At 62.5% G+C, this 52067-nt stretch carries 52 protein-coding genes (1 of these 52 only partly in view); 21 read left to right on the forward strand and 31 right to left on the reverse strand.

What is annotated here, in order from left to right; translation table 11 throughout:
• A protein-coding gene (locus VFO25_08270) for a hypothetical protein (protein ID HET9342893.1) crosses the window boundary here: on the forward strand, positions 1–436 show its end. The gene continues 1475 nt to the left of window position 1, outside the view; the window shows 436 of its 1911 coding nt (coding positions 1476–1911); its start codon lies beyond the left edge, outside the window; it ends in the stop codon at positions 434–436.
• Here the strand turns inward: VFO25_08270 and VFO25_08275 are convergent, their stop codons facing one another.
• Positions 437–1678 carry a hypothetical protein gene (locus VFO25_08275; GenBank protein ID HET9342894.1) on the reverse strand — a complete coding sequence of 414 codons (1242 nt, stop codon included), beginning with the start codon at positions 1676–1678 and terminating at the stop codon, positions 437–439.
• 357 nt (positions 1679–2035) lie between these two features.
• Between VFO25_08275 and VFO25_08280 the strand changes: the two genes are divergently transcribed.
• From VFO25_08280 to VFO25_08290, 3 genes are all read left to right on the forward strand, one after another.
• Positions 2036–2272, forward strand: a complete 237-nt coding sequence (locus tag VFO25_08280) for a hypothetical protein (protein HET9342895.1) — start codon at positions 2036–2038, stop codon at positions 2270–2272.
• Positions 2273–2824: 552 nt separating this feature from the next.
• Positions 2825–5455 (forward strand): hypothetical protein, encoded by a 2631-nt coding sequence (locus VFO25_08285; GenBank protein HET9342896.1) that lies wholly within the window; start codon positions 2825–2827, stop codon positions 5453–5455.
• A 35-nt stretch (positions 5456–5490) separates the two neighbouring features.
• Positions 5491–5970: a hypothetical protein gene (locus tag VFO25_08290; protein ID HET9342897.1), complete on the forward strand. Its 480-nt coding sequence runs from the start codon at positions 5491–5493 to the stop codon at positions 5968–5970.
• 576 nt (positions 5971–6546) lie between these two features.
• Here VFO25_08290 and VFO25_08295 read toward each other — a convergent pair.
• The 7 genes from VFO25_08295 to VFO25_08325 all read right to left on the reverse strand — a co-directional run bounded on the left by VFO25_08295 (position 6547) and on the right by VFO25_08325 (position 12384).
• Complete coding sequence (locus tag VFO25_08295; protein HET9342898.1) at positions 6547–7026, reverse strand: hypothetical protein; 480 nt, start codon at positions 7024–7026, stop codon at positions 6547–6549.
• Between the two features lie 36 nt (positions 7027–7062).
• On the reverse strand, positions 7063–7569 hold the full coding sequence (locus VFO25_08300; GenBank protein ID HET9342899.1) for a hypothetical protein: 507 nt from the start codon (positions 7567–7569) through the stop codon (positions 7063–7065).
• A gap of 10 nt (positions 7570–7579) precedes the next feature.
• Positions 7580–8785, reverse strand: a complete 1206-nt coding sequence (locus tag VFO25_08305; GenBank protein ID HET9342900.1) for a hypothetical protein — start codon at positions 8783–8785, stop codon at positions 7580–7582.
• Positions 8782–9165: a hypothetical protein gene (locus VFO25_08310; protein ID HET9342901.1), complete on the reverse strand. Its 384-nt coding sequence runs from the start codon at positions 9163–9165 to the stop codon at positions 8782–8784. The genes VFO25_08305 and VFO25_08310 overlap by 4 nt, the downstream gene beginning before the upstream one ends.
• Positions 9166–9182: 17 nt before the next feature.
• A complete protein-coding gene (locus VFO25_08315) occupies positions 9183–9695 on the reverse strand; it encodes a hypothetical protein (protein HET9342902.1) in 513 nt (170 codons plus the stop codon).
• Between the two features lie 524 nt (positions 9696–10219).
• Positions 10220–10912 (reverse strand): hypothetical protein, encoded by a 693-nt coding sequence (locus VFO25_08320; GenBank protein ID HET9342903.1) that lies wholly within the window; start codon positions 10910–10912, stop codon positions 10220–10222.
• A 68-nt stretch (positions 10913–10980) separates the two neighbouring features.
• Positions 10981–12384, reverse strand: a complete 1404-nt coding sequence (locus VFO25_08325) for a tyrosinase family protein (protein ID HET9342904.1) — start codon at positions 12382–12384, stop codon at positions 10981–10983.
• 384 nt (positions 12385–12768) lie between these two features.
• On the opposite strand from VFO25_08325, the gene VFO25_08330 reads away from it, so the two are divergent.
• The 4 genes from VFO25_08330 to VFO25_08345 all read left to right on the forward strand — a co-directional run bounded on the left by VFO25_08330 (position 12769) and on the right by VFO25_08345 (position 17710).
• Positions 12769–13548 (forward strand): C1 family peptidase, encoded by a 780-nt coding sequence (locus tag VFO25_08330; GenBank protein ID HET9342905.1) that lies wholly within the window; start codon positions 12769–12771, stop codon positions 13546–13548.
• Positions 13549–13551: 3 nt separating this feature from the next.
• Entirely contained in the window at positions 13552–14898 is a 1347-nt protein-coding gene (locus VFO25_08335; GenBank protein ID HET9342906.1) for an alkaline phosphatase family protein, read from the forward strand.
• Positions 14899–14942: 44 nt separating this feature from the next.
• Positions 14943–15848, forward strand: a complete 906-nt coding sequence (locus tag VFO25_08340) for a lipase family protein (GenBank protein HET9342907.1) — start codon at positions 14943–14945, stop codon at positions 15846–15848.
• A 158-nt stretch (positions 15849–16006) separates the two neighbouring features.
• Positions 16007–17710, forward strand: a complete 1704-nt coding sequence (locus VFO25_08345) for a C1 family peptidase (protein HET9342908.1) — start codon at positions 16007–16009, stop codon at positions 17708–17710.
• A 77-nt stretch (positions 17711–17787) separates the two neighbouring features.
• Here VFO25_08345 and VFO25_08350 read toward each other — a convergent pair whose 3' ends face one another.
• The 5 genes from VFO25_08350 to VFO25_08370 all read right to left on the reverse strand — a co-directional run bounded on the left by VFO25_08350 (position 17788) and on the right by VFO25_08370 (position 21603).
• On the reverse strand, positions 17788–18192 hold the full coding sequence (locus VFO25_08350) for a hypothetical protein (protein ID HET9342909.1): 405 nt from the start codon (positions 18190–18192) through the stop codon (positions 17788–17790).
• Positions 18193–18211: 19 nt separating this feature from the next.
• On the reverse strand, positions 18212–19732 hold the full coding sequence (locus VFO25_08355; GenBank protein ID HET9342910.1) for a hypothetical protein: 1521 nt from the start codon (positions 19730–19732) through the stop codon (positions 18212–18214).
• A 134-nt stretch (positions 19733–19866) separates the two neighbouring features.
• A complete protein-coding gene (locus VFO25_08360; protein ID HET9342911.1) occupies positions 19867–20676 on the reverse strand; it encodes a C1 family peptidase in 810 nt (269 codons plus the stop codon).
• Positions 20677–21013: 337 nt separating this feature from the next.
• On the reverse strand, positions 21014–21340 hold the full coding sequence (gene mazF / locus VFO25_08365) for an endoribonuclease MazF (protein ID HET9342912.1): 327 nt from the start codon (positions 21338–21340) through the stop codon (positions 21014–21016).
• 17 nt (positions 21341–21357) lie between these two features.
• Complete coding sequence (locus VFO25_08370) at positions 21358–21603, reverse strand: AbrB/MazE/SpoVT family DNA-binding domain-containing protein (GenBank protein HET9342913.1); 246 nt, start codon at positions 21601–21603, stop codon at positions 21358–21360.
• Positions 21604–21719: 116 nt separating this feature from the next.
• On the opposite strand from VFO25_08370, the gene VFO25_08375 reads away from it, so the two are divergent.
• A complete protein-coding gene (locus VFO25_08375; protein ID HET9342914.1) occupies positions 21720–22661 on the forward strand; it encodes an IS5 family transposase in 942 nt (313 codons plus the stop codon).
• 1135 nt (positions 22662–23796) lie between these two features.
• Entirely contained in the window at positions 23797–24627 is an 831-nt protein-coding gene (locus tag VFO25_08380; protein HET9342915.1) for a hypothetical protein, read from the forward strand.
• On the opposite strand, the gene VFO25_08385 is transcribed toward VFO25_08380, so the two are convergent.
• The 4 genes from VFO25_08385 to VFO25_08400 form a co-directional block, all read right to left on the reverse strand.
• On the reverse strand, positions 24624–26687 hold the full coding sequence (locus tag VFO25_08385; protein HET9342916.1) for a hypothetical protein: 2064 nt from the start codon (positions 26685–26687) through the stop codon (positions 24624–24626). The genes VFO25_08380 and VFO25_08385 overlap by 4 nt on opposite strands.
• A gap of 5 nt (positions 26688–26692) precedes the next feature.
• On the reverse strand, positions 26693–28645 hold the full coding sequence (locus VFO25_08390) for a hypothetical protein (protein HET9342917.1): 1953 nt from the start codon (positions 28643–28645) through the stop codon (positions 26693–26695).
• A complete protein-coding gene (locus VFO25_08395) occupies positions 28646–29398 on the reverse strand; it encodes a hypothetical protein (GenBank protein ID HET9342918.1) in 753 nt (250 codons plus the stop codon).
• 530 nt (positions 29399–29928) lie between these two features.
• Entirely contained in the window at positions 29929–32634 is a 2706-nt protein-coding gene (locus VFO25_08400) for a LuxR C-terminal-related transcriptional regulator (protein HET9342919.1), read from the reverse strand.
• A gap of 112 nt (positions 32635–32746) precedes the next feature.
• On the opposite strand from VFO25_08400, the gene VFO25_08405 reads away from it, so the two are divergent.
• Both VFO25_08405 and VFO25_08410 read left to right on the forward strand, forming a co-directional pair.
• A complete protein-coding gene (locus VFO25_08405; GenBank protein HET9342920.1) occupies positions 32747–32905 on the forward strand; it encodes a hypothetical protein in 159 nt (52 codons plus the stop codon).
• A gap of 880 nt (positions 32906–33785) precedes the next feature.
• Positions 33786–34064 (forward strand): DUF3892 domain-containing protein, encoded by a 279-nt coding sequence (locus tag VFO25_08410; protein ID HET9342921.1) that lies wholly within the window; start codon positions 33786–33788, stop codon positions 34062–34064.
• Between the two features lie 437 nt (positions 34065–34501).
• On the opposite strand, the gene VFO25_08415 is transcribed toward VFO25_08410, so the two are convergent.
• Both VFO25_08415 and VFO25_08420 read right to left on the reverse strand, forming a co-directional pair.
• The gene (locus VFO25_08415) at positions 34502–34705 is read right to left on the reverse strand and encodes a DUF2188 domain-containing protein (GenBank protein HET9342922.1); all 204 of its coding nucleotides are present in this window, start codon (positions 34703–34705) and stop codon (positions 34502–34504) included.
• A 31-nt stretch (positions 34706–34736) separates the two neighbouring features.
• Positions 34737–35045: a DUF3892 domain-containing protein gene (locus VFO25_08420; GenBank protein HET9342923.1), complete on the reverse strand. Its 309-nt coding sequence runs from the start codon at positions 35043–35045 to the stop codon at positions 34737–34739.
• A 547-nt stretch (positions 35046–35592) separates the two neighbouring features.
• Here VFO25_08420 and VFO25_08425 point away from each other — a divergent pair.
• The 4 genes from VFO25_08425 (at position 35593) to VFO25_08440 (ending at position 37705) form a co-directional block, all read left to right on the forward strand.
• Positions 35593–35919, forward strand: coding sequence for a hypothetical protein (locus VFO25_08425; GenBank protein ID HET9342924.1), 327 nt, complete (start codon positions 35593–35595; stop codon positions 35917–35919).
• A 100-nt stretch (positions 35920–36019) separates the two neighbouring features.
• Entirely contained in the window at positions 36020–36820 is an 801-nt protein-coding gene (locus VFO25_08430) for a hypothetical protein (protein ID HET9342925.1), read from the forward strand.
• A 70-nt stretch (positions 36821–36890) separates the two neighbouring features.
• Positions 36891–37151, forward strand: coding sequence for a hypothetical protein (locus VFO25_08435; protein HET9342926.1), 261 nt, complete (start codon positions 36891–36893; stop codon positions 37149–37151).
• Positions 37152–37336: 185 nt separating this feature from the next.
• Positions 37337–37705: an antitoxin Xre/MbcA/ParS toxin-binding domain-containing protein gene (locus VFO25_08440; GenBank protein ID HET9342927.1), complete on the forward strand. Its 369-nt coding sequence runs from the start codon at positions 37337–37339 to the stop codon at positions 37703–37705.
• Between the two features lie 149 nt (positions 37706–37854).
• On the opposite strand, the gene VFO25_08445 is transcribed toward VFO25_08440, so the two are convergent.
• Both VFO25_08445 and VFO25_08450 read right to left on the reverse strand, forming a co-directional pair.
• Positions 37855–38796: a Kiwa anti-phage protein KwaB-like domain-containing protein gene (locus VFO25_08445; protein HET9342928.1), complete on the reverse strand. Its 942-nt coding sequence runs from the start codon at positions 38794–38796 to the stop codon at positions 37855–37857.
• 1 nt (position 38797) lies between these two features.
• Positions 38798–39277: a hypothetical protein gene (locus tag VFO25_08450; protein ID HET9342929.1), complete on the reverse strand. Its 480-nt coding sequence runs from the start codon at positions 39275–39277 to the stop codon at positions 38798–38800.
• Positions 39278–40092: 815 nt separating this feature from the next.
• On the opposite strand from VFO25_08450, the gene VFO25_08455 reads away from it, so the two are divergent.
• Together VFO25_08455 and VFO25_08460 are read left to right on the forward strand one after the other, a co-directional pair.
• Entirely contained in the window at positions 40093–41250 is a 1158-nt protein-coding gene (locus VFO25_08455; GenBank protein HET9342930.1) for a hypothetical protein, read from the forward strand.
• Between the two features lie 289 nt (positions 41251–41539).
• Positions 41540–42364 carry a hypothetical protein gene (locus VFO25_08460; protein ID HET9342931.1) on the forward strand — a complete coding sequence of 275 codons (825 nt, stop codon included), beginning with the start codon at positions 41540–41542 and terminating at the stop codon, positions 42362–42364.
• 195 nt (positions 42365–42559) lie between these two features.
• On the opposite strand, the gene VFO25_08465 is transcribed toward VFO25_08460, so the two are convergent.
• From VFO25_08465 to VFO25_08475, 3 genes are all read right to left on the reverse strand, one after another.
• The gene (locus tag VFO25_08465; GenBank protein HET9342932.1) at positions 42560–42913 is read right to left on the reverse strand and encodes a hypothetical protein; all 354 of its coding nucleotides are present in this window, start codon (positions 42911–42913) and stop codon (positions 42560–42562) included.
• Between the two features lie 1114 nt (positions 42914–44027).
• Positions 44028–44303, reverse strand: coding sequence for an ImmA/IrrE family metallo-endopeptidase (locus VFO25_08470; protein HET9342933.1), 276 nt, complete (start codon positions 44301–44303; stop codon positions 44028–44030).
• Complete coding sequence (locus VFO25_08475; protein HET9342934.1) at positions 44303–44725, reverse strand: hypothetical protein; 423 nt, start codon at positions 44723–44725, stop codon at positions 44303–44305. The genes VFO25_08470 and VFO25_08475 overlap by 1 nt, the downstream gene beginning before the upstream one ends.
• A gap of 53 nt (positions 44726–44778) precedes the next feature.
• On the opposite strand from VFO25_08475, the gene VFO25_08480 reads away from it, so the two are divergent.
• Positions 44779–45327: a hypothetical protein gene (locus tag VFO25_08480; GenBank protein ID HET9342935.1), complete on the forward strand. Its 549-nt coding sequence runs from the start codon at positions 44779–44781 to the stop codon at positions 45325–45327.
• On the opposite strand, the gene VFO25_08485 is transcribed toward VFO25_08480, so the two are convergent.
• From VFO25_08485 to VFO25_08510, 6 genes are all read right to left on the reverse strand, one after another.
• Positions 45300–46106, reverse strand: a complete 807-nt coding sequence (locus VFO25_08485; GenBank protein ID HET9342936.1) for a ThiF family adenylyltransferase — start codon at positions 46104–46106, stop codon at positions 45300–45302. The two genes, VFO25_08480 and VFO25_08485, sit on opposite strands and share 28 nt — an antisense overlap.
• A complete protein-coding gene (locus VFO25_08490; GenBank protein HET9342937.1) occupies positions 46103–46459 on the reverse strand; it encodes a hypothetical protein in 357 nt (118 codons plus the stop codon). The genes VFO25_08485 and VFO25_08490 overlap by 4 nt, the downstream gene beginning before the upstream one ends.
• 197 nt (positions 46460–46656) lie before the next feature.
• The gene (locus VFO25_08495; GenBank protein ID HET9342938.1) at positions 46657–47004 is read right to left on the reverse strand and encodes a hypothetical protein; all 348 of its coding nucleotides are present in this window, start codon (positions 47002–47004) and stop codon (positions 46657–46659) included.
• The gene (locus VFO25_08500) at positions 47004–47234 is read right to left on the reverse strand and encodes a multiubiquitin domain-containing protein (GenBank protein HET9342939.1); all 231 of its coding nucleotides are present in this window, start codon (positions 47232–47234) and stop codon (positions 47004–47006) included. Before VFO25_08500 ends, VFO25_08495 begins: the two co-directional genes overlap by 1 nt.
• Positions 47235–47311: 77 nt before the next feature.
• Complete coding sequence (locus VFO25_08505) at positions 47312–48787, reverse strand: hypothetical protein (GenBank protein HET9342940.1); 1476 nt, start codon at positions 48785–48787, stop codon at positions 47312–47314.
• A 65-nt stretch (positions 48788–48852) separates the two neighbouring features.
• Positions 48853–49050: a hypothetical protein gene (locus VFO25_08510; GenBank protein ID HET9342941.1), complete on the reverse strand. Its 198-nt coding sequence runs from the start codon at positions 49048–49050 to the stop codon at positions 48853–48855.
• Positions 49051–49342: 292 nt separating this feature from the next.
• On the opposite strand from VFO25_08510, the gene VFO25_08515 reads away from it, so the two are divergent.
• Positions 49343–49993 (forward strand): hypothetical protein, encoded by a 651-nt coding sequence (locus VFO25_08515; protein ID HET9342942.1) that lies wholly within the window; start codon positions 49343–49345, stop codon positions 49991–49993.
• Positions 49994–50305: 312 nt separating this feature from the next.
• Positions 50306–50875, forward strand: coding sequence for an SIS domain-containing protein (locus VFO25_08520; protein ID HET9342943.1), 570 nt, complete (start codon positions 50306–50308; stop codon positions 50873–50875).
• Between the two features lie 33 nt (positions 50876–50908).
• On the opposite strand, the gene VFO25_08525 is transcribed toward VFO25_08520, so the two are convergent.
• Positions 50909–51874, reverse strand: a complete 966-nt coding sequence (locus VFO25_08525) for a transposase (protein ID HET9342944.1) — start codon at positions 51872–51874, stop codon at positions 50909–50911.
• Positions 51875–52067: the final 193 nt, after the last annotated feature.

The following is a 52067-nucleotide window of genomic DNA, read 5'->3' on the forward strand; positions in this document are numbered from 1 at the left end:
ACCGGCCTCGTCGTGCGGCGGTACCGGCGTCGGCGCTACCCACTACTTTCAGAACGGTCCGGTGCTCGAAGTGCAGTACCGGGCATGCTACATGGCCTCCGCGTACGAGGGGCCTTGCGCGGTCGTTCTTAACACCCGAAACGGCGGCGGCATAACCTCTGACTACACGGACACCCAAGCGAACATCTTTTCACGCGACGGAGGACCACTTGTCGCCGGCGGATATACTCATTTGCTCACTATCGGCGACGGTGGCACCATTTCCACCGACACCACGCTGGGCGACGTGCTGGAGGGCGGACAACTCTTCGTCAACCAGTCGTCGGTGACCATCGTACGATCCGGCGCGGGAACGCAGGCGACGACGTGCACCGAGTCCGTCAGCGGAACGAACATGACCGTCTGCGAAGCGGAAGGCGTAATCGCGTTTCCTTAATCACTGAACCGTAATTGAGACCCGGAAGGTATTCATTTTCGAATCCGCTACGGTGATGATGGCCGAGCCCTGCGCCAGCGCCGTCACCGTGAATACGCCGCCCGACACGGCGGAAGCGGAAGCCACGGCCGGATCGGAGGACCTGGCGGTCCAATTGCACTTGCAGCCTGTCTCGCTGACCGAGAAATTCTGCGAGCCTCCGACCTGTATCGTCGCGGCGGACGGCTCGACCGTCAGGATGCGATTGACGAAAACCTCGACGCTTTTGAAAACATCGGCATTCCAAACGTTATCGTCCTCGCCGACGGCCATTGCTATCGAAACGTTCTTGCTCGGGGATTGGCCGTAAGCGAAGTCTCCGTGCCCGTGGACGTTCCAGCGCGCGCCGTTTCCGCTTGTAGTGGTGTAATAAATATCGCGGAGACCGCTGGTCGGCTGGGTCGAGCCCCTACATTTCGTTTCTAGGCTAAATGTCGCGACGCTGCCGGCGATCGAGATCTGCGCGAGTTGACCGCCAGCATTTTTCTCGGGATTCCAGCAACCATAGAGATTGCCGTCGTAACCCAGTGCCAGGCCGACCACCTCTTTGCTCGTTTGAAACTCGGTAAATCCCGAACCGAGATCGTACCGAACCACGCCAACCGGCACGCCGCCGGCTCCGCGTTCGGTGAACCACAGGTTTCCGTCAGACCCGGTAATGATCTCGTGTGGGTTGGAAGGACAAAACGGGCTGACGGTCTCCGTGATCACGCCATCTGTCGTCGCTCGTTCGAGCGCGCAATCGGCAATCGACGTGAACCAAATCGCGCCGTCGGGGCCCACGGTAATGCCCCCGCACAGGCCCGGGGCAGCATAGGTGGTTGCCTGAAGGGTCGGTGTAATGCGGGCCAACCCTCCCGTTTGGCCGGCGCTGCCACACGTCCACATATTCCCGTCTGATCCGGCCACGATCGGACCAGGTTGGAACCCGACGGCTGCGGGCGCCGAAATGCGACCGGTCTTGACCGTTACGCGGTAGACCGCTTCGGTGTCTTGCGCAGTGACCCAAATCTGCTTGTCGGGGCCGACCGCGATGCCGGCAGGCTGAAAAATCGTCGGGAAAACAACCCACTGCGTCGGTTGTTGTCCGTTTTGCAACACCCAAGGCTGCACAGGGTTCGCGGCTCCAAGCTGTTGCTGTGCTTGTTCGGATGTGCATCCGCCCAGCAAGATAGCCAATAACAGCATCGTTCGGCCGCTCATGGTTATGCCCTCAATGGGTACGCGATCGCCAAGATGCGAAGGTTGCTAGGTTCGGCACCGTCGTTGGCGCGCACCTCCGGGTTCCGAACGGGACCCATCGCAAGAATCACGTTCGCAGCCGGCAAGGGTGCGTCGTGCACCAGTGTTTCCCGCCTTCAAGGGCTGTAACGACGAATCGGGATCGGCCGTCGCTCTCCTGAGACCGCATCGAATATGCGGCGCGGCGCCGTAACGCTAAGGGGGTGATCTTAGCTGGTGGATTAGGTCCGCCTCGGGTTCTCGCTCGGAAATTTCCGGGCTTGGCCACGAGGCGGGCCTCATCGACGTCTATTCAGTTCGTCAACCTCGAGCCCGCTCTTGCAGACGTTCCCGCCCGACATCGTCCATTCCGCGGCTGCTCTCCCGACCGCGTTCCCGTCGCGGAGGCTGATCGACTTGTCGGGAGCCAAGGATGCGCTGTCGACGATATTCAGCGTGTCGGGCGCCCGTACGTATCGCGTCACGTTCGAGCGATCGGGAGCGGTGACGTTCCAACCCGGTTTGGTCGGCGGCTACTGGCTCAATCGCGAACGCGTACCTTCACTCTGTCCCTAGGGCGGCGCGCCGCGGGAGCCGGACGCGTGGCAGCCGTCATCGCACGACGCATGGACTTCGGACGTTGGAGCCGCGGCCATGCGGAGATTGTTCGAAGAAGGTGCCGCATGGGTCGCCATCGGGATCGCCGACGTCCCTTGCGAATCATCCCCAACGCACTATGTCGCGACCAATCAGGTGACCCGTACGAAACCGATCGCGATTTTGCTCCTCGGCAAGGACACGCCCAGTCGACTGGCTTGCGACGTATGGGCGGACGAACTCGTAAGGTCTGCACGAACGTATCGGTCATCGGCCTCGTCTGCGAACCTCGCGAGCGGCACCCTTCGGCGATAAGACTGGTGACACCACCAGTCTCAAAGAAGGCGCGGTTCGCTACAATGAGCTGGCATGGGCGCAGCCAGCGTAAGCGCGTTGCCGTGTCACGAACGGCGCGCCAAACCGCGTGGCCTGGAGGGACGACGAACCGGACCGCTCCGTTCGCTATGAACGGCATCAGTTTGAGTTTCGTCGCCCAGGGTCGCCCCGCCACGCCGAGGATGGAGCCGCACAATGTCGGCAATGATGGTCGCCACGGTCATCGCGTTCGCCCTCTCACACGCCCCCGTCGAAGCAATGGCGACGGCAGAATCGACCCCGATTCGGGTCACGCTGATCGAAGGCTTCGGCCGCGCGATTTACGCAACATCCGCAAACGCCGCCCCCAGCGCGTCATCGCCCCGAAACGGTTGCTTCTTCTCCAACCTAAAGCCCGATTTGTCCGACAAGAACCTTATCACCGCGAATGCGCCCTTCGACAGCGACACGAAAGCCTATTGGCTCGCTCCCCGTCCGCCTCAACCATCGGGTTGCGATTACGTCGGGGTCAAACCCACGACGGACGGACTCGCGGTCATATTTTCGGTCGCGCGACGCGACGTCAGCGTAGTGCCTGCGGGGGCGAATCGCGTCGGCGGGTTCGCCGTCTCCACGCTGTTCGACAACGTGCCGCAAAATCAGGACGAAGATCGGATCGTCATCGACATATCGCCGGCGGCCGGCGGTCCAGCGGTGCTTTCCCTGACCATCAACCCGGACGAGCACGTTTTCGGACGAAGCAGTGCCGGTGACGGGGGTCCGAAAACCCTCACGAGCAACGACTACTCCATGGCGCCCGATCTGACGCAAGTTTGGGCCGGAATTCTCACGATCAACTGGAGCGCATTCAAGTCGACGGGCGGATGGAGCGCGCTGCGACTCAACGCTTCGAGGTCATTTGAGGTACGGTATCGCCTCCTCCGGTTCGGAAATAACGCTCCGTCCGAGAGCGACCCCGCCGGCGCCTTGGACGTCGCATTCACGACGGTGCCCGCGTTCGACACCGAGTTGCAGCCCCTCAACGGACTCGGACCTTCGGACTCCCATCGCTACGGCGCAATCGACAAGACCGGACAGCGACAGACAGGTTCGCAGGGCAATCCCAGCGCAACGCCGTTGCCGACGACGACGCCGTGGCCCGCGCTCTCATTCGACACCAACTTCCCGGCGACGCAACAAACGCTCGTCGGCGCGACGCTCGCCCAAGATTTCGCGTCCAACCTCGGAACCGTGCAGCAAAAAATCGTCAAACTCGCCGGAAAGGTCGGCGTACCTTCGCAGACAGCAAAGGCGCTCGTCTGCGCCTCCTGCCAGCCGTTCCAGGTCCTGTATGGGACTCTCTTCGGCCTGAAAAACTCGAGCGACGTCGTCAGCCTTCTCAGCGGCAACAATCGCTTCGGCGAAGATGCGCAACCGATAACGTTCGGCGATATCGGCGACCTGGGCGTCGCGTCGGTCTTCTCCTACGCCAACAACGACACGTCGCTCAGTCTCGCGCAGATGCATGCGCGCAATACCTTGGACGACGACGCAGCTATGTTCACCACGAAGACCCCGAGCTCGGAGATACGCGCGCTCGCCGTCGGCGACAACCATCCGCCGACGAGCGCGTTGCCGCACATATCTACGGACGCCCTCTCTTTGTCTTCGGATCATCCGACGGGCGCAAACGACGACGACGACCCGGCCAAGTTCGAATCGTCGGACGTGTCGTCGATCGTGCGCGCGGCATACGACGCGACGGACACCGCCGTGGACGGCTTCGCCGGCGTGCAATTCGCGAAGACCATCTCGGACAGCGGGGAGGATGAATTTGGAAATTGGCATGGCTACACGATGGCGATCGCCCCTGGATACAAGTTCGGCGGCATCGCCTATCGCCAAGCGGAAACCGACCCGCTGCCATTCGTCGGGGCGAGCGGTCCGAGCGTGGACGCAAACCTGGCGGGAACGGCGTTGTGGGGGCTGACCCCGAGCGTAAACGTCGAGTCGTATTGGTTGCGCAACCGCTTGCTCGACCTCGCCCAGTCGACCGACGTCGTGTACGGCCTGCAGTGGAAGCCGACCGTGAAGCGTTGGACGTTCAAGCTCAGTTTCGAACAAGCGGATGCGCGGATTTCGGCGCCCTTCATCGCTCTGCAACAGATCGCGAACCTGCCGACGCCCGACACATACCCTGGGATTCGTTCGCACATCGAGCCGACGCCGGCTCCGAACACGACCGCGGGCCCGTCTTCGACCGACGATCTTGAAGATCACATAATCGCGGTCAGCGCGACGACCCCGAAATACTTCGCACTTCAGGCGACGGCGACCGTCGGTTACGACATCGATCATCTCTCGCCCGTTTGCCTAATCGATCCAAAGACTGTCGCAGATATAATCTGCACGCGCGGGCACTCCGCCAACTTAATCACGGGCACCGTGCTGGGCGGTTGGAAGGATTGGTTGCAGCTGGGCGCCCGGTATCAGCCGCCACAAACGTCGCAGGGCAGTCCTTTGACGTCGGACGAGCGGGTGTATAACGCTTTCCTCGAGGGCAAGGTCGGCCGTTGCAACTGCAAATTGATGCTGGCGGCGTCGAATGACAGCGGCAGGATCGGCGTAAACCCAAACACGCTAGGAGAGGCCCTGACCGCCCAATTCGCAATCGAAGGGATCTTCCAAAAGGCAACGCTTGCTTTCGGCTACATCAATTCTTCGTCGCCGAGCTCGAATTTCGGATCGACGCCAGTCATGGTGACGCAACCGTTGGATCATCGTGCGAGGGAGTTCGTAGTACTTCGCGTGGGAACGGCAGCCTTCGAAACGACCAAGGGATACTAGCTAGCTAAGCAAGCCAGCCCCGAGGCGGAGCGTCAATGGCGCCGTTGGCCTCCTCAGTCGAAGCCGCCATCCGGATTCGACGTGCCGTCAAGGTGGGTCGTGCCGTACGGGCCGGTGAGCGCCACCGTTCCGGAGAGGGCGAAGACGCCCGGGGACGGATGCCCCCAGGGTGTCTCCAGGGACGATGCCGCCGTGGATTTGTTTACGCCGGCTTGATAAGGTATATTCGTTCCATGAGAAAAACAAGCGAGACGACAGCGGCCAGCGAGGGCGGCAGGAAAGCCAAGATTGTCATCGAGGTCCGCAGCGGAATCATTCAGGCGGTGCTCGCCGATCCTGCGCTCGTCAATCGCGAAGAAATCGTCGCGGAGATCATCGACCTCGACGACATGGAAGACGACGCCGACTGCAAATTCGATTGGTCGGACGTCGAGACGGCGGACGGCGCAAGCATCTATCGTCTGAACGGATATGCGGAGCTTCCGTTGCAAGGCTGCGTCCCGAGCCGCGACTGAGCTTCACGAGCCCGCTCGTCATCGTCGACGCCACGAGGCTCGATCCGGGCGCCCGCCGCTCGCGTATCGTTCGTCGCCCTTCCTTATATACGGCAGATACGGCGCGTTTTTGGCGCCGTTCGTCCTCTATCGCGAGCGGTTTCTGGGGACCCAGCCCTTTGTCGAATCGGCCTCCCGCTCGCCGAACCGATGCGTGGCATCGGCGGTTCTCCCATCCGGGATGCTTGGCCCGATCTGATGACACCGCAGTCGGCCCAGCGCCCTACACCGCGAGGCACAATCTTGATCTTTCGCTCGTCTATGTCGAGCCCCATCTGCGCCGCCGCCACCGGGGACATGCAAATCCCGATCGCGCCTTCTCTGTCGCCTATCCTGCGCACGATTTCGCGGACTCGTCAAAGCGTTGAGGAGCACCGCCCATAGCTAACGGGCGATGCCCGGTGCGACGCCTTATCGAGCCTGTCCACGAAATCAGATCGTCGGCGACTTCGTGGCAGCGTCAAGTCGATTCAAAACGCCACGGTCCGGCGCCCGCGGTCAAAGAAGCGGCCGGAGTCGCGCCGCATCCATGCGAGCCTACGAATTGGGGCCGGACTCACTCGGATCCCATGTAGCGTTCATGTCGCCGTCCACTGACGATCCCCCGTCGGTGCTTGGAATCGAACTCGTTCTCGCTTGATAGTGAAGGTGCGAGTGCTGATCGAGGCCTTGGCCAAGCATCAGTGCACCGTTCGGCACCCTAATGCGCGCCCAGCTATGCTGATCGATCTTCTGGCCGATCCAAACGTTGCCACTGTCTGCGGCGATTAGCGCTACCGAATGCTGATCAATTTTCTGGCCTATTGACACGCTTCCGCCGGCTCTGATGTCCGCCTGCGAATGCTGGTCGATCTTCTCTCCTATCTGCACGTCCTTGGCGGCGATGATGACTACGTTGCTGTGGTCGTCGATCTTGTGACTTACAATGACCGATCCGTTCCTGCTCTGGTAAGTGCCAACCGCATGATTCGTTATGTTGTCGACGTTCAGGTCACCGTCCGTAATCTGATCAGGCATGGCATCACATTTCTAGCATCTCACGATGCGGCTGCTTTAGGGCTGCCCGCTCTGGTTCTGCCGGCCGGCCGCAAGAATTAGCCGGTTATCAACCGCCCGTGCGATTTCGAGCACGGGAATGATCTCTCTCCCTGCGTTTGCGACGTGGACTATCAGGTTCGCACGGCTGAAGAGCACCATCGTCTCACCCATGCCAAACGCGACCTCCCCGGAGTCGGTTTTCGGCAGCCTGACGACTAGCGGAGACTGGAAGTCGCCAAGCCATCGCAGCAGGTAAGCGCGCGCCGCCGGAACCGAGGGGCACTCGACGATGGTGATTGAGATCAGCTGATTGGCGGAGGAACCCGTGCGCCGCAATATAAGCCGCAGACGAGGCTGGGAGTCGACCGCGTCTCTCGTCTGGCGCGCCACTGTCCACCCCCGTATGTCGCCCTCACCGAGCGCCGCACCGCTGATGACGCTTACAACATCGTCCCCTGCAAGCACCCGCCACGTCTCGTAACCGAATCGGTCCGCCAAGTGCTTGAGAAATCTTTCGTCCACATCGATCCTTTTAGACGACTTGACGTCGAACGCGCGTCGCTACCAACGGGTTGCAGTTGGCTCTCCCTGAAGGAGCGGCGAGCCGGTCGCGATACTGCAAGTCACCAGGATTCCCAAATCGCAGCTTCGTCGGCAATAGCGGCGTATGCGGCGGCGCGGTCGGATCATTGTCGCCGTCGACTTCCAGGCACCCGTCGTACACGTCGTCGTTGACGTCACAGGCGCCCGTCCACGCCACCTCGTGATACGAGAAGCTTCCCCAATTGCACGCCGTTTGCCAAACGCTCGACCCGATCGCAAGGATTGCGTTCAAGTCAAAGTAGTTGCCCATCCGCGATTGCCATAGATCGCAGCCGAGTATGTTCGCAAAGCTCGACACGAACGTCGCGCAATCGCTGCAATTGACGTAAATCCCAAGCCCGACGCCGCCTTTGAGACGTTCGAGGAACGCGGAACAACTAAAGTTCCCGGCACTGTAGTGAGAGGCGCCACCGCCGGGGCAGTCATAGGTCACCACGGACGGCCCGAGATTGAAAACGCTTCGCGTGACTGCGGCCGCCGCCTCGTCGGTCGAGCCGGAGCCCGCCGCCCACGAGCATGCGTAATCCAAGACGTCGCACCAGGGCAGGTGCGAGTTGCCGACGTCATAAGGTGCTTGCTGCCACGGCACGGTGGGCACGTCGAGCAAGACATAGATCCGGTGCCTGCTGACGTCAAACGCGGTCCAAGGACCGTTTCCAATCCTAAACTCCCAGCGCCATTCCGTCATGTGCGTTCCGACGCGCTTGGTCGAAAGCGTCACGTCGGCCAATTGGAACGTGACGTAGCCGCTCGCGCCGTTGACGAAATCGACGTTGAGCGCCGCAACATTACCCAGCGGATTGCCGAAAATAGCTTGAAAGATTGCGGTGAGGATGGAGTAAACCCAGCCCAAGCACCCGCCCGGTCCGACGCCGTAGATCGTATTGTCACGTGCCCGAATCTCGGCGCTCCGCACGCCCGGATCCGTGCACGAGAAGGCCGCTTGAATCGTGATTTGATTTCCGCCGATCGCGCCGATTGCGTATGCCGCCGGGGAGTCTTCCGGGTTGATGCTCACACCGCGTTGCCATTCCGGCACGTTCACCCAGTCGGCGCCGTTTCGACGGATGTTCAGGGCGTCGTGGGCTGCGGATGACGGATCATGGTTGAATTTGATGCCCAGCAGTTGGATCATCGCGAACGCCCGCCGGAGTCGCTTCCGATGCCAAGACGTTCGAGCAATGGTCCGTGGTCTCGCCTGAAAGCCTCGCCCAGCATCGCTCGCTCGACGCCGCCCACGTCTTCGAAGTAGCGCTCCTTCGTGCCCGGCGATTCAGTCACGACCCCGTTGGCGACGACGAAGATAGCCGGTCCGCCGCTATGCCCCCCGAAAAACTCTATGCGAATCCCACGATAACCGAGGCCAATCAGCGGCGGTTTGCGCGCAGGGCTCTTGAACGCGGCTTGCAGCGAGCGGCGCACGCGCTCCGCTTCTTCAGCGCCGAGCTGCCATTGCGGATCGGGCCTTCCGGAGAAGACGAGGAGGGTGACGGTCGCCGCCTTTCGCTCATCCACGACAGCCCAAAACCTTGCTATTCAATCGAAACCGCCCCGTCGCAAACGCAATAGCAACCGCAAAAAACCGTGTACATCCCCCGGTCGGCGGTGCGTGGGTCTGTGATGACATGGCCGCTGTTATCGACGTTGCTGGCCTGTGTTCCACCGGGCTTGTGCGACCAAGTTCCATCCCGGTCCTTGCGATACCAATGAAAGTCGAACCCCGGATCCATTACCAAGGCGACCTCGTGACAACACTTGCCGCACCCGCAACCCTCGTCGCAGTTGACCGGCTCCAGCCCGTCTGATTGCGCGCCAGAGCCGACGCTTGCACAGTCGAGCGACGTGTACATGTGCCCCGACGCGCGCCCTGGTTGAGCGAACGTGTTCGTCCGGATGTTGCACGCATAGTTGTAACAGTTGTTGTTGAATTGAATGCCGTCACCGTCATTCCACGCGGACGGATCGAACGTCGGCACGCAACGAACGAGAAAATTGGCGATCGCCTTGAGGATAGCGCGAAGGAGGCCGAGCAACCAATCCGGCACCGGATGGCACCTCCGGGACCCGTCGTGAAATCGCAACCGTCCGGAGGCGGCTTGTCGGACCTCGGGGTTGAGCGGGTTCTCCACTAGAAGCATAGCATGCTCGGTCAGCGGCGTAACTGGGGAAATCCCCAGCAGTAAGCGGCGAGAAGAACACCCGTTCTCCAGCCAGATCGAGCGTCATGCGATCGCACCAAACGGCTAAGGTGGAGTCGGCCTCGGCTATGCCGTCTGCGTCGGCGAGGCCAGCCCATCGACCTTCAGACCAGCGACGCGCCGCCCCCTTCGGCGACATCGCGCTGTTCCGTGTCGCGCGGGGCGACAAATCGCCGCGCTAGTTGGCGACCGATACCGACACAGAAATTGAGTTGCCCATTTAATCCGAGATCGTGATGTCGCATTGCCCGTCGGCGACCGCCGTCACCGCGAAGGCGCCGACTGACTGCCCGCCACACTCTCGGTAATCACTTGGGGGCGGATCTCCGACTCCACTTATCGTCGGGCTCGCCGCGTGGCGAACGCGGCGGTCACTCCTTCGCAGGCCACCACGCAGAGGTTTGGCAGAACGCGTCAATGCCGGCTCTGTAGAGAAGCAATATGATTCCGACGATAACCGGTACGCCGACGAAGCCCAACAGGGGGATGTGCATGACGAGGTACGTCGCGAGTCCAGCGCCCCCCGAGGCGACTATGGCCTCGGGAGTCACGGCGGCGGCTTGCACGCCCGCAGCTCTCGCGGCATCCAAATCATTCTTAACGCGATCGCGGATTTCGGGATCGTCGCAGATGTACTTTCGAAGCGAAATCGCGAACAGATTAAAGAATCCGCGCTCGTTTTGCGCGTCGACCGCCAGGGCGACGACGTCGGCGTAGCCCAGTTCGGAGCTGATTCTCGTCAACGTGCGATGTTGCCACGTTTCCACCGTATCTTCCGAACGCAGGGCATCGACGTTTAGCTCCCAATCGCGAAGCGAGCCGGTAAACTCCGAGGGTGTCGCCCTCGGGTTCGGCGTCGCGAACGGTTCCTTGAGGGTGACGCCTATGAGCCTGCCGAGCTTGGACACCGCTTCTGGCTCCGGAGCGCCATAGATCGCTCCCAGAGAGGCGTGGTAGTCGCCTCGCGACAGTCGATCGAGGACGCCGATTCCCGCGAGCAGATCATCGGCGGTGACGCCAGGCGTGCCGACGCCGTCGGCTGCGTGATTGTCGACCTCGGACATGCGCGGCCTCCCGAAGTCCGGTTACGAATTCTTGATCGAGCGATTTCCGCGCTCGCGCACGAGTCAGGTTAGCCCGTGCGACGACGCCCCGTCTGGACGGCGATGCTCGCTTCGCCGATCCTGACCGTCGACCTCACCGTCGGCCGTGACGGCCTGCCGTCTATGAGAATCCCGTGCGGAACGAACGTGACGCTCGCCTGCGTCTCGCGCGCCGCGAACGACGCCTTGAGCGCCTTGCCGATTGCGAACGTAAAGCTGGCCGGCATGAACTTGTGGGCCCTGTCGCTGCGTATCCCGGTGCCGAAGAGCGAGAGGGTGCCGACGAAGAACGGGCTCTTCGGATCCGGTTGGGCGCCTTTGGACAAGCCGAAGTAGACGTCCCAGACGGCGCCGGGCTGCGACGACGCCTCGACGTCGCCGAGCTGGAGCAAGAGCGTCTCATGCGGCGACGCGAGCGCGGGCGCCAATCTAGCGCGCAGGTCGCGCAAATTCACGGCGAAGGACGACGGCTTCGACCCGAGCGTCACCGGCGGGATCGGCAAATGGACGAGCGTCTCCGTGAGATAGTAGGTCGGCGGCAAATGGAAGGTCGGGGGACAGTACTGGTTGACTTGCGCCGGCTCCCCTTCATATAGGTAGCCGAGCTGAAAGGCGGCGCGAAGGACGTCGCACCCGGTCATCGTCACCGGGTCCCCGCTCTCGTTGAAGAAGGTAAATGTCTTCGAGCGCCAGGCCGCGTCCGACGTCGGGTCGGACCTTCCCCCGCCCTGGGCGAGCCATAGGTTCCAAAGCCGATCGATGTTGCAGTGATGCAGGTAGAAGATCGGATCTTGCGCGGCCGTCGGCACGGACCCCATCCAACCCCCGACGTCGACGTGCACGTCGCCGTGCGGCGTTCCCTGTATGACCGAATCGGCCGTGGTAAAATCGCCGAACGCGAATGCTCCGCTATAGTCGACGTCGGTCGCGGGTAGCGAGCCGGCGCCGCTGTTCATCGCCGGGTCCCGATTGGGCGTGTAGAGTTCGCTCGACGTTTCGCGGAACGTCGCCGGCAACTGCCGTTGCGCAGGCGACGACCAGTTCCAGTACGGCAGCGCCCAGCAGTCGTCGCCGCACATCGAGCGGCAAATCCGCTCGAACCAGTAGAGATACATTCGATGCCACGACCAGAAGAAGTACGTGCCGTGCTCGCAGGTGTTCCACGAAGGCCTCGCCGGCGTCGCGAACGTGCCGTGGATGGCCGCTTGATAAGTCCAGCTCCTCGGGTCCGACGGCGGCAGCGCTCGCATCTGCCTGACCGCCGTTCGATACGCGAGGATCGCCGGGTCGGCGGCCGACATCCCGCCGACGTCGCGACGGACGTATACGGTTGCGCCGAGGGCTCTCAGGCCGTGCCCGGGCTGCACGAGCACAGTGAGCGTCGCCGCGCCGGTCATTCCCACGAAATTGGCGCGAGAGATGTGCGGCCGCATTTTGGCCCCCATTGACGGCGGCGCCGACGGCTCGAACGGCAAGGGCCGATCGCGCCTTGACAAGCCGAGCTTCCGCGTCGGCTACCGTTCATCGCAAGTATAAGATTCCGTCTTGAACTTGCAACTGGGGAAGTCCCCAGTCCTAAAGCCCTTCGAATCAAAAGTGACGTCGGCCAGCCTTTGCGGCTTGGTTCTCCGCGAGCGCCGCCCGGACGCACGTTCGGCGGCTGGTCGCGGGGACCGAGTCCAAGCGCTAAAACTTAGGGATTCCCCCGTGTTCGGGCGCGGATCGATATGCTACGTTCTGTGTCTCGACGCCGGCACTCGAGAAGCCGACGCGGCTTTGGCGCGGCCGAAGCGCCAAGATCAAGGGGTCGTCCGTTCATGCCGACTGTTCGAGGTACGCAACCGACTCTTCACAAGATATCGAGGTACGGCTGGATACCGGACCTTCCCGACAAGCGCGACGTTCCGTACGCGACGCTGATGAAAGCGGCGCCGCTGCCCGCGTCGGTCGACTTGACGGCGAAATGCCCTCCGGTATACGATCAGGGCCAACTCGGAAGCTGCACGGCGAACGCGATCGGGGCGGCGCTCGAGTTCGATCAGAAGATATCGCCGTTCGTCCCCTCTCGCCTTTTTATCTACTATAACGAGCGAGCCATCGAAGGAACCGTCCCCAGCGACAACGGCGCGCAGATTCGCGACGGCATAAAGTCCGTCAGCTCGCAGGGCGCATGCGACGAGGTGCTTTGGCCGTACAACGTATCGGAGTTCGCGGTTACGCCAACGCCGCCGTGCTACGCCGCTGCGCTCAAGTTCACCGCGACGAACTACTACAGCATCGACCAAGACCTCACGCAGATGAAGACCTGCCTCGCGGAAGGGTTCCCCTTCGTCTTCGGGTTTACGGTCTACGACGCGTTCGAAAGCGCGGCGGTCGCGGCAAACGGGGTCCTGGACCTGCCGGGGCCCGACGAGCACGTCATCGGCGGGCATGCGGTTCTCGCGGTCGGGTATGACGAGGCCTCGCAGCGTGTGCGTGTTCGCAACTCGTGGGGCGCCGGCTGGGGACAGGCCGGTTACTTCACCATGCCTTACGCCTACATCACCGATCCGAACCTTGCAACCGATTTTTGGACCATCCGCCTGACTTCCGAGTAAGACATGGCGATTGAAACCATCGTCGTCCTCATGCTCGAGAACCGGTCGTTCGACCATTTCTTTGGCTACTTACAAGGCCCGGGGTACGACGTCGACGGCCTGACGCAGACCGAAGTCAACTACCTCGATCCGGTCCATCAGACCGGACGGGTCCGTGTTTCGGATGACGCGCCCTACGTTCCCGACGTCGATCCGAGCCCGGGCCATGAGTTCGCGAACGTCGCAGTCCAGCTGCACGGCCCGTCCGGGTCGACGGGCCTTGCATCGAACGTCGGCTTCGTCTGCGACTACGCTTCCGTGGCCGGCGCGGCCAAGGCCGGCGCCGTCATGCGCTGCTTCAGCCCGAAACGATTGCCCGTCGTCACGACGCTTGCCCGCGAGTTCGCCATCTGCAAGGCTTGGTTCTCGTCGCTGCCCGGTCCGACGTGGCCCAACCGGTTCTTCGCCCACTGCGCGACGTCGGGAGGGTACGTCGACGGCGCGTTGACGCGCGAATATACGATGCGGACGCTCTATCAAAACCTGAGCGCGGCCGGCGTCAACTGGCGCGTCTACTACCACGACATGCCCCAGTCGCTCGCGCTGCTGCACCAACGGCAGTACTTCGCCGCGAAGTACGAGCTGTACGGCCAGGCCTTCGTCCGCGACTGCGAAGAGGGGCGGCTTCCCCAGTACTCGTTCATCGAACCGCGCTACTTCAACGAGGGCAGCTCGCGCGCGAACGACCAGCACCCGATTCATGGCGTCGTCAACGGCGAGCTGCTCGTCGCCGAGGTCTACGAAGCCCTGCGCGCCTCGCCCCAGTGGGATAACGCCATGCTCATCGTCACGTGGGACGAAAACGGAGGTTTCTACGACCATGTGCCGCCGGTAGCGGCGACGCCGCCCGACGATCAAACGCAGCAGTTCGATTTCGCGTCGTACGGCGTCCGCGTGCCCGCGATCGTTGTCTCGCCGCTCATCGCATCGCGCACGATCGATCCCGACGTGCACGATCACGCGTCCATCCCGGCGACGGCCAAAGAGGCGTTCGCGCTCCCCGAATACCTCACGAAACGAGATGCCGATGCGAAAAGCGTGACCGCACTGTGCAGCCTGAAGCAGCCGCGGCGAGACGCTCCTTCGCGTCTCCCTCGACCGAGCGCCGACGCCATGGTGGCGAGCGCGGCCGCAAGTTTCGAATCGCAGTCGCTGAACGATCTGCAAGTCGAGCTGCTCGCGCTGGCGAGGGAATTGGGCGGCGTCGGCTCGCCCAGGAACACGATGATCGCGGCTCCGCCGGTTTCGCAAGCGGCCGCGGCCGCGGAAATTCGCGCGCATCTTGATCGCTTCAGGGCGTCCTTGACCTAGATGAGCGCGCGAACTTGGTTGCCTTGCGCAGTCGGAGGCCGTCCATGAGCCAGCCGCTCGATCCCGCGGCCGCCGTAAGGTACGGCGAATTCGTCATCGACGCGTACGCGATGTATCAGGGGAATCAATCAAGCCTGACTCCCGCGCCGATCGTGCCTGCTGGCTGGGCGCTCGTCGCCTGGATCCAAATGTCCGATTTCGTGCTGTTCAATTCGACGCCGAAATTTTACGGCTACATCGCGCGCAACGCGAACAGTCCCGATCAGCACCTCATCGTGATCCGCGGCACCGTCGGCTGGGTCGAATGGATAGACGACTGTTCGATTCTCAAGGTTCCTTTCGCGCAGGCGCCGGGCGCGGGCCGAGTCGCCTACGGATTCGACAAGATCTACTCGACCATGAACGTAGTGCCGAAGACGTCGACGCTCGCCAAGACCCTCGCCGTGTCGCCGTCTCAAACCTTGACCGGCTCCTTCGGCGAGCAGGTCGACCAGCTCGTGGCCGCGCGTCCGCGAAGCGCTGCTCTCCCTCCCGACGCAGTCGAGCCGCCACCCTCGCTCGTCGTCACGGGTCACAGCCTCGGCGCCGCCCTGTGCACGCTCTACGTCATGGAGCACGCCGCGAAGAAACAGGCCGGCGCGCCGACGATCTGCACGTTCGCGTCGCCGCGCGTCGGCGACTCCGTCTTCGTCGCCGCGTTCAATGCGCTCGCTTTGACCTCGTGGAGAATCGTCAACGTCCAAGATTTGGTCCCAGGCCTGCCTCCTCCGCTCCTGGGCTATGCGCACGTCGACTGCGAGACGGCCAAAGATTCTAACGGGCTGGTGCAGTGGACTCCGACGTGCTGGCACGTGATGGAAACCTACCTGGCCCTCCTGGACGGTTCCCTGAAGCCCGGCTCCGATTGCGCGCTCAGCGCTCAAGATCTCGCATCGGTTCGGTCGCAATAGTCAAATGCGCATTTCAAAACGTCGGTACTGGTACCGTGAGCAACCTCGAAAGACTTCGCTCCTTTTCGTTCCCGGGAGTCGCCTCGAGGTCTTTTTGCGCGCAATCGCTATGATAGGTCTACGAAAGTCACTGGCAAACAATGCGAAATCGTGTACGTGTGGTTGACGACGTCATCCGGATTGTCTTGCTTGCCTTGGGAGCCTTGATTCTGCTCCTGGCTACAGTTTCGTATGTTCAGTTCTGTTACCAAGAGATCACGGGATCCGGTCAAGTTATTATCGACCCTCTTTCGGTCGTCAATGACGAGGGAACGCGTAACGACACCCTCGGCACAGCTCTTGCACAGATGCTGCAGTCAGACCTCGAATCCCGTGCAAGTGAATTCCAAGCCGCTCAGAAGGAATTGGCGCTGACCGCGCCGCCAGATTCGCCAGTCGCAACAGGATCCTCGTCCATGCCCTCGCGCGCGGAGGTCGTCGGAAACGTGCGAGGTTGGACTCCCGATGTGCCGCTGAAAATGTCCCTCCTCAGAAGGATCAACACCGGCCTACTCCAGCCCATAGACATGAAGCTCTCGGTCGCGGGCATGGACGTCGGCGGAATCTTGCCCTGGCTCCAGAGGTTACTGACCAGCAGGCGTACCTTGCATTTTACTCTTTATTCGCACGCGGACGAAACGGAGGTCTTCGGTTCAATCGCTGCGTTAGGAGTCGACGGTCCAGGGATTAGGCTTCTCGTACACGGCGAAGACGGAAAAGCCCCTTCATCGAGAGTCGTTGTGGATCGACTGGCTTATGAGATTTTTCGACAGAAGCTAGCGAGCGATGCACCCACGGGAAAGGTCGATCTGCTGAAGCCAGAGGAGTTTGTCAGCCTGGCCAGCGCGATCGTCAAAGCCGGAGACGCAAACCGAGAGTCTGTCGGCGGACGTCCAGTGAAAGATGATTTCCTCGAAATACTTCCTGATGTCACAAAGCTTTGTGACGCGGTCCCGAGATGGACGGAACTTGCGTACTTTGCGGGCTGGATTGCCGACAAGGGCTCCGACCCCGGTACGGCCATACAGTTCTATAAACAGGTCCTCAGTCAAACCGATGCCGTGCAGAGTCCCGACCTTTACAAGTACCTCAGTTCCCATGTCGCGGAGCTTGAAGCGGCCGTTGCCCCAAGTGGATCGGCGGTTCCCGAGAAGGCAAACTGGTCGGTTGACTATACACCCTATGTGCGAGAGATTCGCGACAGCGGACAGGAGGGAAGCGTCGTAGGCCAGGCTTTGGCGACCGCGATGGAAATGCAAATCAAACGAAGTCTTCATAAGGACGTCGAAATAAGCCCGCGCTACATCTACTACGCAGCGAGGCTGGTTGAGGGTACCGTAAATCTGGATAGCGGGGCGCGGATCGCGGATGCCGTCGATGCACTTGCAAAGCAGGGAGCAGTCGAAGAAGCCGTATGGCCCTACAAGGCAGGAGAGTACGCGGCAACTCCTCCGGACGCCGTCAGCACCGCCGCAAGATGGCGGCTCATCCAACCTAAGTCCCTGAAGGGACTGGACGCAATCATAAAGGCCTTGAGAGACGACGGTCCCGTGGTCGTGGGCATCGCGATGTACCAGGAAAGCATGTCGGCCCAAGCCGCCAAGACCGGAGTAATCCCGCTCCCTCAAAAGTCCTCATCCGCGATCGGCGGTCACGCGATTGTGCTCGTCGCATACGATGATCAAAGGAAGGAATTCAAGTTCGTCAACGATTGGGGACAGAGCTGGGGCGACAAAGGTTACGGGTATCTATCCGAGGACTACATCCAAGAGTATTCGTCCGATGCCTGGATCTTCAAGCATGTAGTGCGGCAATCCACGTAGTCTACGCCTGGTTCGAACGAATGACCCGTAAGCCGGCGAGCCCGACGTCGACGCCAGGCGCTCCGCGAGCGGGCGCTTCAGTCGGACGGAAACCGTCCGTAGCCGCTCGCGTCGTCGCGAACGCACCGCTTGAGGATCGGATCGCAGCGGAAGCCCGGCTTGCAGCCGCCCGTGACCGCGTAGCACGTGCAGCAAGGCTTTCCGTCCTTGCCGATGACCCCGAAGCCGCGGCACGGCTTGTCCGCGATGCGCGTGCCGTGAAGCCCGTTCTTGTAGTTCGGCGCGCACGAGCCGCGGCTCGGCACGGGAGTGGCTCTCCGCAGCATCGGACCGGCCGACGCAAGCCTCGCGAACGTAGGAACGCCCTTCGACACCGCGTCTATCTGCGGTCCCTTGGCGCTTTGCGCGTGCTGCGCGCAACTTCCAAGCGCGATCGAAGCCGCAATCATGAGCGCGGTCTTGGCCGCTCGAATGTCCATCATGCACCTCCGCGTCGACGGATCAATAGGTATAGGACGATTCTTGCAGGTGCTGCGCGTCGGCGGTGAAGCCCCAACGCTCGGTGCAGCCCGCCGACGAATCGGTCAGGAATCGCATCCACACGCCCCTCGTCTGATTGAACCCCGCCAGGATGAACGCGTCGTAATCCCCCCAGTAGCCCCGCTCGTCCGAACAGACCGGCGCGTTCTGGATGATGTCTATCGGGAAAATGAAGGCGTTGCCGTTCGCCAAGTACCCGAGCGTGGTTCGCGAAACGTTGGTCGAACTCTCCGAGCCCCAGTGATAGTCCCATGACGCCTGCCACGTCGGCGCAAAACCGATCGTCCCCACGAATGCGGTCACGTCCGGATCGTAGACGTCGATGGCGGAGTTTCCAGGCCCCTGTCCTTGGAACTTCCAACCGGGAACGTCGTTGCAGGACGACAAATCGGCGCTGCACGCGGTCGCTTCCACATAGAGATGACCGGTCGAGTCGTAGGTCGTGTACAGAAGTCGAATCGCGTCGTCGCCGCCGGGCGACGAGGATCCGATGTCGTAGCCGAACTGCTGCGCCGTCCTCACGGTGAGTTCCGAGCCGAGGAGCGTCGTACCGAAGCGGACATCAGGATAGAGCGCCGATACGCCGCTGACCCTCACGGGGTTCGCATTCCATGACCCGTTGACGTAACGGTTCATGTAGACGTAGTACAGCTGGTTGCCGTTCGGGTCCGTCCCCCCGACTTCTTGGGCGGCGACGTACAACGCGCCGTCCGGACCCGGGCGCAACAGCGGATGCGACGCGGCCACGAGGTTCGGAAACGGCGCGGGCAACATCTGAAACGACCCGTTCTCGTTCGGGCTTCGCCACACGTCGATCTGTCCGGTCGCCACGTCGGTGTACGAGGCGTATACGGCGCCTTCGGAATCGGATGCCATGCTGCCGCCGTCGTAGAAGTTGCCGAGCGGGGAATCCGGCACGTCCGGGACGTTCGTCTTGTTCGTCAGGCATTGATAGTTCGCGAACGTCTTGCCTCCGTCCACCGACTTCGCCAGGCAAGCGCCGCCGATGTACGATTCCCGCCCGTCGCCGTAGTAGAAGTAGCCGCGTATGCCGCCTTTGGGAAACTTGGCGCGCGGTACCGCGAGGTTCGACATGAAGACCACGCTGTATCGTGCGCGCGACGTCGTGACCGCCGGATCCCCCCACAGCACGGACCACTGGGACGGCGGCGCGACCTTGCCGCCGTAGCTCCAGCTGCCTCCCTGATCGTCGGAGTACGACCAGCCCATGAGCGACGCGCCTCGGTGGACCGTTCTGTCCGACGACGTATACGCGATATATTGTTGCTCGTTCGTCTCGTCGTTGTACGCGACGACGATCCGCGCGGTCTTTCCGTCGTAGGCGACCGTGGCATCCGTCTCGGTCTGCGTCCCCGCGGCGGTCTCTTTCGTACCGGTCACTTTGCCGCCCGTCGAACAGGCCGCCAATACCAGCACGAGGACTCCGACGATCGCGCTCGATAGGATTGAGCTGCGGTTCAAACCATGCATTCGACGCCCTCCGATTGGCTCGCTTGTTCACGCCGTGCGGCCGATTGCTCGATTCGCGCCCCGTCGAAGCGTCGAGGGCGCGGCGCGATGCCGTCACGTCGGCGACGTTTCGCCGCGAGCCGACTCTACGAGACGCGCCGTATCGTCCAGAAATCGTCGGAGAGGTCGGCCTCGGTCAGGTACGGGTACGGGAACGTGAAGTATCCTTTCATGCCCCACGTGTCCGCCCACGAGTTTCGGATGATGAACGTCTGGCTTGCGTCGTCGTAGCCGACCGCCATGACGGCGTGTCCGCCCTCGACCTTCTCGCCCGGTTTCGGCAACGAACCGACGCCGGACGCCGCCATCGCCGGCGACATGAAGCGCTCGTAAACGGTGAAGCCGAAGACGAACGGAAATCCCGCCGCAAGGCATCCCTTCATTTGCGACAACGTTTGGGCGACGCGCATGTATGCGATCGCGCGCGTCTTCAACGCGTCGGCGTAGGCGGCGGGCGACGGCTTGTGGGTGAAATCGCCTATGACGTAGGGGCAGTCGGCTTCGGGCGGCGCCCCTAGCTTCGCCACGGACTTGACGCCGTCGCGAATCTGCGCTCCGCTGTCAGACCCGATCGTCCCTTCGATCGCCCGTTCGTTGTAGTAGATGAACAAGCGCGACGGCACGGGCGTCTTCGGATTGGCGGCGAGTTCGTCGAATTGCAATGCAGCGGCTATCGCGTTCGCGGTGCAACTGCCGAGTTGGCCCTGATCGTAGACCGGAGGGCACTTCGATCTCAAGTCGACCCTCGGCGGCAACGCGGCAAGCGTCTCCGGTGCGGCCGCGAACATGACGTCGCGACTGTCGGGAAGGTCGCGGACCCAACCGAGCCGCTTGTCCGTCTTGACGTGGAGCGGATCGTTCGGTACGAGGTTCGGACGCGGGGCAACGGTCGCCATGGCCTTTCCTCCGAATCAAATATGCTTGCGCGTCGACGATCGCGCGCGAGCCGAACCCGCCGACGAGGCGTTTCGCGCGGGCGCCGCGCCGATCGCCCGCTCGCGAGACCGGAAGCTGGGCCGCCGATCCGCGACTCGAGCGCATCGTCGCCGACGCTTGGTCGGCGCCAACCGGAGAACGCGCGCGAGGTCGGCCACTCTGTCGTCGGCCAACCTCGTCAATTCTAGGGATGCTCTGATCAATCAGACGAAAAAGTTGGTTTTTCAGGAGTAACGACCGAAGTGAGCGTGGGGATCCGGTCGGTTTGGGAAGGCTCGCGATGCGTCCTGGTACGGTTCAGGAGCCGATCAGGTCGTTGATTTTCGCGACGACCTTGTCGACGACGAGGTTCGGCACGCGCGATTTCCGGGCGGCCTTGCGCGCCTGCCAATCGAGCGACGAGACCTGATCGACCTGCACGACGCCGACGACGCCGGGCGCGCCGCGCACCTCGACCTCGAACGGATATCCCTTGACGCGGCTCGTGATCGGGCAGCACACGCACAGGCCGACGAGGGCGTTGTATTCCGCGTCGGACAAGACGAGGGCGGGCCGACGGCCCGCCTGTTCCCTGCCTGACTGCGGATCGAAGTCGATGTCGATGACGTCTCCGCGCTCGGGCACATATCGCTGCCCGGCTCTCACCACGCTTCGCGTCCGACGCGCTTGCCGAACGGCTCTTTCTCGTCGGGCATGTTCTCCGGCGTGATCATCGCGAGCATCTTCCGCAAGCGCGCGCGGCGGCCGGAATTGGGGGTGATGACGAGCAGTCCGTCCTCGACCGCCAGGTCGACGCGCGAGTCTTCCTTGATCCCGAGATCCTCGGACAGAGCCTTGGGGATTCGCACCGCCAGGCTGTTGCCCCAGGTCTGCACCGTCGATTTCATTGTGACTCCCTCCGTATCTACATTGACGATACCAGAAGGCCACACCGCCCGTCAAGCCGTCCGCGCCGCGAGCCGGGACGTTGGCCTGGGATCGCCGTTTCTGTGATAGGCGGCTCATGACAAACGAGCCGCGATTCGCCAAGACCACGCGCCGCGCGCGCTTTCTCGCCGAAATGGATCATGTGATCCCTTGGGAGCGGATTTGCAGGATCGTCCGGCGCCATTATCCGTCCGGCACCGGCGCCGGCCGGCCGCCGATCGGCCTCGAGCGCATGTTGCGGGTCTACTTCCTGCAGCACTGGTACGACCTGAGCGATCCGGCGGTCGAGGAGGCGCTCCACGACATCCCGGCGTTGCGCGCGTTCGTCGGCATCGATCTCGAGCGCGAGCGCGTGCCGGACGAGACGACGGTCTGCAAGTTTCGTCATCTCCTGGAAAGGCACCGGCTCGGCGAACGCATCTTCAAGGCGGTGAACTCGCATCTGTCGCGCGCCGGACTGAAGGTCGGCAACGGCACGATCGTCGACGCGACGATCATCCACGCGCCGAGTTCGACCAAGAACAAGGACAAGACGCGCGACCCCGAGATGCATCAGACGAAAAAGGGCAACCAGTGGTACTTCGGCATGAAGGCGCACGTCGGCGTCGACAGCAAGACCGGACTGGTCCACTCGGTCGTCGCGACGCCGGCGAACGTCCACGACAGCAGGCCGCTGCCGGATCTCCTCCATGGAAATGAGACGCGCGTCTGGGGCGATTCGGCCTATCAAGGTCAGCGCTCGGCGATCGTCCGGCGCGCGCCGCGCGCCTTGGATTTCACCAACAGGCGCGCCGCACCTAGCCGTCCGCTGAGCGCCGCGCAAAGGTCAGTCAACAAGACCAAGTCGCGCGTGCGATCGAAAGTCGAGCACGGCTTCAACATCGTCAAACGGCTCTGGGGCTTCGCGAAAGTCCGCTACCGCGGCATCGCCAAGAACGCGAACCGCCTCTTCGTCGCGTTCGGACTCGCCAATCTCTTCGTCGCGCGCAACAAGCTCTTGCGACTGCAGCGGGGGTAGTCCGTCTCGAATTCGAGTTCAGGTCCTCTCCGGGCGCACCGGCGGCCCTAAAGCGGACGAAAAACATCGGAGGCACGCCACTTCGGCCCATGCTCTTCGGAAATCAATTTCTCGTCTGATTGATCAGAGCATCCCTAGGACACGAAAGGGGCGCGATACACCGGGGGATTCACCAGTCTTTGGTTCCTTCGGAGCGTCGCCGATCGCGGCCACGACTTGACCCGCGGCGGCCGGGCCGCGCATCACCCGCAGCAGACGCGCGCCTCGAGCTACTTTTGTGGGGACTAGCCCGACCGACGCGGCCGCGGCTTTTCTTCGTAGCGCAGCGTCGATCTCGCGCATCGGGCGATTTCGCACGATCGCCGCTGGCTAAGGCCTTGATTCTGCAGGGCCCTCACCGCTTCTCTGCGCGCTGAGGGCCCCAGGAGTTTTTTCTTAGCACTTCCCGCATCGCTTCGTTCTCGGACGTCAAGCGAGAGACGACGCGTCTTAGGGCGGCGTTGTCCTCCTCCAGTCGACGGACATGAACGATCTCGCCGCCGCTCAGGCCGCGATATCTCCTCCTCCACGCTCCAATCGTGTTCGGGTGCACGCCGTGTCGACGCGCCGCTTCGACGGCCGTCATCCCGCCAGCGATGTCGGCGAGCACGCTTAATATCTGCTGCTGGGTTCGCCGCGTCTTGATGATTTTTCCATCCGGGAGAAGAGTGACAATCACGATGCGGTTTGGCTCAACCTGCGCCGAAACTTTAGCTTGACTCTACGCTCAAGCGCTTCGACGTGCCCCAGGGAGACTACGAGCGTTAGGGGATTCGGCATATGAGCAGCCGCGTTGCTCCACGGAGGGCCCGCCCGACGATGCCGTCGAAATCGTCTGGCACCGTTCGAGGACGCACGGCCCCCACCGGCGACAGTGCGATCCGCTTGCGCCGGAATCCGTCAGTGCGCTCAAGCCACATTGGGAGTCATGGTCATGTTGCGTCGCGTAATTTTGGCACTCTGCCTCACCGCCGTCGCCGGATGCGCTTCGCACGCCAGCACCGGCGTCGTTCCTCCGGCGCCTTCACGACCCGCGCAAGGCGTGGAGCCCGACTCCGTCACTTTCTCGACTCACCAAATCCCGGACGTCTATCGAATGGCGCCCGGCCACGACGGAAACGTTTGGTTCATCGGCGACCCCTCGAAGATGCCGATGACGTTCGGGCGCATCAACCCGCAGACTTGGCAAGTCGACGTGGCAACGCTGCCGACGAATCCACGGGCGATCACCCCCAATCCGGACGGCAACATGTACGTTGCGGCCGACGGGTGCAACCTATACCAGGTGCATCCGGACATGACGTTCACGACCTTTCAGTACAGCTGCTCGAATTCCAACATCGGAAAAAATATCGTTACCGGTTATGACGGGCGCATCTGGATCGTCGACGGATCCAACGTCATAACGCGCGTGTCGACGGCCGGTCAGGCGTCGACGCTGCAGATGCCCGATTTGATGTTTTCGATCATGCGCGGCAATTCGACCGGCCGCGCCATGTTCGCGCAGGGCTTCAACGAGCAAGACGGCTCGTACACGTACTATCGCATCGCCCCCGACGACAGCGTCACCTCGGCGCAGGTGTACATGGGGCTGACCACGGTCGGACACGACGGCATGATTTGGGGATTCGCAGCGGCCACGTCGCGGAACACGCCCCAGTTCATGGTACGCATGGCCGACGATCTGACGTTCACGCAGTTCCCCGTATCGAACAAGGTCACGGCGGTCAAGGTGCTTCCGCACGCGAACTTCATGCTTATGCCAGCTCCGGTCGCAACGAAAATCTTCCGATTCAACACGACAAAGGATGTACTCGCGCCGGGTTGGCCCGACGCAGGCGAGATCGAAGACGCGATCATCGGGCCGAACCGCACGCTGTGGCTGACGAACGACGGACTCGACGTCTACGTCGGAACGATCAACTAGTCGTGGACGAGCAGCAGTCCTGACTCCGGCGCTATCTTGTCCATTCCGAGGGTGAACATCGAGAATACGAGCGCGCCGCCGTGCGGAGATGTGTCGCAGCCGCCGAGGTTACCCGGCGCGCACTGAATTTCGTTGTTATAACCGACGACGCGATTGTAGCCGGTGCCGTGGGCAGGAAACCACGTCGATTGAACGGTGATTGCGCTCGTCGATTCGTTCAGGCATACCGCCATATAGTTCGCGGAGACCGATGACGAGAAGGCCGAGCTGATCGGCACGGCGTCGAAGTAGGCGTCGTCGAACTCGTTGCAGACGACTCCGGCCGCCGTCCCCTTGAAGTCGGTATTCCCGGTACACGTACCTGAAATCAACAGATCCACCCAGCCGTGGTCGCCCGCCGCGTCGTGCGCATCGCACCCGTTGCCCATGTGGCCGTCCGTGCTCGCCGACTGGTCGAGCATGGCCGTGAACGCGCTCATGGACTTGTTCGGGCCCGTAACCATGAGGTGCTGATCGGGATACGTGTTCGCGTAGGCAAAATCGTCGTTGTCAATCGACTCGCGATCAATGATGTTCCAGATTCCGCCGTTGTAAGAACCGAAGAGGAGCACGAGCGCGGTGTGGATCGTCCGCTCTTGGTCCTTGATTGCGGCCGTCCAGTTGCCGCTGTGGCAGCTCGAAATGGAGATTTTGCCGCATTCGTAATCGTCGACGAAGGCGAACTGGCCTTGCGCGAATGCCCCCTGGAGCAGCGACATCGTGTTCGCAAAGTGAGGCCATGATCGCGTATCCGGACACAGCGTGGCGGCGAGCCCTCCGGTGCAGCCCGAATGCGGGGGGTTGAAGCCCCAGGCCACTTCCTCGAACTCGCCGTACGCGACGTTGGAGGCCGTAAACGGCGTCGTCGCCAGCTTCATGAAGTTCGAACTCGGCAGGCCCGTCGACAGTCCGTTGAAACCGAAAAGAAACGACCCGGATCCCGGCTCGCTGCCGCCTGTATTGCGGTTCATCGACGTCCAGAATCCGATGCGATCCGCGACCATGGCGGCGTCACCCGTGCCGTCTCCGCCCGCCGGGTACTCCTGAGTCGTGACGGTACTGCTAGAGGCGTTGCACGGATTCGTATTCATGGATGATCCAGGCGCGAGGCCCGTGCACTTGCTCGTCGTGACCAAGCTGGCAATCGTCGTCGGGGACTGATCCGTTTGCCACAGAAACATCCGGTTGAGGCCCTGGTCGGCGCAGCTCGAGCACGTTCCGCGGTAGTACGTCTGCCATGCTGCGCGGTAGGTCGCCGACCCCATGTTCGCAATGTAATCCTGTGGGTACTCCGTCGAACCGCCGTTGGTGCACGTGCCGGTCGTGAAGTAGATGCGATTGGACTTTACGACGCCGCCGCCGGACAGATGGAGTAGCCAGCTTTCCGTCGCACCCGACGTGTTGAGGAGCCATCTTGCCAGCTTGATGCCGGTGTCGAACGGTGCAGTGCACAACGCGCCTTGGCTCGGCAAGGATGACGGCTGAGAGGCGTCGTCGTTGGAATGCACGATGCTTGGATTCGAATAGTGGATTGGGCGCGCATGGCCGGTCGTCAGGGACGTCGTCCCCATGGCCGCCGTCCACGGATAACCGGAGCCGGTTGACGGATCGTTCGCGTCGAGCCAGGACTTGTCGGTCTTGAAATCCCCCTGTTCCTCCAACAGGTCGACGTATTGGTTCATCGTGCCCTGCGATTCGCTGGTCGACCCGTTGTTCGGGTTGCCGTCGAGGGTGAGGATGATCCTTCGGGCGGGTATGCACGTGACGTTGTCGACGCCGACGAGCCCGTTCATCAGCCACGTCGACGGCCCGACCGTGCATGACTGCCCCAGCGTCGGCGTGGAGGTCGGAGCGGGCGACGCGTTGCACGAGACGTTCGTCGGCGGGCCGCACGGATTTCCGCTGCCGGCGTACGGGTCGCGTCCCATGCCTCCCGCGTCCGCCGCGGAGAAGGTGGCGATCAGCAACGTCGCCGTCGCGACGACGAGCGCCCTGCGGGAACCTCGTCGGAAGCTGAGCACCGTCGCTACTTTCCGCCGACGATGAAGACCATGAACGATTGGCTGTTGCCGGGATTGGTCGCCGTGCCGCTCGTGTTGAACCACGTCACGACGCAGCTCGACGTTCCGGGGACCGCCCGCGGAAACAGGTTCGCGGTGACGCTCAAGTTCGTCACGAAGCACATCGGTGCCGTGTTGTACGCGTTCGGATACGCGATCGTGAAATTGTTCGACGTGTTCGCGGACCCGGTCGTCACCTTGCACGCGAAGCCGTTCACCATTGCCGTCGAGCCGCCGCCGTTGGGCATCGTTATCGAACACGAGGTGTCGGCTGCGATGATGCCGTCCTGCCCGATGTCTATCTGGCCGTTGCCGAGCGCGCCGGTGACGCCGGCGGCGTTGGCCGAGAGGAATCCTCCTTGTCCGTTCTGGTTACTGTTCGCCGTGAAATTGCCGCCGAGGATCGTCAGATCGCCGCGGCACTTGAGGATCATGAGGGAGGGCGTCGACGTGCTCCCCGATCCGCCCGTGTTCCACGAAACGCACTTTTGATTGGTGCCGCCTGACGTGTCGCCTTGGAGCAGGAACATGAGACAATCTTGCGGTTGGGCGTTGCAGTTGAAGGTTAGGGTGTGCGACGTCTTGCCCGAGTCGCCGTTCTGCCCGCCTTCGAAGTTGATGTCGTACGGCACGTTGTTCGCGCCGTTGCCGTTCGTCGGCACGACGATCGTGACGATGCCCTGCTCGTTGCCGTCGGCGCCCTGGATGTTCGGCGCGGTGTAGACCCAACCGCCCGTCGCGCCCGTCGCGGCGGAGTAAAGCGTGCACCCGACCGCGGTCGCCGTGCAGCCCACGGTGCCGCCGGCCGTGATAGCGATCGAACCCGTCGCGTGCGTTTTCGAGAAAAGCCCCGTGAACTGCGTCATCGTCGTCGAGACGACCGGGACCTGGTCGAGGCTCGTGCCCGTGTCGACGTAGAGCAACTGGCCGGTCGTGATCCCGGCCATCGACGCCGGCGTCACGGTGACCGGCAGCACGATCGGCGTGAATGTGTAGCTCGCGCTGACGTGACTGTTCGCGTACGTGGCGGTGAACGTGTTCCCGGCCGGCGTCGCCGTGACGGTCACGGTCTCGGTGTTCGTCGTGTCCGAGATCTTCAGGACCGCCCCGACGACGATTCCGTTGCCCGCGTCGGTTCCGGACGACAGCGTCAGCGTCGTGGAGCCGCTGAAGGTCGAGCCGGGTGCGACGTTCGTGAACGTCGTGAACGGCGGGAAGACCGAGCTGTTCGTGTTCGTGCTGACGCTCTGGGTAAGGGCCGTATTGCCCGAGTTGGACAGCCCTCCGGCGGTGACGGTACCGGAGAACGAGGGCGCGGCGGTCGTGGCGACCGTCGGCGCCGCGCCGCCCGTGCTCGTCAAGTTGGAACCGGCCGTCAGCGACTGCAGGCAGTTCGTGTTCGAGACGAGGTTCTTCGAGCCGTCGGACCCGACGCAGTTCGACGCCGTCAGCGTCGACGAGCTTATCTGGCCCGCGTTGACCGTCCCGAGCGTCGACGTCCCCGTGACCTGCAAGGTTCCGCCGATCGAAGCGTTGTTCGTGATCGTGACGGCCGTGCCGGCCGCGCTGAAGGTCACGGCACCGCTGAAGGTTTGCGAGCCGGTGACGGGGCTGCACAGCGAGGCGATGCCGCTCGTCACGCAGAGCGTCGTCTGATCGAAGAAAATCGCCGGCCCCGCCCCCGAGTACGGGTCGAGCGCGACGACGATTTGCGACCGATCGCCGCTTGGCACGTCCTGGACATCGAGAACCGCGCTCCCGCCGTTGACGGCACGGACGGCAATCGCCTCGTCGCCTTGAACCCACCGCTCTCCCACCCAAGCGGTGCCGCGCAGATGCAGCGTCGCCTTCACCGCCGTTCCGACGCCCTGCGTCGGCGGCGCCACGGCGATTGCCGCCGCGAGAATGAGCGGGAACATCTACTTCGTCTCCACTTCAAGGACGTTGAGACCGCTCGAGCCCGGGACCGCGGCGCTCGACTTGCACGTCAGCGACGAGAATGGCCGGCCGTACGGGTACCAGCTCTTGTACTCGCCCGCCGCGGGTTGGGCTTGCCACACCGGCCGCCCGGAGTTCGACGTGTTGTCGTAGCACGTTATCGAAGCGCCGCCCGTCAGGTTGACGATGTTGCTCAGCGAGTTCCATTCGACGCTCAGCAAGACGCCGGACGTGCCCTTGACGATATAGCATTGGTTGTTTGAATTCGTCGCCGGCGCGAGGGGATACACCGATACGTTTTGACATCCGGCCGATCCGCCGCCGCTCGAGAAGTCGATTTGAGATATCGTCAAGGCCGCGGTCGCGGACGGCACGACGTTGACCTGGCCGATGAGAGCCGAGCCCGCGTTGAGCGCGACGCCGCTTGGCACGGCGACGTTGGCCGCGCCGCCGTTTCCCTGCAGCCTGTCCCAAGAGGTTCCGTTGAAGATGCCCATCCCGATCACCTGACCCGCGGCCGCGGTCTGTGTGTCGGAGAGGCCCGAAAGCGGCCCGTTGACGTTGAGGACGCCGTTAGCGTCGACGCTCATCGGAAAGAAGTTCACGCCATTGTAGCCTTCGACGACTTCGGTGCCGGTTGCGGGCGTCGCCGGAGGAGATGAGCTTGCTATGGATATGAGCGAGACGCACAAGATGACGGAAGAGACGACGAGCACGAGCTTTTGGGGCTTCATTCTTGAGAGCATCTGGACTGCGATTGAGGCGGTAGGTCGCCCGGTCGCGCCTCGTGCGGTTCGACCATGGGTTGAATCCGCGTCGCTCGCTGCCGGCGGCGCGGTGGGTCGCAACGACGAGAAACGGGTCACCGTGCGCGGTCGTCTCGCGTTTCGCCTGGCGCGCGGACGCTTCGCCATAAAGGTCTCCTTTGGGCCCCCGTGGATCGCGACCGGTCGGACCTGAACGGTTCCCGCCGCGCGCGACACGCCGGACGACGCCGGCGTCGACGATCGCCTCCGCTGGAGCGTTGCCGTAGATACTAGTCCGCGGACGGCTCCCGTGCACTAGGGAAACCACCAGTCTTCGACGCTGCGGTGCGTGATCGAGCGCCGGGCAGGTCGGACCGACGACTGTGCCGTCACCAAGCCGTTCGGACGTCGGAACCCGGCCTACGTTCTTGTCTCGAAGGGCGCTCGACTCGCGATGGCGTTCGGGTCCCCGATTGTCGGCTTGAACGCCACGGCATGGTTCATCCGGAGCCGGCCGCTTATGCCAAGGTTTCTTCCACCAAGACCGAGGTCAGCGGAGTTCCGGCGGCGATGCGAGCCGCGATCTCAACCCGAGACCTCAGGCCGCACTTGCCGAGGACGTTGCTGAGATGATACTCGACCGTTCGAGCGCTGATGTGGAGCCGCTCGCCGATTTCAGAATTCGTCTTTCCCCCGGCGATGAGATTCACGACCGCCGCCTCTCGCTCGGTCAGAAAACCCGCGGGCGAGCGCTTCCGACCCGGCCTCAGTCCGAGCGATCGAGCCAGCCCGCGAGCGCGTTCGGCGAGCCACCTCGCATCCAGCGCCTCGAATTCTTCGATGAGGACTTTGAAAAGGTTGCGATCGCCGGTCTGCGTCGCCACGTCGAGTTGAAGTCGAGCGCGACGAAAGCGATCCGACAGTTCTGCCGCGACCGCCAGCAGCGCGGCGGAGCCGTCGGCGGTTTCGCCGACGGCCAGACGCCAATACGCTTCGGCTTCTCGCGCGAGGATCTGCGCAACCGGCCAGTCGCGACTCTGCCACGCTCGAATGCGGGCCATCGGCTCCGCTGCCTGCGACGCGTCTCCAGTCTTGAATGCGCAGCGGACCAATCCGACGGCGGCGCGCAACCCGTACACTTCGTTCGCCGAGCCTTCGCAGGCGCGTCGATAGTGCGCGATCGCAGGGTCAAACGACTCGTTCAGTTCGGCGATCCAGCCCATGATGAAGTCGATAGCGGGTCGCCAGCCTGCGGCAACGCGCTCCGAACGCGCGGCGTCGATGGCGTGCGCCGCCCCGTCAAAGTCGCCCAACATGGCGTGGAGCAGCGCCGCGTGGCAATGCGCCTGGGTCGCCACCGTGTCTTCCGAAGCCACCGTTGGCACGGTCGCGAGGCAGAGTCCGAGCGCTTCCCGCAACTGTCCCTTGTCGGTCTGGACGTAGGCCAGGTTCATGCGCAACACCGCCTGGGTCCGTCGGCCGATCGGGTCGGGTATCGCCAATCCGCGACGGCACCAATGCTCGTATAAACCCAGGTCGTGAGACATATCGCAGAGATAACAGAGCTTGGTGCAGCAGGCGGCGAGTTCGTCGTTGAGTCCGTTTCGCTCCGCGCGTTTTGCAGCGTCTTCGACGATGCGTATGCCGCTCGCGACGTCGCCCTTGCGGCCCACGACAACCCCCAGCCAAGCGCCGAGGCTGATCGTCTCGCGAGCATCGGTCCTTTCGTCCGCGCTTGCGAGCCCGCGCCTGAGCGCGATCTCCGCGCCGTCCAGGTCGCCCTCCCGCTCTCGGACGGAACCGAGCGTGCACATGATGCCGGGCAGAAGCTCGGGGCACGAACGTTCCGCGTCGCCGGCGGCGGCGTCGAGCGACTTCGCGAAGCGACGACCCTCGACGCCGGCCCTCCGGGCGTGCTCGACGAAGCGAGCGCTGCCGAGAACGCGAAGCTTGTCGGCCATCGAGCCCGCGCCGCTCTCGAACTCGGCGAACCGCTCGAAGGCCGCGTCGACTTGCCCGAGTTCCAAGAGCGCGCACGCCCTGCCGGCGTTCGCGATCGTCGCGTCTTCCTCAGGACGGTCGTCGATCGTGGCGGCCCGATCGAACGCCGCGAGCGCCTCGGTCGGAGATTCGAGGGCGACCCGCTCCCAGCCGATCGCAAGCAACGCGCGCGAAGCGTCGGCGTTGCGCCGCGCGCCGACGAGGTGATCGATGCGTCGCCACGGATTCTCGACGCGCGAGGCGATGCGGCTGTGGTACGACGCCCGCAGCTGCTCGCCCAGCATCTCGTACGCCGCGTCACGGATTAGTTCGTGCTTGAGCGCAACGTCGTGCGCCGTCTCCGACAGAAGTTCCGCTTCGGCCAGCTCGCCCAGCGCGCGGGCCATCTGGCCCTGCGACATCTTCGAGATGAGCGCGAGTTCGTTCCGGTCGAGGGGGAGTTGATGGACCGCGAGCAGTCCGGCCACGCGTCGTGAGGCCAGAGACAGCCGATCTATCCGGCCCCGAAGCGCGGCACGCAGCGACCGCGGACAGTCGTCGGGACTCGCGCTGGGCGCAAGAAGCAGCTCGGCGTAAAGCGGATTGCCGGCCGTGCGCTCGTGCACCCGACGGAACCACGCGTCCGGATGCAACGACCGCGGGCCGAGCTTGAAGGCGAGTTCACGGATTTCCTCGAGGGTCAGGCCGTCGACGTGGATCCGTTCGGCCAGGCCGTCGCGCGCGAGTCGGTCCGTCAGCCCGGTCGTTCGGCTCGTCGGTTGGGCCGCGAGATGCCACCGAATCGGCGAATCCTGGAGCCTGTCGATGCAATACGCTATCGCCTCGTTCGTGGCTTGGCTCCCATGTTGCAAGTCGTCTATCTGAAGCGTCAACTCCCGTTGGCTCGCGGACCGCTCGAGCGCCGCGCGGATATGAGAGGCCCGATCTCGCTCGGGCGCAAGCAACACCGAATCCGCGAACCGCGACCCGACCAACTTCGCTCGAGCGAGTTGACGGATGATATCGACGAGCGGCTCCAACGCGATGGACGCCGCTGCCCGATGACAACTCGTCCAAACCACGGTCGCGTCGTCGTGGCGTTCGCGATACTCGAGCAGCAGACGCGACTTTCCGATCCCCGTTTCGCCGATTAGGATCGACGCCGCCGGCGCCGGCGCGTCGAGCCGCTCGAGCATCGTCGCCCTGCCGACGAACGACGAGCGCTCCGGTCGCGGTCTTCGCACGCCTTCGCTACGACTAGGGATTACCCGCGGGAGTGCCATGGCAGCTCCGACTTATGATGCGAGCCGAGTCCGCGCCATTGCGTCGCGGGCCAGGCCATTGAGGGCGTGACAAATGCTGAAGAGAACGCTGTCGTTAGGCATCTTCATAGCCGCAATCATCGGTACGTTGTCGGCATGCGGCGTCGCGAGTTCCGTGCACGTTCCGACGAGTGCCGGACAGACGATGCACAGAGATTGCGACGTGCCGCAGCAACCCACGTGCCATCCGTAGGTCCGAGGCTCCGCGCTAAGCATTCATCGCACGAACGCCTCTCGAACGGTATCTAGGTACGCCGCGCGGCGGGCCATGTCCGCTGGGCGACTCCGCCGCGAAAAGCCGCCGGGGGATCGCAACCCGTCGGCCGTCATCGAGCTGGACGGGTCCGTGCGTGAGTGCGACCGGGTATCTCCCGGCGAATGCAGAGCCGGAGGTTTCGCCATTGGCCCTGCGGGCGCTCGAACCGCCCGGAGCAGTGTTAGCGAGCTGCTCCGGAGGCGTCATCCTTCGGGTGCGCTTCCCGTCGGGGTACCCTCAAAGACTAGTGAAATGCCCGGGGCGTACGACCCGAAGCGATGGCACTATCTGGAAAGTGCCACCAAGTTACGGCGCCCTTTTGTCCGCAACCGTGCATGGTCGCCGTCGTAAGGAGTCTTGAGAATGGCGCGCGTTCGAGCCTATCACACGGATTCGCCGGGTACCCGCCGGCGTATCGAATGGTCCACCATAATCACGACGACTGCCCGGACGGGCGACGAATCAAGCCGCAGCATCGCAGGGACGGGGACGGCGGAAGGCCGCTCTGCGATGCCTGCAAGAGGCTCGGCTGAATCCGGCGTTTCATCTTCGGCTTCGAATCGGGGTGACGGATAAATGGCGCAGCGACGAAAACGCGTGACCTTCAAGGCGCGAAAGCTCAAGAAGACCAGTGTGTCGTTCCTCGCAAAGCCCAAGACGAAACGGTCGGCGAGGAAAACGAAGCGGAAGTAGCCGCGCGGTTGCGCTCAAAGGTTGAGGCAGCTGCGTCGTGGTTTCGAGCGTCGGAGCATGCGCTGCCCGCATCGGCCGGAGGCCGCGGTCGCACCGTCGGGCGGCACGGAAGGGAAAGTTGATTTTGTCCGTCCGCATCACCGCCGTGCACATGGTCGGCGGTCTTGAGCACCAGCACATCGCAACTCTGCGGTGGATCAACGAGGAGACCGGAGCGGAAGGCGTCAGCACGCGCGAAGCGATGGTCGAGTGGATCACCTCGGGCGGAGTGGCATACACTCGAGACGCCGTCGGCGACCAACCCTATCTGCGCGTGCGGACGACGGGCTGGGGAACCAAATACGTTCAGACGTACGCCGACGGGATCTGGAAAGACAACCTGCTCGCCTTGCCCCGCTTCTGACGCCGCGCTCTCGCTGTCGTCGAAGTCGCGGAACTGCAACGCGATCACCTTAGGCCCTTCGCGCGCATCTAATCGATCGGGTCACCGACGTCGAGCTCGATGCAGCGCCCCGACTACGCGACGGGCGCCGGCCGCATCGTAACGCACCTCGCTCGGGGCTTCGCCGCCCAATTGGGCGCACGGGGACGTCAGCCATGCGTATGCCTCGTCCGTGCCGCCGAGCGCTTCGATGGCCCGTTGCGCAATCATGGCCGCGCGCTTGGCGCGGGCCTTGTCCACTCTTTCTCCGCATTCTCAATGCGTGCAACGGTTGCCGGGTCGCCGGGAGATCGGCGCACTTCGTTCGCAACCGCCGTCGCATTCCCGCCCGAGGTCTGGCAGATCCCGCTGATGGGATACGTTACCCGGGGTAATCCAACGCGCGCGGGGTTCGACCGCTAGGCCTTCCGCCACTGATCCGGTTTGCCGCGATTCGTGTGCTTGACGCGCTCGACATCGGGCGAGTGGCCGGGATTCATCTCGCGTGCGACTTCAATCGCCTCCGCCTGGGTGTCGCGAATCGCGCTCGCTCGCTCAGCGTTGGCGCGCTTGACGACATAGCGCCCGTCACCCGTACGCTCGACATAGAGCTTCTTGTTCATCCCAACAGATCTCCGCGTTCTAGACCGGCTATCACCAGTTTGGTCCCCCGCACTCTCGTTGCGCGAGCAGGTTGTCGGGCTGTATCCCGTCATTCTCGGTCTTCACGTATGCGTGGCCGTCGTGGGTCGCGACCTCCACGAGAACCCAGTCGCCCTCATCGTCGTGACAATAGAAAATGTCGCCATCGTCCTCTATCGCACTGACGACTTCGGCGACCGTCCATTTTTTCGTCGCCTTCGTTTCTGGACGGCTTTCATTCGTACCGATGTGCTGGATCCTGCGATGCGGATCCGAGTGGGTGGGGTGCTTATTTATGCACTTGACGTAATAGGTCGTCAAACGTCTTCTCCGTCCGGGCAAACTACTCGGCGCGAAGTAGCAGGACGCGTATAAGCCTGTGCTGCTCGGTCGCTGACGCCGTGCACGCCCGACAAGTCGCGGATATACGCGGCGGCGCGAACCTTCACGATATTGCCGATCACGACCTCGCCCGCACACCTATGCTCCAAAAAGCGCGCGTCGGGCGCGGCGTTGATCGGTACATGCTCCACGATGTCGAGCGCCTAAAGCATTTGCCGTTCCTTACGACAAGGGATCTCCCCAGTGTGCTTTTCGCCCTATTTCGCTAGAATATAGACTGGTAGATTGTGCCATTTTTTTGTGCGTGGTCGTCGCGCGCCCCGCGCGACGTCAGGTTCCGCGCGCATCCAGTCGTCACGGATGACCTCTTGCGAAACAATATTCGGATACGATACAATTCGTCACGGAGTCCAGATCCTATCATGGTTGCGTAATCAACCTTGGGCATTTTCGCAATCAGGAGAAAAGCATATTGGGCTGCCTCGGTGTTGCTCTTGAAGGTCGGCACCTGATTGAGCAGACTGTCATGACGTTTGTGGGCGTCGTCATCTTGTTCGTTCTCATTTCAGATACATCGTTCGGCGTCACCGGAGCGGTTCTGCTCGGAGCGTTCGGCGGACTAGCATACCTCATAGGTCTCATACGGATCGCTTTGACCGGCGGCCGACCTTCCGCCGTCCAGTACCTGATGATCGGCGCGTCCGTGCTCTTGCTCATCTGGGGTTTGCACGATCTCTCGGCCACTACGCCCGGCGCTTTCATTCGTTATCCTGCGATCGTCTACGCGATCTTTGCGATTTGGCACTCCGTCGCCACCATTTGGGCGCGAGTTCGCGAACTCGCCGACCGCTAGTCGGCGGACGGCGATTGCGAGACGGCGTTCGACATACTTGACGATTCGACATACTTGACGAAGTGCGTGGATCGCGCATCCCGTTGACGGAGATTGTGATATGTCTGCAAGCAAGATCATAGACAGCGTTCAAAAAGTCGTCACGCTGGTGCTTGCCATCGTGGCGAGCATAACCGGATATCAACTCGACCTTACGAACCATCGACTCGCGGCGCTGAATGAGCAGAGCGATCGCGATAAAGTATTCTCGGAGGACCTGTTCAAAGAAATCACGCGATTGTCAGGCCATTCGGTCCAGTCGAAGATGTCCTTCGCCGGCCTGTGGGTTCTGGCGCACGACCCGGAAGCGCAGGAAGGCCTCATAACAGTCGCCGCCGTCAGCGACGACGACGCGCTGAAAGAAGTGGCGAACAGCCTCACCAACGAACGCTACTCGCTCGGCGACATTCAGAATTCGCAACAGTTGACCGCCGCTCGGTCAGCGCTCATCGATCAAGTAAGCGGCAGTCCGCGGCCTGCGCCAAAACCAGTGGATGCGGCCGCTACCGGCGCGTCCGCAAATCTATTGGCGAACCTCACCCCGCCATTGTTAACGGGCTATGTCTACCTCGGAACGGCGCCTCCAAGGAGTGCCACACTCAATCCCGGCGCCACGATTTCCGTCAGGTCGATCCCCCATGTCGGCGACATGGTAACCCCGGTGACCAACGTTCACCTTCGAGATGCCTATCCGATCCAGTCCGGGCTCGGCCAAGTCATCGGCGTCGTAGACAACACGGACGCCCTGCAGGTGGATGACGTTCGGTCGATTGGACTCTCCAGCAGCGCCACCGCTGTTTGGGCGAAAGTCACGGTCAGAAGCAGGCCACAAGCGATCCCGACACCGACGTCGTCGCCATAAGCGGCGATTCGATGATCGAGTGACCCGCGCGGTCAGTGCCCCAGGAACCTTGCCCCAAGGGAGACGCGTTATGGTAAGTGACTACGATGGCACGTTGAATCGTTTGACCACGGCGTTTGCCGCCGCGCAACGGAGTCACGCCGAAGCATGGGTGGCGCTCGAAGCGGCGACGGCTCGTCGTAGTTCGCGTGACCAGGCAAGGGGAAACGACTTTGAGCCAGATCCCGCACACGGTGAGGCGTTCAAGCGCTGGGCGGAGGCCTACACGGCCATGCAAATAGCGGCCACTTCCCTGAGCGAGCATTTGAAGTCGAAAATCGGTCTGAAGTGAGAAGCGCGCCGATTCTCTTCTCCAGCCTTTTCGAAAGCGTCCGTAGACCAGCATCCTCGGTATCTCCAGTGCGCGAGGCGATCACGGCGCCGTTTCGTGTCCGCGCCGAGCGGCCAAGGGGATCTCTATACCTGCGGTCGGCGAAGCAGAAAGCGCTCGAAGAGAAGGAAACGAGTCAGGCGCTTATGCCAAGCCCTGTGGCTCGCGCCGGACCGCAAGTCCATGACCCCAAGAGCGGTCGTTTGGACGGCATCGCGTTCGCGAAAATCCTTGGCGTCTCGACGCCGCTGGTCGGCAAGATGATCGGCGTATCGCTGCAAGGATTGCGCCAGACGCCCGCGTCGCCGCGCATTCAAGGGAAGCTCGCGCGCCTCGTGTCGCTCGTGCTGCGCGTGCGCCACATGTTCGGCGGCGACATGGGTGTCGTGAAGATCTGGCTCAACGCGCCGCACCCCGACCTCGGGCGCGTCGCGCCGATGCGCTATCTCATGGAGGGGTACGTCGCAGAGGTCGAGTCGCTCGTCTACGCGTGCGAGTCGGGGCAACCGGACTAAGCGCTGGCCGACGGCCGAGTGGGCTATGACGTGAGCTAGATCTCGGTGACCGGCGCACCAAACGAACGTCCCGGCTACTCGCGCATCGCCCCGATGCCGCGCACTACATCGGTCGTGAACGCGCGACCCGTCCCCGCGATCGCTCCGTTCTAGAGGGCGGTCTTCGAATTCACCTCGTACCTTCGCTTGGTCATAACCGAACCGAGGTAGTCGTCATCCAGAAGTTTTAGGATCAACCAGCGGTGCTTGAGATCGGATGCGAACTCAAGCAGCTTCTTGCCGCGGACCTCCGTTATCTTGACCTCCAAGCCAAAATCCCGAATCGTCGCCTCCACGTCAGCCATGGTGACGGAAGCGAGATAGTCCTTTCTCGAAATGCTCGCGACCTTCGCCAAGAAACCGATGCTCCCGGTACACGCCGCCTTGAAATCCTCCGCATTCGATATGGGGACGTACGCGAGCACGCGATCGATCGTCGCGGACGCGCTCGCACGCAACTGTTCGAAGTAGCGGAACATCGTATGGAAATTGTGGACGTTCTTGATATACAAGTTCCCGTTCCACGCAAAGCAGTCGATCTTCTCGTCAAATACAAAGAGGCCGCGCCTTATCCTGTTGTAGACGCCCCTGCTGTGCAGCAACGCGATCAATCGCGACCGCGTCAGTTCCTTCTGCGGACTGTAGGACCGGAAGAGAAGCAACGGCTTCTGCTTCGCGCGGCATGTCAGGACGTAGAACGCGAGGCCGTCGACGAAATCAGAACCCTCGTCGAATATCTGGAGCGCGTTCGGGCGCGCCGCCTCTTTCACGACGGACTCCAGCAAGGCGCTCTCCGACAGTTTGAGTACGAGCATCTCATGGGCGTCAGGCTTGTACGTCGGATCGTAACCTTTCACCACGTCGTCCAGATGCTTCTCGACGAAATCTCCGGCCAGTCCGGAGAACTCGCTCGTCACGTCGTCATGCAACACGAGTCGTTGTAGGGCATACGCCCCGTCCGTTTCGTCGGTACGGCTGGCCATGACGAGGGTGAGGTCGGCGATGTTCCTAGCGACGTCCGCGAGCTGGCTGAGATCGTTGGCGGCGGTCATCTTATGCCTTCTCCATGATGATGTAGTCAGACAGCGGCACGGCGCGTATGTCCTCGCCGATGCGGAAGTACGTCCGCCTCGTGATGAGAGTGCTCGGCTTGCCCTCGTCGCCGGTGATTTCGAACAAATGATAGCCGAGAAGCGCCAACACCGGGTTGATGTGGATTAGATTCTCGCTGACATATATTACCAAGACTACGGCATACACGAGGCTCAAGGAGATGATGTCATTTGGATTCGCGTACGATATGCCGAAGAACGGAATGAAGTATGTGACGACGTACGACATCGTCTCGGATCCAAAGCTCCTTATTTCGGAAACCTTGATCGGCGTCGGACTGAGCCCCCGCGCGAGGTTGAGAAAAAGGACCAGTGCGCCGACCGATAGGACAGCGAGCGCGACCAACACGAACTGCGCCTTTTCCGAGCCGAACGGATTCCTGATCGCGAATACGATCATGAGCGGTGCATATGAACTCAAGAAGAGACAAAGCCGCGCACCTATGGTCGGCACTCTGCCCTCCAATCAGCTGAAATGATTTCGTTGCGATTTGGGCGGTCGCGCCGAGCCACGGTTCCGGGCCGTGCCGGAGCCGGCATGATTTTCGGGGTCGTGGCTGAAGTGCATTTTGACCCCACTCCGATCAAGAACCGTACGCGTGGGTGGTGGCACCGTCGGCACCGATTCGCATCTCGGATGATCTCTACTTAGTCGGCGCAGCCTACAGGCCCGATGGAGAGGAACCGACCACGGGATCCGCACGACGCCTATTCAGCGGATGGCAAGATCATCCAGTTTGAGCGTACGCGAAATGGGCCGAAAGTACACCGGGGGAACCCCCAGTCCTATGCAACGATGTTGAGAGGTCCGATCCGATCCCGTTCGGGTAAAGAAGCATCCTCGGAGTCGGGGTCAACGCACAGTGCATCCCGACGCCACAATGGCGCATCGTTCGGGTTCGAGCGTCAAATATCGGCGCTCCTTGTATTTGGTGTCATGGCTCAATAACGCCGTCTTGAAAGTGTAGAGTCCGGCCACCTGGCCCTCTTATGCGCCGATAGACCCGCACGATGACTACCCGGAGCCGTTCTTCACCAATGACGAGTAGCGCTGTCTCCTGAATTCTTCCTCGAACGGATAGGCGGGCCAGAAATGACATATGCCGATGTCGACAAAATAGCGGGCCAAACTCGATGTCGCGCCGTGTAAACGTACCAGGCTCTTTCACGTCGATCACAAGCGGCACAACAAGCACGAAGCCGTTCGACCCTCGACTGGGGTTTGGAATACTCGCCGTGTGCATCGCCGTCGCCTGCGTACTGTTCGCGCATACGTCGGTGCTTGCAGCTCTTGAACAGGGGCTCGTCGGACCGTGGCCAGGTTTTGGCGAAACCCTCGTAACGGCCGCCATATCCGCGGTCGGCGGTGCGGTCCTCGGAATTCTTCGATACTTCTTCAAGCTTCGAAACGGCGTCGTGACGGAATTGATCGCGACGGCGGCGGCGCCCGACGTCATCACCTCCGGTCGTCTAGGCGTGGCCGCCGTCGGATTCCAATTGACGCTCGGCTTTTTCGGGGGTATCGTCGCCGCACATTTGGGAGCAACTCCCTTTGCGCCGGACGTGCATACCGCGGTCTTGGGAGTGCTTGCGGGAGCCGGCGGACCGCCCGCCGACGCGGGAAGCGCGTCGGTGTGGGCGTTGCTCATTGCTTTGACAGCCGTCATAGTAGGGCTTACAATCTTGTTCGCTTTCGGCGAGGCCGCCGTCTTGATCGTGGTCGCGAAGGCCCTGGCGACCGGTGCGATCTCCGGAGGAGGCCGCGCAACCGGCGAATTGTTGGTTTTGATGCTGACGCGCGTCTGGACCGTTCAACTTCGCGATATCGCGAAGACTGTGCCGCCGGGAAGGCTCACGCCAGGCGAAGCGATGGAACGTTACCTCTCGCTCGACGCGAATACGGAGCATCGCGAAGCCGCTCGTCTTTGGCTGGCACAATTCCAGCCCTGGTTCGAGGGCCCGGAGAGCGTAGCCTCACCGGACGAGCCCTTCTCGCCAGTTCTCCGCTACCTCAAACGTTCGCCCCGATGGCAAGAATACCAGGACTTTCTTGCCCACTATGAGTCGTTGCCCAAATACAAGCGATATTCTGCCGAGTGGACGGCGCAGCACGATGCGCGTTGGCATCTGCGCCAACTCAGCGATGTTGCGAACGATGAAAAGGCCGAACTGGAAAAGTTCGTCGAAGCCGTCCGCGAAATGAAGGAGGCCCGAGATCCCGCGAAGCGCATGAAGCCAGTGGGAGACGCGCCTGTGTACGACGGTAGCTACGGATCGCTCTTTTATGTCGGCGTGATTAAGGCGGCCATTGCGAATGCAATAGCCAGTGGAGCGTACGGCGGCGCCGTCACGGCAATAATCGCCTGCTTCTTCTTGGCATTAGCGAAGATGTGACATCTCTAGACCCTGCACGACGAAAATGAAGCCGGCCGTGCACGGGCACCCCGTGTTCGGGCGCCAAACCGAAGATTGGTCCAGACTTTGAAGTGAAGCCCATCGCCGAGCGCGGTCGGGCGGAGAAACTAGCATGACACATGCCTTTCGTGGCGCGCAAATCTGTGTAATTCCGCTTTTGAACGTCGCAGTCGACCGCGACGTAATCGTCGTCGACGGCGGTCGGTACCGGATTGCGCTACGCGGCATCACCGATGAGGAGCGGAAGCGCTGGGCCGAAAACGCCCGGGTGCAATTCATGATCGAGCGCAACCCTTGGATGCTGCCGCGGGCAAGTACGGCGGTCGAGATGACGACGCGTTCGCCCCACGACCTCAACGAGCTGGAGGGGGAGTCGGAGGATCTCTACGCCTTGCTCGGATTGCTGAACGTGTGGATCGCGTACGACCTCTGGGCGCCGTTCCTCCAGCTCAAGAAGTGGGGGCAGGCCGAGTCCGACTTCTACTTCTCCGCGCTCATCGAGTCGCGACCGCCGAACGAAACCGAATACGGCGTGGTTCTCAATTTGTCCGACGAGCAGACGTTCCGGCGCGACTGGGAGGCTATCGTCGGCGGCGCCGATCAGAACCTGCGCCTGCGGCGCGCGGTCGCGCGATTCCGACGCGCCCGCTCGTCATGGTTCAGCGAGGACGCTATCGTCCATGCATTCATCGGTCTCGAGTCGATTTTTGGCGAGCACGAGAAAGCCGGCCGTAAACATGCGCGGAAGGTCACGAAACGAGTCGCGCGTTTCGTGTTCGATCCCGACGTTTCGCCGAGCGCGGCCGAGCTGGGCGACCTGTCCGAACGGATTGCGGCCCTCTACGATCTTCGCCATGACATCGTCCACGGGGCGCTTCCCGACCAGTCGAAGACGAACGAGGGCGCGAAGGACAGCATCCAGCTATTAAGGACCGCTATTCTCATCGCACTAGAGGAAGGCTTCAGTCGGACGATCGACCTGGTTGCCTTGGCAAACCGATACGATGTTGACCTACGCGAGGCCCAGCGACTTGAAAAGCGGCGGCGAAGACAGCCGAAGTCGCGGCGCGGCGACCCATTTGGAGCGGGCTAGGCGAAAATTGCGTCGGCTCAGGAGACACCACGATGGCGGCCGAGCGTTCGTGCGAGTGTCGCGGCTGAGTGTCGGGCACGCGAGACCAAGACGGCCACAATAAGGGCACGGCACGCGCTTCGTCAGATCATCGTTGACTCGCGCCCGGCAGGTCCCGCAGCATGTCAAGTCTTGGTTCCCACTCACAGTGCCACTTCATTCGCCACGGAAGTACTCCGCCCAATAGTCGTCGAGCGTTCGCCGTACTTCGTCGCGGGTCAGACCGGGTCCATGATTACCGCCCCGCAGACATCGAAGAACCCTGTCCGCGGCCGCGTCCGCGAATACGCCATGAACATCGCCCTTGAACCAGTCCTCCCAAATCGGGCCTGGCAGCATTCCCGCCGGCTCGGGTTCGTCGCCTATACGATAGCCGAAACCGAAACTGTATTGCGGCGAGAAATCGAATCTTTGAATCATGCGCTTGGCGATGAAGAATGGCGCCGCCAGCGACAGCGCGAGGCTGTAGATCGCGTGGTCCCCCTTTGCCGCTTCGAACCTGACGACCACGCGGCCCTGCGATGTGACATGAACGGCATGTCTAGATCGAGGAAACGAATCTACGGTTAGTCCGGTATCGGACAGGACGACTCCCTCTGGGACGCATCCGGACGCCAACCTTGCGCAACCTGGAACCATCCGAACGACGTTCGAGATGAAGGTGTCATCGTCGCCATCGAAGACCCGATAGTCCGCCGGAATATCGTGAGGCACCGCTTCGGACCCAAAAAAGTGCCCGATTTCCTCCATGAGCAGGGAGGGGCGATAGTCAAGTCGGCGGACTTCCTGCGCCGGCTCGACTCTCTCTCGGATGTGATAAGGTTAAGCTGACGGTCCGGTATGCGGCTCCCTTGACGGAGCGGTAGTCGGTTCAGCTGGAAACGATGGTTCCGCACGTCGCGCTATCATATTGCGCAAGACCATCGCTCCCGCGCAGACGACGAAGGCGATGACGTAGCCCCAATCGCCAAGGGCACCCAATGCGGCCGCAATCCGCGCCCAACTCGTACGCCCGAAACCAAATGCCGTCGGCGCGACATTGACGAGGACGTACCAAAGCGCGTTGCCGAGGGTACCCAAGAGAACAGGGAGGCCATACCGCTCCCATGGACCAGACGCCGTGTACACGTTGCGCTAATTCAGTGGCTCGCGTTGACAACCTACCCGCCGAAGATTACTCAGTCCGGTTATAGTTGACACTCACTCCGAGCGACTTTCTTGTCGGACCATCGTTCCACCGACAACCGCACCGGACCGGATGTCGGTTCTAGCGATCGGCGATGAGCGGACGCCTCCTATCATTCCGGCGACCGCTAGTTCACCACCATCATTTACGACGGTCCCAACGACCGTCCCCGTGACGTCGGCCGTCGCGCCATTCTCGATCACCACGTTCCCGCATACCGTGCCCGACAGTACGAGCATCGCGTTTCGCCTGACTCGAACGTCGCCAGTTATCATGCCGCTGATGCGCGTAGGCGCGACTATTTCCAGGTCGCCTACGACCTTGTGAGAGATTATATTCACGGTTGCAACAAGTTACCTCGTGAGAGTCGCTTCCCTTGTCGATCCGACCGACATACGTCGTGTAAATCGACCGATTCCGGCAGGGACCGATATAGCCCTAGATGAGCTGCAGCTCGCGAAGCCTGTACCCAGCCGCCTCGGTCGAAACCTCGAGCAAGTGGGCGCAGCGGCCAACGCCCTTCGTCGCCCTCCATGCCTCGAGAATTGAAGCCTTTGGCATGAGAACGCGCGCGGCAAACATGTTGTCGAAATGGCTATAGGTCCTGAGAATGGCTTCGATGTCGACCGCATAACCGTTGGGTCGCCGCAGCGTTCCCGTCTTCGCAAGAACCTGATCGGCCACGCCTTGGACGTCGACGAAGCCACGCGCCACTACTGCTGACGCTTCTTGAGCTGCTCGAGCAACTCTGAGGCGCTGACCGCCGCGCCTTCGGAGTCCCCGCGAGCGGCCACGAGCAAGTCTTCATCGACCCCGCCCGAGGCCGTTTCGCGCGCGGCCGTGAACGAACGCAGCGCGAAACGACACTTGAGCAACTGTTCTTCCGTAAGGCCCGTGCGATAAAGAACGTATGACTTGAACTCCGCCTCGTCGAGGTCTCGAGCCGAACCTTGATTAAGCGCGGCGATCCGCCGCATCCACTCGGCTCCGGCGAATCCAGACGACTCGGTGAGGAAATCATCTATCAAGATTCGCAACGGTGCGGGTGGAATCGATCGAAATGCGGCGCGTGCGCGATCGCCCATCTCGACGCTTTCAGCGCTGCCGTTTTCTTCCTCGTCGTCAAATTGACTCATACCATTCCTTCTTCTGTTAGTCCCTTGAGCCTCGTCCGCGCGCGAAACAGTGCTTGCTTCGCCGCGTTTGCGGTCACTGGACGGCGCGTGTGGCGCTCAAGAGCGAGTCTGATCCCCTCGGCATCATGTCCGTCGCAGAGCGCCCGCAGGGCAACGCGATCGCGCTCCGTCAAGCCCGGGAGTTTTCCCAAGAGCAACTCGACATGTACGTCGGCGGTCCCGTCCTCGTGGCTTGGGAGCGTTCGTTCGAGCGATTCCCAGCGGTCGTCGTCCACGGTGACCACGGCGTCATCTATGTCGCGCCGCCCGTTTGCGTCGATGATCTTGCGCTCGACGATTGTCGAGATCATCTTGAGGACGTCGATGACCTTGCGTCGCCGCTCCCTCATCGCCAGGGCGATGGCTATCTCGACCTCTTGACAGACGTCTTCCAGGTCCGGTTGGCGCTTGAGCAACGCGCGACGATCGCGAACCATGCGCGTCACCGCCTGATGGACCAAGCGCTCGCCACGCTCGGGCTCCGTCGACTCGTTGCAAGCCTCGAGCGCAAGCCTGAGGTCGTCAAACACGCCGTTCACGACGGTCTCCGCGGCGGCAATTGAATCCGCCGGCCCGCATCGGCGACGTCGTAGTGAGGACACACATGTGTCTCCGGATAGAATGGGTGCCTTCGAAGCTCGTGACGAAGGCCGTCATATACCAGATAGAGCGGAGGTCGATGGTCGCGGCCATAGCCCGTTATCAGCGCCAGCGCCGTATTCACGGCCTGCGATGCCAGAAGTCCGTTCATCGAAATGACTTGCTGCTCCGGGGCGCCGGCCACGTACTCTTCGCGATCTCCGGCCAAGCTGTCGTCGGTGACGATGTGCATGCAACGAAGGCACGGCCCGCCCGGGAGCGACGAGGCCACTTGGCCGCCGACCGCTCCCACGACGCCCGAATCGTCGACGACGATCGTCAAGCCGATGTCGACGTAGGCGACGAGCGCAGCCCGGCATCGCTTCTCGAGATTGTCGCGCGCGCGGAAACTGTCGAGCGCGCCGACGACGAGATCGCTGGACTCGATCGCGGCCTGCGCATCTGAATCCTCGGCGCGCTTCGCGACCGGCTCTACGAGCCCGCCAAGACCATCGAGCCGACGAGCCATCACGCGGACCTTCTCGTCTCCGACGTCACGATACGAGGATCCCACGACCCGATTTACGTTGGACGCCTCAAGGCGATCGGCGTCGATAAGAATCAAGCGCCCGACCGCCAGGTGGGCCAGTTGCTGGGCCACATGAGATCCGCCGCCGCCGAGTCCGACGACGCAAATGGTGCTCTCGCGCAGTCGGCGCAGGCCGGCGATGCCGAGGAACGTCAAGCGCGAAGCATCGATCATGATCGCTCGCCGAACTCGTTCGACATCACCGGCACGACGCGGACCTCGACCAGACCTTCGGCAACGGCCACGGCCGCAGTGCAATCATCGTCGCTCACGACCATGGCCCCGTAAGGCAAGCTTGGGTTAAAAATGCGCTGCTTCGCCATGACGCTTTCATTCGTGCGAACGTCGGTCGCGCTGAATCTCGGCTTTCCCGAATGGTCGTGCAGATGACACAAGAGCGCGCCCGCGTTCAATGCGGCGGCGCGATCGAGCGATTCCATCAACCAAACTACCGAGAAGTTCGCGCCGTCCGGGCCGTCGACATATGCGACGTCCGGAAACGGACTAATTCGAACGCCGACGAGCACGTTCCGGTTATCCTCTGACGCGTATCGTACCAAGAGAAGCGCAAGCGGCTCCGGCCGTTCACGACGGGACGCGAGTTCAACCCGCAGCCCACGCAGCGTCGACGGCAAAGCGTGGAGCCGCCGCGTCGGCGCCGTCGACGAAGGTCGCCGAGATCGGACCTGGCTTGAAAGGCGTCGCCGCAGCCACTCGAACGCCCTCAAATCGCCAACTCGTACCTTCGCAGGTGGGCGATGACGCCTTGATGGATCGGAAGGGTCGCCGCGACGCCGTTTATCGAGGCGGCGTACATCGTGCGCCCGAGAAGCACCGCGGTCGTGTGCGCCGGCGTGACGCCGCTTTTGAGAACGACGGGAGATTGAAAGAACAAGCGCGTGTCGTAGCCCATGTACCGCTGCGGCACGTATATGCACATGGCGCGCGCGGGCTGACACCCGTCGGGGAGCGCCACATCGGGGAGCGCGATCAGGCGCAAATCCGCCTCGTAATGTTCGGCCACGCCGGGGCCGAACAGGCCGTCGAGAAACTCGGTCTCCTGCGGCGACATCAGCTCGTACCGCCGACCGGCGGCGCCGTCACGAACTTCTCGTCGTCGTGGAGGTGGACCGTCTCGCCGTCCGAGATCGGAGCCCTCCGGTTGCCCTCGACACGGTATAGCAAGTTTGCCGCTGGCACGTTGGCGAGGGCCTTGATCTGTGCGCCGGTCATCGTCTTCGAGTGAACCGCGTAGTCGACACCATCGATTTGAATGTCGAACTTGTCCCGATCTTCCATCATCACACTCCGCGAGCCGCGTTGGGCCGTTCACACAGGATATCGGGGGAGAAGGCGGATCGGTTACGCCGTTGTAGCGTTCATTTGAAAAGAGTCTCGAAGAACGCACCGCCGTTTTGGGCCTTCTGCGATTCGGCGCCGAACCGCTCGACGCTCTTCGCCTTCAGCTCCTCCTTCAACCCGGGGTCATGCCAGATCACGCCAAAAAGCGGGTTCGAACGCGAGACGGCGGTCGCGTCGAAAAGCAAATCGACGATACGCCTTCCAGCGCGCGACATCGTCGCCTGCCAGATGAAGCGCGGCTGCGGCGCCGTCAGGATGCCGAGCAAGCCGGCGACGTCCGACATTTTAAGTCTCGCATCGTGCTTTAGGATTCCCGTCTTCGTAAGCGCAACGTTCCAAATCGCGTCGGACAGATCCACTCCGGAAAGGCTCGCGAAATCCATCAGCAGCCCGAGCCAAGCATGGATCTCGGTGTACGCGATGCGGATCTTGCCGTAGACGGGCACGAGGGCCAGCACCGGGACGAACCAGTGCTCGGGAATGTTCTTGAGATCATAACCTCTCAATACAAATGGCGTGTCCGCGACGAGCCCCGGCGGGAAGTTCCCGGGGTCTTCGAAGCGCATACGGGCGAACGGTCCGACGTTGTCGTCGTGCACGAAGAGCCTCTCCATCCGCGAGGCCTCCGATCTGACGCCGCGTATGACCGGCTCGGTCGTGTCGGAGTAGACATCCGGCGTTGAGTAGGTGGCATAGCCCGTCACGGTGATCGCATGTCCTTGCCCGCGTTGACCGTCGATGTATCCGCACAACGCGACGGGCAAGCCGAACTCCAGGTAGCCATATATAATCGAAGCGAGCGGCGTCGACGATCCGACCCGTTCGACTTGCGGCTCCAGGCCCGTCGCCCGAACCGCTTCGCACATCTGATCTATCCTGAGTTCCCGGGAAGGCATGATGCGCTTTGCCGGGCGAATCGCGTTCGCCGCGTTCGTGATGCGCGCGGGCCCCGGCGCGACGGTCTCGAAGACGTCGGCCGCCTTGTGAAACGCGGTCCACAACGCGACGGTCGCGCACGCGGCGACGACGGAATCCTGCTGCTGGAAGGGCAGCGAGTCCAGCCGGAGGTCGATGCCGAACAAGGAGACGCTGTACTCTCTTATGGCCCTGTAACGACGCTGGTAGCCTTCGGGGTCGAACGTCTTGAGCAACGTCCGCCCGACGATCGGCTCGGGCAGCGGTCGGGCGACCACGAATCCGAGGTAGTTGGAATTCAACACACCGTCCGACGCTTCGTCGAGATGCGTTATACGGCGCTCGAAATCGGCCGCGCTCAGATCGAACGAGAAGAAGTGCAGCCGCCGACAGCGGCTGCTGTAACGTTCGAAGCACCTGACGTAATATGCCTCGAAGTCTTCCAGATAGTCGCGATCGATATACTCGTTCTCGACGACGATTGACTTCGCGCCTTTGCGATCGAGGTAGCCCGCAAGGTACCTCGCTTGTCTGAAGGTGGCGACGCGCTCCGGCGGCGCGTACTCGTTGGACAGCAAAGAATAAAGGCGGCCCTCCTCAAAGGGCCACACTTCATACCAGGTCGACGCGGCGGGGTCTGCCACTAGACGCTAATCTTCATCTCCAGGAGTTCCTGCGTCACCACGTGGGCCGCGAGGAACTCGTCCATGGACTGATACATCTTCGCGATGGCCGCCGCCCTCTCGCGAACGCGCGCATCATCTTGGGCCGAATCCTGCGGCGTCCGGGAATCCGTCACCGCACCGGCCTGCGCGCGAGCGCCATCGTCTTCCGTCGACATATTTTCCTTTGCTTCGTCCGTCCGACACGATCGGGCAGCGGCCGTCGATGCCGCCTGCCGCACATGGGCTATTCAAGGGTTATCGGCAAGAAGCCCTTGCGCTTGACCCACCGTGCGGCTCGTCATATACCTTACCCGCTGCACGAGTCCAGCATGCGGAGACGGATCACTCACCACAATTCCAAGCACCAGGCCCCACTCACCGCAATTGGGTCAATGTGGTGACGCGGCCGCCTGTAGGTGCATGTAACCCTATGTCTCTGGGTCCCCAGAGACGATGCTCGCGCCGGGCGTGCCGTCCGCCAAGGTCGCGGTCGATCTGACGGATGCTGATCCGTCGCGATGGCCGCACGATGTCGTCAGCGACACCATGCGCACGCGCTACGGCGTGGACGGTTACCACCCGGCCGCCGCGTTCGACGTGCTCGACCTCGATCCGAAGAAGATGGACGAGGTCCGGCAAGCGGTCAAAAGTTTCTATGAGTCCGTAGAGGCACTGCCGCGCCGCGGCGACGGCTCCGAAGCGCTCGCGGACGTCCGAGCCGATATCTCATCGGTCAAGGGCATGGCACGCTTCGACCATTCGGCGGACATGCCGTGGCACGCGGATAGACCGGCGATTGCGGTTTTCGATCGCGTCGCCGCCGATGAGCGGGTACCGCAGCCCCTCCGCGATTCGGCCTCGCGTGCGAGCAAAGCGGTTCGGGCGATCGTGATTGCGCACGGGGAAGCGCAGAACTTCGCGCCCTTCCACACGTCCTACGCGGATGCCGCCGGTCCGACGGTGCACCTTCCGACGACGCGATGCTCGTACGACGGCTGGGCCGAAGCCGGGGTCACCGAAACGCACAACGATTTCTTCGATGCGGTCGGCGGCCGCGAGCTCGCGCGCGCCGTCGGATCGTACAACGCGAAGGAAGACCGGGCGGGCGAGCTCGCTTAAGCTCGGATTTGGATGGTCGCTGGACGGCCCTTGAGTACGATGTCGTCATGGAAGGCGACATCGTATGTTCAGGTTGACCATCGCTGCGGCGACGCTCGCGTTCTTCGTCGTCGCTGTCGACGTATCCGGAAAAAACACTCCGCACCCGCCGAAGCCGATGCCCCGCGCGACGACGGTTTCATGTTCGCGCGTCGCCCACGCGACGGCGTCAAGCCGCGCCGGAAGAACGAACCGTGTTTCGCAAGGCTGCGAGCTGGCCGGGGGCTGATCCCCACCCAGGGCGCCCGCGCAAGGCCCTGGAATCCGCGCCAGATGAAGACGTTCGCCGATTGCATCGCCGAACGCGCCGATCTTTGGCGTGGGAGCGGCGTTGAGTACGCCGATGCGGTCGACAAGACCGTCGATGCGATCGCACGCTCGATCAGCGCCGGCGGGCGTATCTATTTCTTCGGCAACGGCGGGAGCGCGGCGCAGGCGCAGCATCTCGCGGCTGAGCTGTCCGGCCGCTTCCTGCTCGAGCGCCCGGCATGGGGCGGCCTCGCCCTTTCCGTCGACACGAGCGCGCTCACCGCGATCGCGAACGACTACGGTTTCGAGCAGATCTTCTCGCGCCAACTCGAAGGCCTCGTCCATCGCGGCGACGTCGCCGTCGGACTCACCACGTCCGGGAAATCTCCCAACGTCGTCGCCGGCTTACGCGCGGCGCGTGCGGGCGGAGCGACGACTGTCGCTTTCACCGGCAACGGAGGCGGAGCGGTCTGCGCGCAAGCGGACATCTCGATCGTCGGCCCGTCGGGGCCGTCATGGAAAGTCCAAGAGCTCCATCTGACGCTCGGCCATATCATCTGCGAACTAGTGGAACTGCGTCTGACCTCCGGCTAGCCGAATAGATGTTGGGAGATACCGTCTTGGCTGTCAAGCCCGGACGGTATCATAGTTGGGGTCAAAGGGCTTTTGGCTGCGCAGCACGCCGTACGCGATGTGAATGAGTTTGCGCATGACGGCGCCGATGATGAGCATTTCGCTCTTGCCGGCGGCTCGCAGCCGCCGGGCGAATCGTTCCAGGATGGGGTTGAACCGGATCGCGGCGATGGCCGGGAAGTAGAGGGCTTTGCGCAGTTGCGCGTTGCCCCGTTTGGAGAGCCGCGTCTTCCAACGGATGCTGGTGCCTGATTGCACGTGACGCGGGCTCAGCCCGACGTACGCGCTGAGCTGTTTCGCGCTGGCGAATTGGCTGACGTCGGGCAGCTCGCCGGCCAAGCGCGCGGCGGTCTTGTCACCGAAACCGGGAATGGACTCGAGGAGCTCGCGCCGGTCACGCAACCGTGGGTGGTGGTCGATATGCTCGTGGATCTGTCGTTCGAGATCGCGTATCTGCGCATCGAGATGGTCGATGTGCGCGGCGATCGACTCGGCGACCAGGTCGACGACACCGGGGACGCTCGCACGGTTGCGCTCTTGCTGCCGCGCGTCGATGAGGCTGGTCAAACGTCGCGTCAGGCTCTGCAAGGTGCGGATTTCCGGGCTCGGCGGCGTCCACGGCGCCGGCACGAGCGCTTTGCAAAACCGGGCGATGACGCCGGCATCGAGCGCATCGGTCTTGTTGCGCGCCATTTCGCTCTGCGCAAAGCCCTTGATGCGCGCCGGGTTGACGATGCTGACGACATGGCCGTGCTCGTGGAGCTCGATCGCGAGCGCCTCACCGTAGGCGCCGGTCGATTCCATGCAGGCGTGCGCGCGCGCCACCTTACGATTTTTCAGCCAACGGTGCAGTTGTGCAAATCCCTTGGCATTGTTCGGAAAGCTGCGCCCATGCTCACCACCCGCCTCGAGCAGCGCAACGTGGAAGTTCCCCTTGGCGATATCGATGCCCAAGATCATGTCATGCATAGCCCAGCTTCCTCACCGACGAAGGCTGCTGACGATCAACGCGACGCATGCGGATCAGCCTTGTGCATGCAGGCTCTGCTCTTCCGAGCGGCCGCAGATACCGTCCGATCTACGCACGTGCCATCGGAAGGGGGCTCGATCTCCCTCGCAGGCTCGACGCCAAAGCGGTCGACGAAACTCCCCT

The organism is Candidatus Eremiobacteraceae bacterium, from assembly GCA_035710745.1.
In the GTDB taxonomy this organism is placed as follows: Bacteria; Vulcanimicrobiota; Vulcanimicrobiia; order Eremiobacterales; family Eremiobacteraceae; genus JANWLL01.

What these genes read in the sequence shown, in the direction of transcription:
- VFO25_08275 (HET9342894.1), bottom strand. Translation starts at nt 1,678, where the DNA reads ATGAGCGGCCGAACGATGCTGTTATTGGCTATCTTGCTGGGCGGATGC.
- VFO25_08285 (HET9342896.1), top strand. Translation starts at nt 2,825, where the DNA reads ATGTCGGCAATGATGGTCGCCACGGTCATCGCGTTCGCCCTCTCACAC.
- VFO25_08290 (HET9342897.1), top strand. Translation starts at nt 5,491, where the DNA reads ATGGCGCCGTTGGCCTCCTCAGTCGAAGCCGCCATCCGGATTCGACGT.
- VFO25_08295 (HET9342898.1), bottom strand. Translation starts at nt 7,026, where the DNA reads ATGCCTGATCAGATTACGGACGGTGACCTGAACGTCGACAACATAACG.
- VFO25_08305 (HET9342900.1), bottom strand. Translation starts at nt 8,785, where the DNA reads ATGATCCAACTGCTGGGCATCAAATTCAACCATGATCCGTCATCCGCA.
- VFO25_08320 (HET9342903.1), bottom strand. Translation starts at nt 10,912, where the DNA reads ATGTCCGAGGTCGACAATCACGCAGCCGACGGCGTCGGCACGCCTGGC.
- VFO25_08325 (HET9342904.1), bottom strand. Translation starts at nt 12,384, where the DNA reads ATGCGGCCGCACATCTCTCGCGCCAATTTCGTGGGAATGACCGGCGCG.
- VFO25_08330 (HET9342905.1), top strand. Translation starts at nt 12,769, where the DNA reads ATGCCGACTGTTCGAGGTACGCAACCGACTCTTCACAAGATATCGAGG.
- VFO25_08335 (HET9342906.1), top strand. Translation starts at nt 13,552, where the DNA reads ATGGCGATTGAAACCATCGTCGTCCTCATGCTCGAGAACCGGTCGTTC.
- VFO25_08340 (HET9342907.1), top strand. Translation starts at nt 14,943, where the DNA reads ATGAGCCAGCCGCTCGATCCCGCGGCCGCCGTAAGGTACGGCGAATTC.
- VFO25_08350 (HET9342909.1), bottom strand. Translation starts at nt 18,192, where the DNA reads ATGATGGACATTCGAGCGGCCAAGACCGCGCTCATGATTGCGGCTTCG.
- VFO25_08360 (HET9342911.1), bottom strand. Translation starts at nt 20,676, where the DNA reads ATGGCGACCGTTGCCCCGCGTCCGAACCTCGTACCGAACGATCCGCTC.
- VFO25_08370 (HET9342913.1), bottom strand. Translation starts at nt 21,603, where the DNA reads ATGAAATCGACGGTGCAGACCTGGGGCAACAGCCTGGCGGTGCGAATC.
- VFO25_08375 (HET9342914.1), top strand. Translation starts at nt 21,720, where the DNA reads ATGACAAACGAGCCGCGATTCGCCAAGACCACGCGCCGCGCGCGCTTT.
- VFO25_08380 (HET9342915.1), top strand. Translation starts at nt 23,797, where the DNA reads ATGGCGCCCGGCCACGACGGAAACGTTTGGTTCATCGGCGACCCCTCG.
- VFO25_08390 (HET9342917.1), bottom strand. Translation starts at nt 28,645, where the DNA reads ATGTTCCCGCTCATTCTCGCGGCGGCAATCGCCGTGGCGCCGCCGACG.
- VFO25_08395 (HET9342918.1), bottom strand. Translation starts at nt 29,398, where the DNA reads ATGAAGCCCCAAAAGCTCGTGCTCGTCGTCTCTTCCGTCATCTTGTGC.
- VFO25_08405 (HET9342920.1), top strand. Translation starts at nt 32,747, where the DNA reads ATGCTGAAGAGAACGCTGTCGTTAGGCATCTTCATAGCCGCAATCATC.
- VFO25_08415 (HET9342922.1), bottom strand. Translation starts at nt 34,705, where the DNA reads ATGAACAAGAAGCTCTATGTCGAGCGTACGGGTGACGGGCGCTATGTC.
- VFO25_08425 (HET9342924.1), top strand. Translation starts at nt 35,593, where the DNA reads ATGACGTTTGTGGGCGTCGTCATCTTGTTCGTTCTCATTTCAGATACA.
- VFO25_08430 (HET9342925.1), top strand. Translation starts at nt 36,020, where the DNA reads ATGTCTGCAAGCAAGATCATAGACAGCGTTCAAAAAGTCGTCACGCTG.
- VFO25_08435 (HET9342926.1), top strand. Translation starts at nt 36,891, where the DNA reads ATGGTAAGTGACTACGATGGCACGTTGAATCGTTTGACCACGGCGTTT.
- VFO25_08440 (HET9342927.1), top strand. Translation starts at nt 37,337, where the DNA reads ATGCCAAGCCCTGTGGCTCGCGCCGGACCGCAAGTCCATGACCCCAAG.
- VFO25_08445 (HET9342928.1), bottom strand. Translation starts at nt 38,796, where the DNA reads ATGACCGCCGCCAACGATCTCAGCCAGCTCGCGGACGTCGCTAGGAAC.
- VFO25_08475 (HET9342934.1), bottom strand. Translation starts at nt 44,725, where the DNA reads ATGAGTCAATTTGACGACGAGGAAGAAAACGGCAGCGCTGAAAGCGTC.
- VFO25_08485 (HET9342936.1), bottom strand. Translation starts at nt 46,106, where the DNA reads ATGATCGATGCTTCGCGCTTGACGTTCCTCGGCATCGCCGGCCTGCGC.
- VFO25_08495 (HET9342938.1), bottom strand. Translation starts at nt 47,004, where the DNA reads ATGTCGCCGCAGGAGACCGAGTTTCTCGACGGCCTGTTCGGCCCCGGC.
- VFO25_08500 (HET9342939.1), bottom strand. Translation starts at nt 47,234, where the DNA reads ATGATGGAAGATCGGGACAAGTTCGACATTCAAATCGATGGTGTCGAC.
- VFO25_08510 (HET9342941.1), bottom strand. Translation starts at nt 49,050, where the DNA reads ATGTCGACGGAAGACGATGGCGCTCGCGCGCAGGCCGGTGCGGTGACG.
- VFO25_08520 (HET9342943.1), top strand. Translation starts at nt 50,306, where the DNA reads ATGAAGACGTTCGCCGATTGCATCGCCGAACGCGCCGATCTTTGGCGT.
- VFO25_08525 (HET9342944.1), bottom strand. Translation starts at nt 51,874, where the DNA reads ATGATCTTGGGCATCGATATCGCCAAGGGGAACTTCCACGTTGCGCTG.